At 63.5% G+C, this 48,470-nt stretch carries 28 protein-coding genes, 1 other RNA gene and 7 pseudogenes; 20 read left to right on the top strand and 16 right to left on the bottom strand.

The annotated features are described in order from the left end of the window. A pseudogene (locus tag XBLMG947_RS06330) lies at positions 1 to 148 on the top strand (IS5/IS1182 family transposase); the annotation flags it as partial. A gap of 266 nt (positions 149 to 414) precedes the next feature. On the opposite strand, the pseudogene XBLMG947_RS06325 reads toward XBLMG947_RS06330, so the two are convergent. Beyond that, positions 415 to 1,488: pseudogene (locus XBLMG947_RS06325) on the bottom strand (sialidase family protein); the annotation flags it as partial. A 112-nt stretch (positions 1,489 to 1,600) separates the two neighbouring features. On the opposite strand from XBLMG947_RS06325, the gene XBLMG947_RS06320 reads away from it, so the two are divergent. Both XBLMG947_RS06320 and XBLMG947_RS06315 read left to right on the top strand, forming a co-directional pair. Next, positions 1,601 to 1,676: non-coding RNA, sX9 sRNA (locus XBLMG947_RS06320), on the top strand. Positions 1,677 to 2,095: 419 nt separating this feature from the next. Then, positions 2,096 to 2,422 (top strand): RebB family R body protein, encoded by a 327-nt coding sequence (locus XBLMG947_RS06315; protein WP_065467000.1) that lies wholly within the window; start codon positions 2,096 to 2,098, stop codon positions 2,420 to 2,422. A gap of 57 nt (positions 2,423 to 2,479) precedes the next feature. Here XBLMG947_RS06315 and XBLMG947_RS06310 read toward each other — a convergent pair whose 3' ends face one another. Continuing rightward, complete coding sequence (locus XBLMG947_RS06310; RefSeq protein WP_065466998.1) at positions 2,480 to 2,680, bottom strand: hypothetical protein; 201 nt, start codon at positions 2,678 to 2,680, stop codon at positions 2,480 to 2,482. Between the two features lie 510 nt (positions 2,681 to 3,190). Between XBLMG947_RS06310 and xopK the strand changes: the two genes are divergently transcribed. After that, a complete protein-coding gene (gene xopK / locus XBLMG947_RS06305) occupies positions 3,191 to 5,830 on the top strand; it encodes a type III secretion system effector XopK (protein WP_280643354.1) in 2,640 nt (879 codons plus the stop codon). Positions 5,831 to 5,878: 48 nt separating this feature from the next. On the opposite strand, the gene XBLMG947_RS06300 is transcribed toward xopK, so the two are convergent. The 3 genes from XBLMG947_RS06300 to XBLMG947_RS06290 form a co-directional block, all read right to left on the bottom strand. Further along, positions 5,879 to 7,714 carry a glycoside hydrolase family 35 protein gene (locus XBLMG947_RS06300; RefSeq protein ID WP_065466996.1) on the bottom strand — a complete coding sequence of 612 codons (1,836 nt, stop codon included), beginning with the start codon at positions 7,712 to 7,714 and terminating at the stop codon, positions 5,879 to 5,881. Positions 7,715 to 8,080: 366 nt separating this feature from the next. After that, positions 8,081 to 10,423: a GH92 family glycosyl hydrolase gene (locus XBLMG947_RS06295; protein ID WP_065466994.1), complete on the bottom strand. Its 2,343-nt coding sequence runs from the start codon at positions 10,421 to 10,423 to the stop codon at positions 8,081 to 8,083. A gap of 136 nt (positions 10,424 to 10,559) precedes the next feature. Then, positions 10,560 to 12,023, bottom strand: coding sequence for a glycoside hydrolase family 125 protein (locus XBLMG947_RS06290; RefSeq protein WP_065467006.1), 1,464 nt, complete (start codon positions 12,021 to 12,023; stop codon positions 10,560 to 10,562). A gap of 992 nt (positions 12,024 to 13,015) precedes the next feature. Between XBLMG947_RS06290 and XBLMG947_RS06285 the strand changes: the two are divergent. The 3 genes and pseudogenes from XBLMG947_RS06285 to XBLMG947_RS24115 all read left to right on the top strand — a co-directional run. Beyond that, positions 13,016 to 14,263, top strand: a pseudogene (locus XBLMG947_RS06285) (HlyD family secretion protein). Between the two features lie 371 nt (positions 14,264 to 14,634). After that, on the top strand, positions 14,635 to 15,375 hold the full coding sequence (locus XBLMG947_RS23510; protein ID WP_245228111.1) for a S49 family peptidase domain-containing protein: 741 nt from the start codon (positions 14,635 to 14,637) through the stop codon (positions 15,373 to 15,375). Between the two features lie 76 nt (positions 15,376 to 15,451). Then, a pseudogene (locus XBLMG947_RS24115) lies at positions 15,452 to 15,550 on the top strand (hypothetical protein); the annotation flags it as partial. Here the strand turns inward: XBLMG947_RS24115 and XBLMG947_RS24110 are convergent. Beyond that, positions 15,534 to 15,836 carry a hypothetical protein gene (locus tag XBLMG947_RS24110; RefSeq protein ID WP_425479254.1) on the bottom strand — a complete coding sequence of 101 codons (303 nt, stop codon included), beginning with the start codon at positions 15,834 to 15,836 and terminating at the stop codon, positions 15,534 to 15,536. The pseudogene XBLMG947_RS24115 and the gene XBLMG947_RS24110 sit on opposite strands and share 17 nt — an antisense overlap. On the opposite strand from XBLMG947_RS24110, the gene XBLMG947_RS06270 reads away from it, so the two are divergent. Then, positions 15,760 to 17,874: a peptidase domain-containing ABC transporter gene (locus XBLMG947_RS06270; RefSeq protein ID WP_065466988.1), complete on the top strand. Its 2,115-nt coding sequence runs from the start codon at positions 15,760 to 15,762 to the stop codon at positions 17,872 to 17,874. The genes XBLMG947_RS24110 and XBLMG947_RS06270 overlap by 77 nt on opposite strands. Positions 17,875 to 18,018: 144 nt before the next feature. On the opposite strand, the gene XBLMG947_RS06265 is transcribed toward XBLMG947_RS06270, so the two are convergent. The 6 genes from XBLMG947_RS06265 to XBLMG947_RS06240 all read right to left on the bottom strand — a co-directional run bounded on the left by XBLMG947_RS06265 (position 18,019) and on the right by XBLMG947_RS06240 (position 32,085). Beyond that, positions 18,019 to 20,679, bottom strand: a complete 2,661-nt coding sequence (locus XBLMG947_RS06265; protein ID WP_065466986.1) for a glycoside hydrolase family 3 C-terminal domain-containing protein — start codon at positions 20,677 to 20,679, stop codon at positions 18,019 to 18,021. A 321-nt stretch (positions 20,680 to 21,000) separates the two neighbouring features. Further along, a complete protein-coding gene (locus tag XBLMG947_RS06260) occupies positions 21,001 to 23,691 on the bottom strand; it encodes a beta-mannosidase (RefSeq protein ID WP_065466979.1) in 2,691 nt (896 codons plus the stop codon). 21 nt (positions 23,692 to 23,712) lie between these two features. Continuing rightward, entirely contained in the window at positions 23,713 to 26,163 is a 2,451-nt protein-coding gene (locus XBLMG947_RS06255) for a family 20 glycosylhydrolase (RefSeq protein ID WP_065466977.1), read from the bottom strand. A 268-nt stretch (positions 26,164 to 26,431) separates the two neighbouring features. Then, the gene (locus XBLMG947_RS06250) at positions 26,432 to 27,499 is read right to left on the bottom strand and encodes a glycosyl hydrolase family 18 protein (protein ID WP_065466975.1); all 1,068 of its coding nucleotides are present in this window, start codon (positions 27,497 to 27,499) and stop codon (positions 26,432 to 26,434) included. Between the two features lie 3 nt (positions 27,500 to 27,502). Continuing rightward, complete coding sequence (locus tag XBLMG947_RS06245; protein WP_065466973.1) at positions 27,503 to 29,188, bottom strand: alpha-L-fucosidase; 1,686 nt, start codon at positions 29,186 to 29,188, stop codon at positions 27,503 to 27,505. Positions 29,189 to 29,394: 206 nt separating this feature from the next. Further along, positions 29,395 to 32,085 carry a TonB-dependent receptor gene (locus XBLMG947_RS06240; protein ID WP_065466971.1) on the bottom strand — a complete coding sequence of 897 codons (2,691 nt, stop codon included), beginning with the start codon at positions 32,083 to 32,085 and terminating at the stop codon, positions 29,395 to 29,397. 699 nt (positions 32,086 to 32,784) lie between these two features. On the opposite strand from XBLMG947_RS06240, the gene XBLMG947_RS06235 reads away from it, so the two are divergent. After that, positions 32,785 to 33,801 carry a glucokinase family protein gene (locus XBLMG947_RS06235; RefSeq protein ID WP_065466969.1) on the top strand — a complete coding sequence of 339 codons (1,017 nt, stop codon included), beginning with the start codon at positions 32,785 to 32,787 and terminating at the stop codon, positions 33,799 to 33,801. 339 nt (positions 33,802 to 34,140) lie between these two features. Here the strand turns inward: XBLMG947_RS06235 and XBLMG947_RS06230 are convergent, their stop codons facing one another. Both XBLMG947_RS06230 and bioA read right to left on the bottom strand, forming a co-directional pair. Then, positions 34,141 to 34,875 carry a 16S rRNA (uracil(1498)-N(3))-methyltransferase gene (locus XBLMG947_RS06230; protein WP_065466968.1) on the bottom strand — a complete coding sequence of 245 codons (735 nt, stop codon included), beginning with the start codon at positions 34,873 to 34,875 and terminating at the stop codon, positions 34,141 to 34,143. Further along, on the bottom strand, positions 34,866 to 36,284 hold the full coding sequence (bioA, locus tag XBLMG947_RS06225; protein ID WP_065466966.1) for an adenosylmethionine--8-amino-7-oxononanoate transaminase: 1,419 nt from the start codon (positions 36,282 to 36,284) through the stop codon (positions 34,866 to 34,868). Before bioA ends, XBLMG947_RS06230 begins: the two co-directional genes overlap by 10 nt. A gap of 41 nt (positions 36,285 to 36,325) precedes the next feature. Between bioA and nudE the strand changes: the two genes are divergently transcribed. The 9 genes and pseudogenes from nudE to XBLMG947_RS21185 all read left to right on the top strand — a co-directional run bounded on the left by nudE (position 36,326) and on the right by XBLMG947_RS21185 (position 43,328). Continuing rightward, positions 36,326 to 36,874, top strand: coding sequence for an ADP compounds hydrolase NudE (gene nudE, locus XBLMG947_RS06220; RefSeq protein WP_065466964.1), 549 nt, complete (start codon positions 36,326 to 36,328; stop codon positions 36,872 to 36,874). After that, positions 36,871 to 37,671, top strand: coding sequence for a 3'(2'),5'-bisphosphate nucleotidase CysQ (gene cysQ / locus XBLMG947_RS06215; RefSeq protein ID WP_065466962.1), 801 nt, complete (start codon positions 36,871 to 36,873; stop codon positions 37,669 to 37,671). Before nudE ends, cysQ begins: the two co-directional genes overlap by 4 nt. Before the next feature lie 181 nt (positions 37,672 to 37,852). Further along, positions 37,853 to 38,692 (top strand): annotated as a pseudogene (mazG, locus tag XBLMG947_RS06210) (nucleoside triphosphate pyrophosphohydrolase); the annotation flags it as partial. Between the two features lie 11 nt (positions 38,693 to 38,703). Beyond that, entirely contained in the window at positions 38,704 to 39,039 is a 336-nt protein-coding gene (locus XBLMG947_RS06205) for a YnfA family protein (protein WP_065466958.1), read from the top strand. Then, a pseudogene (locus XBLMG947_RS23505) lies at positions 39,027 to 39,587 on the top strand (SPFH domain-containing protein); the annotation flags it as partial. The gene XBLMG947_RS06205 and the pseudogene XBLMG947_RS23505, both read left to right, overlap by 13 nt. A 3-nt stretch (positions 39,588 to 39,590) precedes the next feature. After that, positions 39,591 to 40,016, top strand: a pseudogene (locus XBLMG947_RS06195) (NfeD family protein). 173 nt (positions 40,017 to 40,189) lie between these two features. After that, entirely contained in the window at positions 40,190 to 41,299 is a 1,110-nt protein-coding gene (gene gcvT, locus XBLMG947_RS06190) for a glycine cleavage system aminomethyltransferase GcvT (protein ID WP_065466956.1), read from the top strand. Positions 41,300 to 41,441: 142 nt separating this feature from the next. Next, on the top strand, positions 41,442 to 41,837 hold the full coding sequence (gene gcvH, locus XBLMG947_RS06185; RefSeq protein WP_065466954.1) for a glycine cleavage system protein GcvH: 396 nt from the start codon (positions 41,442 to 41,444) through the stop codon (positions 41,835 to 41,837). A 1,011-nt stretch (positions 41,838 to 42,848) separates the two neighbouring features. Further along, on the top strand, positions 42,849 to 43,328 hold the full coding sequence (locus tag XBLMG947_RS21185) for a histidine biosynthesis protein HisIE (RefSeq protein WP_083992905.1): 480 nt from the start codon (positions 42,849 to 42,851) through the stop codon (positions 43,326 to 43,328). Between the two features lie 660 nt (positions 43,329 to 43,988). Here the strand turns inward: XBLMG947_RS21185 and XBLMG947_RS06175 are convergent. After that, entirely contained in the window at positions 43,989 to 45,368 is a 1,380-nt protein-coding gene (locus tag XBLMG947_RS06175; RefSeq protein WP_065466952.1) for a serine hydrolase domain-containing protein, read from the bottom strand. Positions 45,369 to 45,703: 335 nt separating this feature from the next. Between XBLMG947_RS06175 and XBLMG947_RS06170 the strand changes: the two genes are divergently transcribed. Both XBLMG947_RS06170 and XBLMG947_RS06165 read left to right on the top strand, forming a co-directional pair. Next, entirely contained in the window at positions 45,704 to 47,065 is a 1,362-nt protein-coding gene (locus XBLMG947_RS06170) for an NTP/NDP exchange transporter (RefSeq protein WP_065467003.1), read from the top strand. Positions 47,066 to 47,348: 283 nt separating this feature from the next. Then, positions 47,349 to 47,702: a DUF1304 domain-containing protein gene (locus XBLMG947_RS06165; RefSeq protein WP_065466950.1), complete on the top strand. Its 354-nt coding sequence runs from the start codon at positions 47,349 to 47,351 to the stop codon at positions 47,700 to 47,702. A 314-nt stretch (positions 47,703 to 48,016) separates the two neighbouring features. Here XBLMG947_RS06165 and XBLMG947_RS06160 read toward each other — a convergent pair. Then, positions 48,017 to 48,470: acyl-CoA dehydrogenase domain-containing protein (locus tag XBLMG947_RS06160; protein ID WP_139074360.1), on the bottom strand; the 454-nt coding region annotated here is incomplete at its 5' end.

The raw sequence follows: 48,470 nt of genomic DNA, 5'->3' as shown, positions 1-48,470 counted from the left end.
GCGCTGGGTCGTGGAGCGCACGCACGCTTGGTTCGCCGGGATGGGCAAGCTGCGCATCCGCTTCGAACGCCGCATCGATCTCCACTTGGCGTTGCTCTCGCTTGCATGCTCCATCATCTGCTTACGCATGCTTCCTGGGTTTTGTTAGCCGCTCTGATATGTGGATGTTCTGCAGGGTCCTTGCCCGCTCACCATCGCGGGAAACGCTGCAGATACGTCCCTGTCAGCGCTTTGGCGGCATCCAGGCCGCCAGCGAGTCCGGTGCTGGTGAGCGGGCAAGCCCCTGTCGAGATGGCTGGTGTTGCGGATTTTTCCAACAGGCGATCACTGAACCGCGCACGCGACGTACCTGGCAAAAATGCCGCTACAACGTGACTGGCTTCGCCTCATCCACGTGACGACTCACTTGCCCCTATCGCCAAGCCGTGCCGGATCGATCACGACGTGCTTGATGCGCTGACGCTTCCAGGTGTAGCTGATGTGCACCAAACCGTCGCGGGTCTGGATGACCGCAGGATAGGAGAACTCGTCTTTTTCGCTGTTTTCCAGCGTCAGTACGCGTTGCCAGTGCACGCCGTCGTTGGAGAGGGCCACCGCCAGGGTGCTGCGGCCGTCCCACCACTGTTTGCCTGCGATCCCTGGGTTGTAGACCAGTAATGCGCGGCCGTCGTGCAACATCACTGCGTCGGTGCCGGAGTTTGGATTTTCCACCTCCAGCAAGCGCATTGGCTGCCAATGCACACCGCCGTCGATCGAGAAGGTGCTGAAGAGTTTGTTCTGCTGGCTGCGGCCCAGCGCCTGCAGGCGTCCATCCGGATACAGCAAAAGGCTGGGCTGGATCGCGCCGATCACGTTGGCATCGTTGAGCGGCATGCTGCGCTGCCAGTGCGCGCCGTCGTCGTCGCTCCATTCCATGTGCGCGCGCCAGCCGCGGTCTTCGCTGCTGCTGGGCGCCAGGATGCGGCCGGTCGGTAACTGCAACGGCTTGTTCTTGATCGGCCCCAGGATGCCGTTGGGCAACCGTTGCGGTGGCGACCAGTGCGCGCCGTCGTCAGTGGAAAGGATGCGCAGCCCCCACCATTGGCGCGGATTCGGGCCGAGCTTGTAGTACAGCTGCACCGGCCCGGTGGCCGATTGGAACAACACCGGATTCCATGCCGGTACTGCATCGCCATCGACGCCGGCATGTGCGCCATCGGCGATGCGGCGCGGCGTCTGCCACTGCTGCGTGGCGCGCTGGCTGAGCCAGATGCCGACATCGGGCGCACCTTCGTGCGCACCGCCGAACCAAGCGGCCAGCAGGTGGCCGTCGCGCGTTTCCAGCAAGGTAGAGGCGTGGGCTTGCGGGGTGGGAGCCGGGTCGGCGATGAATTCGCTGAGCACGATCGGCGAGGGCGGCGATTCGTGCGCTTGCGCCAGTGCAGCGAACGCAGCCAGGCTCGCGGCGAGGCTTGCAACGAGATGGCTCAGCAGGCGTGGCGGAGGCATCGTGGTCCAGTCCTGTGCAGGGTTTAAAGAGACCTGTTTATTATCTATTAAGAGCAGCTAACAAAACTACTGCGCGGCCGCCAGGCGGGCGCTGTCGGTGCTCGGAATCGGCATGTACCACTCGTACACTCCGGTTCCTCCGCGCCGTCCGCACCCACCTGACCACCGCTCGCTACGTTCTGTTAGCCGCTCTAAATACCATGTGCGTTGTCCGTCGAGGCGACTTGGTCGACCAGTCGTGGCAGACGCGATGCGGTGCCAGCCACTCCTCCCGATCGCACTGGCTGGCTCGTACTCAGCCTTGCCGCAGCCACTCTGCCCGCCGCCATCACGCAGCACGTTGCCGAGGCGAAACCTTCACTGCAGCAGATTGCCTGGCGGTATCGCACACGCGTGCACGATCACAGTGATGCCGCGACGCGCACTGAAGAGTGACACGGCAGGGATCGAGTGATGCGCGCGCCGGCCGCTATGGAGATGGCACGGTGGGCAGTGGGTGTGGTGTTTGTCGGCGCGGGGGTGCGGGAAACGACCGCGATGAGTTTTCAGCACCGATCTGCCTGCATAACGCAGACCGCCGTGCATCCATTCACTCAGGAGTGCAGCGATGGCTTTCCCAACCGCAGTCGATCCGCAGATTACCGATGCCGTCACGCAGAGCAACGTCAAAGTCATTGGCGAAGCGTCAGCGGTTGCGATCGGTTCGCTTTACCAGAGCATGGTCCATTCGACCGATATCCTGTTTCAGAACGCGGTCTGTGCGCAGCAGCAGAACACCTTGGCGCAGGCGGCCACCACTCAGGGCGTGATGCAGACCCACGCTGGAGATACGGCCGCTTCAGCGACAGCGTTCGAGAAAGTTGCGCAAGGCGGTGCCACAGACAATCTGAACAGTCTGCTCACCGTGCTCAAGTCGTTCAACACTGCGAAGTAACCGCCTCTGGCGACAGCGTCACGGCTGTCGCCACGCTTGCTGACGCAAACGCTTCGCTCAGGCGGCGTTGCCGTCGCGTACCTGCGGCGGCAGCAGCGTTTGCGGCTTCTTGGCCGATTCGGTCTGGCACAGGAATGTCATCAGGTGCGCGGCCTCGGCACTGCCCATGGGCTTGCTGTGGATCTGCTCTGCAAAGGCGTGTTGGGTGTGCTCCGGACCTGCGGGGACGGACGCTTGTGCAACGGTAGACGACGACATGCAACGCTCCTGGAACCTGCAATCAAGCCGTCTACGTCGCAAGCAAGCGCATCCGTAACGGAGTCAGCCGGTGATATTGCCTGGAATCCGTGCCGTCCGATACCTCGACGGTATGCGGGCGGCGCAGCGGCACCGGACGTTCTGATAACGGCGGCTGAGACCATACCTAAAGTGCCATCGGCAGACGTCCGTTCTGGCGGTGAGGTGTGATTGCGCAGCATGACCAGCGGCGATGGGGCCTTCTCTTACAAGAATGACGGCGGCTCAACACTCCGAGAGCTGTGCCGGGTCGTACTGGCGATAATGCAAGCTCTGTCAGGCCGCCCACGCGGCGTCTTACGTCCTGACAGTCTGGCAAGAGGTCGCCAGCTGTGGGCTTTCTCTGAGATAAATTGCACGAAGCGCGATGGGGCCGGATGGTTCGTTTACGGCACTGCGTATTCGTCGCAGCACGACTGGATGCAGAGGACAGGCGCACCATCGCCGCTCCGCACCGGTTGGAGCTTGCTCATGCGTGTCCAGCGATCCACTGCACATCATCTTGTTACACACGGTTCTGCCGCCGCTGAAACGCCGGCCGCAGCGGAATTGCCGCAAGATGGACAGGGGTGGCCACTGCGGTTGAACGGGCTGCAGACGCGGCCGGTCCCGAAACGCACAAAGCGCGATGAGAGCAAGCCACGACCGCATCGCGGGGATGCCAACGCCCGAGTCGATGAGGCGGAAACGGCCTATGACATCTTCGTGGTCGCCAAATACGGTGCCGACCCCTTGCACGGGACCGCGGACCAAACGGCCGAATTGCTCAACACCATTCCCCAGCGCGAAGAACCCGAGCACGCCGCGGAAGCCGGGGAGCCCGCGCATCCCGACGTGCACCCACCATCGGAGCATGCATCGCCACCGGATGGCGTCCACCCGCCACACCCACCGCAAACCGAACATCCCGTACCGCCGCACGATGCACCGGACCCGCATGCGTCGACGCCGGACGGGCATTCGGCGGATCCGCATGCGGTTGAGCCGCATGCGAAGGACAGCATCATGCACGCCCTTGCCGAGGAAGGCGCCCCCGGGGGGACGTTCGAACTAGCCATGAGTTTGGGCATCGGTAGTGCGATGCTGCCGCTGTCGGGTCTTGCGATGTATGCCGCGTACAAGGAGACCCGTGAAGTTGCCGAGCAGCGCACGCACTTGCGGCAGCGGGAACGCCGCCTGCGCTCGGACCTGGCGGAACTGCAACCTGCACTGGACACGGGAGCGCTCGCAGACGCTGCAAATGTTCACGCCCACGCACTGAGCGAGGCGATCGAGACCAACGTCTACCTGCAGCAGCGAAATGCGCGGGACGGTGCCATTGCAGCGACCTCCATGGCGTCGGCCGGGGTGATCTTCACCAAGGCAGCCAGTGAACTCGGCATCCAGGGCGGGCTGGCAATCGCCAGCAAGAGCACGAATGCGGTCGGGCTGGTCGGCCACAGTGCCGCTGCCGCGGGTGCCGCGTCTGCGGCCGGGATCGCCGGCACTTTCGTGCTTGGACCGTTGGCGAGCGTGGCGGCCACCGCATTGGGGAGCACGTTCCTGCACCAGTCGCGTCGGGAAAGGACGCGTGTCGCCGTGGATGTCGAACGGGTCGAGCGCTTCCTGCAAGACCTCGAACCTAGCGAGCTTAGTCCTGGCGCACAGCACTACCAGCACTTTGTGAGCACCAAGTTGAGCAAGTACGACCGCTTTGCGCATGATTTCAATCAATGGAACAAGGGCTTTGTCGCTGGTGGAATCACCTACACAGCCAGTACGTTGACCAAAGTCGGCATCAGCACGGCTGTCGTTGCCGGCGCCACGGTCGCTGCACCGGTGGGCACCGGCCTGATCATCGGTGCAGGTCTGCTCGGTGCGGCCACGATGGGGGTCGGTAGCCATCAGTTCCTGCTGGCGCACGGCAAGCAGAAGCGCTATCGCAGGTACGAGACCGAGGACATGCCTGGCGTCGATCGCACGTTACTGGCGGTGGCGGATCTGTTGCCGGCACGCGAGGCGGAGAGTGCCGCAGACCAGGAAGCGCCCAGCCTCGCCGACCAGTTCCAGCCAACAGCGCTGGACGTTGCACTGACGCCAGTGGTGGAGGAGGCAGAAGGGGACGATGAGGACGAGATCGTTGCAGAAACTGCTCCGGGCCTGGAGCCAAAGCATCGCCAAGGTGTCTCTGCCGGAGGTGAGGCTCAACCGGCAATGGCGGGACTGGCCGCTCCGACTGCCGACAGCGCGGGTGCAAGAGAGGCAGAGAACGCCGTTCCCCAACATGGATTCGAGTTGCGGAGCGCGCTTTACGCCTGCATCGACGGGCAGGAAAAGGCGCTGGACACGTTTGTGCAGCGCGCTGCCGACGACCTGCAGAAAATACATCCCGCCAAGCCGCGTTCGACAGATCAGGGCACGGTGTCGGGTCGAGCGGCACACGCGGCGCCGCTGAGCCCGCGCGTCAATGCGGTCCTGCGCGCAGCAGCGAGCTACGGGCGTGCGGTATTGACCGGCAAGCCGCAGGAGGCTCGAGGCAAGGCCATGCGCAGCCATGCGAAGCACAGCGCGATGCTGACCGAAACCGCGCTTTCGCAGTGGCTGCAAACGCCCGGCTCGGTCAAGTCGCAGATCGCCTACATGCAATGTAGCCTCGAACTGCAGAAGAAGTATCTCGACGCCAAGCTCAGCGCGCAGGCGGACCTTCCGCAGCCCGCAGTCCACGATGATCAGGAGCCCCAGGTCAACACGCCGATGGCTGCGGTCGATGACGCGCCGCAACGTCTGCTGGCGCAGCTGCACCAGGCGCGCACGCGCGATGACACTCAGCGGCGAGCCGTCGGCTTGATGTTGCAGGAACTGGCGATGGCCGAGCAGGAGCTGGCAAGCCCGGACGCGCGCAGCCAGGCGCGCGCAGCCGCCAGGATGCCCGGTTTGCAGCAGCGCCTGGTCCGCGCCCTGACCTCGAACGCGATCGTGCCGCAACAAGGCGTTGCAGGTTTCGCCCGGTTCTGTATGAAAGAGGCGCGTGAGCACACGACCCATGCGCGCGGCACGCTGTTGGCGACCGAAGTGCAGGCAGCACGCATCCGCGAACACGCTGCTGCCGCAGCGCCGGCGTCCACGACATGAGGGCGCTGTGCGAGCGAGCGAACGTCTGGAGCCGCCGCGGTTTGTGACTCACTCCTGCCGCTTGAGCCACACCTGCTGCTTCAGGCCGCGCACGCTGGGTGTGGCGACGTCGTCCAGGTCGAAGACCACGATCGTGTTAGCGCCCGTGCGCTGGAACGGCGCGGGGAAATACAGCGCGGTCTGCGGGCCAATGTTCCAGTGCCGGCCGAGATTCACGCCGTTGGCCCAGGCGAAGCCCTTGCCGAAGGCGCGCATGTCCAGATAGGTGTCGGTGGGCGTGCCGATGCGCAGCGTGCCGCGATGAAAGGCCGGGCCTTGCACGGCCTTGCGGGTCCAGCCGCGGATGCGGTCGGGCGCGCGCATCGGCAGCGGGAAGGCCTGCCAGCCGGTGAGTGGCTGGTTGTCCAGCAGCACCGGGTCGACCAGGCCGGCGCGGCCGTCGGCCATGCGCGGGCCGTAATTGATGCGGCCGTTGTTTTCCACCAGCACATCCAGCGTGTGTTGGCCGGCTGGAATCTCCACGTTGGTGGACACCTGCTGCAGCCGGCGTTCGACGCTGCCGACCGGTGTCTGATCCAGATACACGCGCGCCACATCGCGCACGTCGCCCAGATACAGCGGGCCCTTGCGTGGGCCGGTGACGGTGGTGCGGTAGAGGATGTAGCCGTAATCCTGGCCGAACTGTTCCATCGGCTGCGGGGTGTCGATGGCGATCGGTGCGGGCAGGTTGTCCCACAACGATGCGGATTCGCGCAATGGCGTGTCTGGCAGCGCGGTTGTCGCGATCGGCGCCGGTAATGCGGGCGGCTGCACGCCGGTGACGCGGGCGATGGCATCGCGCATCAACGCGAACTTGGGCGTGGGGTGGCCAGCCTCGTCGAGGATGGCGTCGTAGTCGTAGCTGGTGGTCTGCGGTGCGTAGTGGTCGCTGGGATTATTCTGGAAATTGGCGCCATTCATGAAGCCGAAGCTGGTGCCGCCGATGAACATGTAGAGATTGGCGGAGTGGCCCTGGCGCAGGATCCACTCGAACTCTTCGGCCTGTTGTCTGGCATCGGTGGCGGCATGCGGCTTGCCCCAATGGTCGAACCAGCCGGCCCAGTATTCGCCGACCATGCGCGGTTGATCCGGGCGGAACTTGATCAGTTTGTCGAATGCGCTCTTGGCTTCGCCGGGTGCGAAGTTCACCACCGCCAGGGTGTCGGGCAAGGTGCCGTTGGCGAGCACATCGGCGCCATCGGAGGTGAACAGCAGCGCCTTGTCGAAGCCGGCCTTGACGTACATGGCGCGGTTAGCGGCCATGTAGGCGTGATCGTCGGCGTAGGAGCCGTATTCGTTCTCGACCTGCACCGCGATGATGGGTCCGCCGTTGTGGTTGAGCAGCGGCTGTACCTGCTTGGCCAACGCATCCAGATAGGCCTGGCTGGCGGCGAGAAAGCGCGGGTCGCGGCTGCGCACGCGGATGTTGTCCTTGCCGAACAACCAGGCCGGGTACCCGCCGGCTTCCCACTCGGCGCAGGCGTAAGGGCCGGGGCGCAGGATGACGTTGAGGCCTTGCGCGGCGGCTTCCTTGACGAAGGCGGCGACGTCGTTGTTGGCGGAGAAATCGAACTGCCCCTGCTGTGGTTCGACCAGGTTCCAGAACACGTAGGTTTCCACCGTGTTCAAGCCGAGTGCACGTGCTTTCTGCAGGCGATCTTTCCAGTAAGCGCGCGGGATGCGCTGGAAGTGGATGGCACCTGACAGGATCTGATACGGCTTGCCGTTGCGCACGAATTGCGTGCCCTGGGTGCCGAAGGTTGGCCAGGAATCGGGCGTGGCGGCAGCGGCGGGTAGCGCGAGTGCCAGGGCCAGAACCAGGGGAGCAAGAGTGGGACGCAGCATGGAGGTCTCGATGTAGTGGGCCGGTGGTGCTGGGGAGGGAGGCGCTGGTGGTTGCGTTCTGCCCTCATCCGCCCTGCGGGCATCTTCTCCCGCTTGCGGGAGAAGTGAGGAGCAATACCCGCTTGCGGGAGAAGGAGGAGCAACGCTCGCTTGCGAGAGAAGGGAAGATCAATGCCCGCTGGCGGGAAAGGAGAGAAGCACTCCCCGCTTGCGCGAGAAGAGAAGAGCAATCCCCGCCTGCGGAAAGAGAAAGAAACTTCAACTGGCGAATGAACAAGCGATCCCTGTTTGCATGAGTGGGGAAGGAGGTTCCCCATTCGCGCAGCAAGAACCCACTGCGCCGCTCGCGAAAGCGGCGCACTGGCGTTACGCGAACGACGGTGGCAGATCCTTCTTGTCTGCGCCGAAGGCCGGGTTCGGCTTGGGTCCCATTGCAAATTCCAACGTGCCACCGGCAGCCAGCTCGGTGTGACGTAGCCAGGCGCGGGTGAGCGGTTTGCCATTGAAGGTCAGCGACTGCACATAGACGTTCTGCGCACTGTTGTCCTTGGCCACGATGCGCAGCGTGCGGCCGTTGCCCACATCCAGCGTGGCGCGTGCGAACAACGGGCTGCCCAGGATGTAGTTGCCGCTGACCGGATCCACCGCATACAAACCGAGCGCGCTCAACACGAACCAGGCGCTCATCTGCCCGCAATCCTCGTTGCCCGACAGGCCATTGCGCGCGTCGTGGTACTGCTCGCGCAGCAGCCTGCGCACCATCGCCTGGGTCTTGTACGGCTGGCCGGCGTAGGCGAACAGATACGCCACATGGTGGCTTGGCTCGTTGCCATGCGCGTACTGGCCCACCAGGCCATCGATATCCGGCGGTGCATCGGCGGGCAGTTCGGAGCTGGTGGAAAACAGCTCGTCCAGCTTGGCGACGAAGCCATCGCGGCCGCCGTACAGGTCCATGTAGCCGTACAGGTCGTGCTGGTTGAGGAAGGTGGCCTGCCAGGCATTGGATTCGGTGAAATCGCGCCACTTGGCGATGTGGCCCATGCCGCGCGGGTCGAACGGTTTGGCCCAACTGCCGTCGGCAAGCCGCGCCTGCACGAAGCCGCTGTCGCGATTGAACACGTTGCGGTAGTTGCGCGAGCGCTCGCGCAGTGCGCGGGCATCGGCACTGGCGCCGGCGGCTTGCGCCAGGTGCGCACAGGCCCAGTCGTCGTAGGCGTATTCGAGCGTGCGGCTGACCGCTTCGTCCACCTTGTCGGCGGGGATGTAGCCGAGCTTGCGGTACTCGCCCAGGCCGTGGGTGGTGTCGTCCATCGCACGCTTGCGGTAGGCCGGCCACGCGGCCTTGTAGTCGATGCCGGTGAAGCCCTTGGCGTGCGCCTCGGCCAGCACCACGGCGGAGTGATAGCCGATCATGCAGCCGGTTTCCACGCCCTGCAGCGGCCAGATGCCCACGCCGTCCGGACATTCGTTGGCGCCGCGTACCAGGCATTGCACCAGATCCGGCACACGCTCGGGTTGCACCAACGTCAGCAAGGGATGCAACGCGCGGTAGGTGTCCCACAGCGAGTAGGTGCTGTAGTTGTGGTAGCCGCTGGGCGCGCTATGGATCTTCAGATCCATGCCGCGATAGCGGCCATCCACGTCGGAGAACAGCGTGGGCGCGAGCAGGCTGTGATACAGGCCGGTGTAGAAGATGCGGCGTTGCGCGTCGTCATCGCTGTCGATGCGCACGCGGGCCAGCTCTTTTTCCCAGGCGGCGACGGCTTGCGCATGCACGCGTGCGAAGTCGAAGTCCGGCAATTCGGCATCGAGGTTGGCCAGCGCATTGTCGGCGCTGACAGCCGAGATGCCGACTTTGATCAGCAGCGGGGCGTCGGAGGCATCCGGGTAATGCAGCGCGGCCTTGAGGTGGGTGCCGTCGAGACTGCGCGTGCCGGCGGCCAGCGGTTGGTCTTCGTTGTACAGCTGCACGCGTTTGAAGGGGCGCGACAGGCGCATGGCGAAATAGATGTAGCGCCCTTGCGCCCATTGATACACGCGGCGTCCGCCAGTGAGCGTGCGTTCGTCGACCACGCGCAGCTGCGCATCGCTCACCCGCGTGGGAATGCCGGGCTTGTCCTGCATGCCATGGCACAGGTCCAGCAACACGTGCGCCGGCTTGCCCTTGGGGAAGTGATAGCGGTGCAGGCCGGCCCGCGCAGTGGCGGTGAGTTCGGCATGCACGCCGCTGTCCTTGAGGCGCACGCGGTAGTAACCCGGCGATGCGGCTTCGTCGGCATGGTCGTAACGCGAGCGGTAGCCGGCATCCGGGTTGTCGAGCGGGCCTGGCACCAGCTTGACCTCGCCGGTGGCGGGGACCAGCAGGAAGTCCAGCATGTCGCCGATGCCGGTACCGGACAGATGCGTATGCGAGAAGCCCATGATCGAGCCGTCGGACTCGTGGTAGCCGGAGCATGAATCCCACACCGCGTTGTAGGTGTCCGGGCTCAGCTGCACCATGCCGAACGGCAGCGTGGCGCCGGGGAAAGTGTGGCCATGGCCGCCGGTGCCGATGAACACATCCACATGCCGGGTGAGATCGGCGCGGGTACGTGCATCGGCCGGTAGCGCGTAATTGCCGGCGCGCGCGCGCGCCAGGCCGGGCAGGCCAACGCTGCCGAACAATGCTGCGGCGATGGCGCCTTGGAGAAAACCGCGTCGTGTTGCCATGTGTGTGGTCTCGGAGTTTGCGGGCCGATGCTGGGGCACCCTCATCCGCCCTTCGGGCACCTTCTCCCGGCGGGAGAAGGGAACATCAAGTGCTGGGTCGTTCCGCCTGTAAAGGAGGAGCTGGCGTTTCGGGCAATCAGCTGCTGCGCAGCAGCTGCGGTTTGCGTTGGGACAGGTCGATGATCAATTCGCCGAACAAGGTGTTGGCCCAGGCGAACCAGTCGCGGGTAAAGGTGCTCGGGTTGTCCTTGTGGAAGGCCTCGTGCATGAAGCCGGTGCCGGCATGCGTGGTTTTCAACCACTGCAGGCATTGGCGCAGTTGCGCGTCGTCGTCGCTGACCAGCGCGTATTGAATGATCGACATCGGCCAGATGGTGCCCATGCCGCTGTGCGGGCTGCCCACGCCTTCGGCGGCGGTGCCGCGCGAGAAATACGGGTTGCGTTCGCTCCAGGCCAGCTGGCGGGTGCGCAGGAACACCGGGTCGGCGCGGTCGCAGCAGCCCAGGTAGGCCAGGCTGAGCAGGCCGGGGGCATTGGCGTCGTCGATGAACAACTGGTTGCCGAAGCCATCCACTTCGAACGCCCAATACGCTTGCCCGTCGGCATCGCGCTGCTGGCCGAACCGGCGTGTGGCGGTTTCCACTTCATCGGCCAGCGCGGTGCACTCTGCGGCGAAGGCGGTGTCGCGATGCAAGGCCGTGCTCATCGCGGCCAGTTGCCGCAGCGAGGTGACCGCAAACAGGTTGGCCGGCACGAACAGCGGATACACGCAGGCGTCGTCGGAGGGGCGGAACATCGAGTGGATCATGCCGTTGGGCTTGGTCGGCTGGCCGTAGCCTTCCAGCACCAGCGTTTCGGTGGCCAGCGGGGAAGGGCGCTGGAACACGTAGGGGCCGCGGTTGTCCTTGCGCTGCTGCTCGCGGAAGGTCTTGACCACCACGTGCATCGCCGCGCGCCAGTCGTCGTCGAACGGTGCGGCATCGCCGGTGGCGCGCCAGTATTCGTGCGCGATGCGGATCGGGTAGCACAGCGAATCGACTTCCCACTTGCGCTCGCCCACGCCGGGCTTCATCTCGGTGATGTCGTTGAGCGACCATTTCAGGCGCTGGGTCTGGCCATCGGGCAGGAACGCGTTGGCATACGGGTCGAGCGTGATGCAGGCGGCCTGGCGCTGGATCAGGCCATGGAACATGCGCCGCAATGCGGGGTCGCGCTTGGCCAGCGGCACGTACGGGTGCACCTGCGCGGAGGAATCGCGCAGCCACATCGCGTGGATGTCGCCGGTGATGACGAAGGTGTCCGGCTTGCCGTTGCGGGTGCCGGTTTCCACCGTGGTGTCGAGCGTGTTGGGGTAGCAGTTCTCGAACAGCCAGGCCAGTTCGGGGTCGGCGATGCGCGCCTTGATCTGCGCGATCTGCTGCTCGACCGCCTTGCTGACGAAGCGGCGCTGCGCCTTGGGCGGGCGCTTGCTGACGAAGGCGCCTGCGCCTGGAGAAGGTCCGCTAGCGGGCGCGGCCGCAAAGGCGGGCAGGGCACCGGCGAGCAGGCCGGCGCCGGCACTGGCGCCCAGCAGCTGAAGGATGTCGCGGCGGGTGTGCATGACCTGGAACTCCTTGGATTTCGACAGCAGGCCTGCACAACGGATGCCGCTCCAGCAGCCGCGCAACCCGCCGGCTAATGATGAGACCTATGCATGACCAATTTCCGATGACCATACAACGTGTGCGTCGAATGTGCATAGTGCGTTCGCACAATTCGGTTGCGTATGTTTATGTGACTCTGTTGCGGTGGACGCTGAAGGCAATTGACACGGGCCGCGGCCGTGTGCGCGGTAAAAGGTGTCGATGTTGATCGGCCTACCGAACACGCCAAGCACAGGATACGCGGTCGGTGACGCATTACGCTCGGCACGCAATTGTTATGGCTGAGCGTCGTGGCAAATCGAGAAACAGCATTTTTGGGGAAGCCACATCCGGGGTAATCCTGATTGGTTCGAAAGACATATTGAAGACATTCAAAATCACCATGCACCGTGGTGCTGGTCATTAATTTCGAAGGTGAAGCATTATGTAAAGCGGCAGCTGCCTGCTCTGTCGAATGCTTGAAGGCCCTACGATAACTATCAAGTATTACTTTCAAGTATTATTTTCAAGTATTACCGCGCGACATAAAAACTCAACACGAGAGAGGCCACACGCAAGTTATGCTTGACAACCGCGTATCCGCTGATTAATTATGGTCGCCAAGGTGAAGGATATATAGCGTGTCAAGGTGTGCTTTTCGCTCACCTGGACCTTTTCGAAGGATCGATAGTCGCATGTTCCAAAACCTCCCCAAGTTATTGCCCGGCTACGTTCTCCCGATTGTGAAGGGGAGCTGCATTGTAATGTTTCGTGGCGGTCGCTTAGGTCGAGGAATACTGTCCGCTATGCTTGCAACGATGCTGACCGCGCGCTGCATCCTTTCGGCAGCCGGACGACCGGGGCGGGCGTCGTCTGTCCTGTCAGTAGTGTTGATCGGCGCGTGCACCCTGCTCGCACTGCTCATGTCTGTGCGCCACACGGCACGCAGCAGCGATCAAGGGCACGACCTATGAGCCTGTTCCGCCAGGAAGTGCTGCAGGCACGCCGCAACAGTTGGCTGGGCAGCATCTCCCTGGCGCAGCCCGTGCGGGCCTGGGTGCTTGTCAGCGCCGCCGTCATCGTGGCGGCATCGGTCGTGGTCTTCCTGTGCATGGGCACCTACGCCCACCGCTCCACGGTGACCGGGCAACTGGTGCCGATCAAGGGCCTGGCCACGGTGATGGCGCCGGCCACCGGCGTGGTGAGCCGGCTGGAGGTCAGCGAAGGACAACGGGTCAAGGCCGGGCAGATGCTCGGCGTGGTCACGGTCCCGCGCGCGACCCTGGGCAGCGGCGACACGGAAGCGGCACTGCAACACCAATTGCGTCAGCGCGGTGAAGGTTTGAAATCGTCCGAACAGGCACAGTTGCAGCAATTGGATGCGCAAGAGCAGGGCTTGCGTGCGTAGCTGGCCAATCTGCGTCGGGAATTGGTGCAGGTGGACATGGAAGTCGCAACCCGTCGCAACCAGATCGCGCTTGCCAATGAGGTGCTGCAACGCTGGCGCCAATTGCAGAACGACAAATACGTCAGCGTGCTGCAAATCAAGCAGCAGGAATCCAGCGCGCTGGAATACACCAGCCAGATGCAGGCCTTGCAGTGGCAGGCGACGGAAATGCGGCGCAGCTCGGCGCAGATCGAACAGCAACTGCTGCGTGTGTTGCCGGGGCAGCGCGGGGGCGTGCAGGCCGACTATCGACGGGATGCGGCGGCGGTGGAACAGGAACAGGTGCAAACCCAGGTCAATGGCGCCTTGATGGTGACGGCGCCCGTGTCAGGCGTGGTGGCCACGCAGATGGCAAAACCGGGGCAAGCGATCCAGCTCGGGCAGCCGCTGCTGAGTATCGTGCCGGGCGATGGACGCCTGGAAGCCGAATTATTGGTCCCCAGCCGCGCCATTGGCTTTATCGCTCCTGGCGATACCGTGTTGCTGCGCTATCAAGCCTTCCCGTACCAGAAGTTTGGTCACCAGCAAGGCCGCCTGAGCCGGATCAGCCGCAGCGCGCTGAGTTCGAGTGAACTGGGCGCGCTGATCGGCAATGCCCAGCAGGGCGAACCGTATTACCGGGTCACCGTCGCGCTGGGGCGGCAAAGTGTCATGGCCTACGGCAAGCCCGAAATGCTCAAACCGGGGATGCTGTTGCAAGCCGACATCATCGGCGAGCGCAGAAGGCTGATCGAATGGGTATTTGAACCCTTATTGTCGCTTGGGAGGTGATTGGTTTCGATGCCTCGTAGGAAGCAATACCTGTAATCAAGATGTTCAGGGATGTTTTGTCAATGAGATCGCCAGAGAATATCCCAAGATGTGAAATGAAGGTTGATTTTCCCCGGCGCAGGGTTTGCGTCAAATTGACTGTAAGAGGTGCTATATGCGTGAGTTGAATCTTGAAGAAACAATTGCTGTTGCTGGCGGGATTGAAGCCGGTTGTTCTCACACTACAACAACGACTACAAATGCTGATGGCAGTACGACAACGACAAGGTCGACTGAATGTCACGTTAAGGGCTGATCTTTAATTTCTTATGAGGCTTCGATCCAGCATCGAAGCCTCATTTTTAATATCAATTTCACGGTGTATTTCAAACATGGTTCGTGTCACAATTAAGGCGGCTGCGTTTTTTCTGATTTTTATTTTTTATGGAAGCGCCTATGCCGGCTGGAGCCGAATTTCTCCAGACACAATAGAATTACGTGGCGATATTGACCAGAATTCTGACGTCGAATATTTCAAAGTTGCAACTGGCGGCTATTCAAGGGTAGTCGTTCATAGCGGAGGTGGATATCCCTTTGTTGCGCTCAAAATCGCCGAAGACATCGTCCAGCATCGTCCGATTGAAGTAAAAGTGGATGGGATATGTCTATCGGCATGCGCTAGCTATATCGCAATGGCTGCCTCATCGTTGACTGTCGATTGTGGAGCGGTTCTTGGTTGGCATGGGACGTTGCCCACTGGGAAGGAAGGTGAGGCTATGTTGGTGGCGGAAGGAGGCCCAAGGATTTTGGGGGCTAAGTATCGTGATTGGCTGGAGAAATTTCATGCCGAAGAGAGAGATTTTTATATTCGCGCTGGCGTAAACTATAAAATACTGGAAAATGCAGATCAGCAGGTAAGCAAGAATCCTGGAAAGCTGGATGAGTACAAATTTGATGAAAAGACCGCAGAGTATACCTATACAGCCACCCCGTCTGTATGGGTGCCTCAGCGCGCTACACTGGAAAAATATGGAGTTAATGGGCAGCAGTATTGCCAGAAATATACGGACGAGATGGTTCGGGATGCCATGAAGAAGGCTGGCATCAAGTCGCCGTTCATATTGGAGAAGTAAGCCGTTGCCTTGGCATGCATTGATGGATGTCTGTTTATAGAACGAAGCCTACGAATGTGGTCTTGCCTCCTCGGCGATGGTGGCTAATGCCTATCGCCTTCACATCAGCCCACCGGAAATACGCAGCCGATTTCTGATGCCACTGAAAGGCATGAAGCTCAGTCGCCTGATCCAGATTGTCCAGCAAGTCGACTTTGCTGCTCGTCCACTTCGGCTGGAAATGGGATGCCTGCGTCATTGCGAATCAGATCTGAATTCACCGATTCAAAACGCCCCTCGAAGTCTTCTCCGAGGAGGTCCTCAACAGCGTTGCGAATCGGAGTTGAATTCGCCCCGCTTAAAAAACCGATAGTGGCATCTTCAAAAACGGGAGCGATCTGAGCGATGAAGGCGATTTTGCAAGCAGAAGCAGGCGAATGCGGGTTGGCGTCACTGGCGATGGTGGCGTCGGCGCATGGCATGCAACTTGGCCTGCCCGAGTTACGCCGACGCTTCCACTTGTCACTCAAGGGTATCCGACTGAATCAATTGATCGAGATTGCCCAGACGCTGGGCTTCTCCACACGCCCGCTGCGGCTGGACATGGAACAACTGGATCAACTCGTCCTGCCTTGCATCCTGCATTGGGATCTCATCCACTTTGTGGTGCTTGCCAAGGTTGGAAAAACTAAAGCAACGATCCTCGACCCGGCCATCGGCGAACGTAGGTTATCGCTCCAAGAGGTGTCCCAGCACTTTACCGGCGTGGCGCTGGAACTGACGCCCACTACCGAGTTCAAGCAGCACAAGGCAGCCCCTTCCATTTCCGCGCGCCAACTCACCGGCCCCATCCGTGGGCTGTGGAATGCACTTTCGCAGATCGCATTGTTGTCAATGGCGTTGCAGGTCTTCGTCATCCTGGCGCCGTTCTACACGCAATGGGTGGTGGACCAGGTGTTGGTGTCGGCGGACCGCGATTTACTCGTGGTGCTGGGGCTGGGGTTCGGCTTGGCGCTGCTGCTGCAAGTCGGCATTGGTCTGCTGCGTGGTTGGTCGGTGGTGTCTCTCTCTTCCAGACTCGGATTGCAGTGGATGGGCAATGTGTTCGCGCATCTGCTCAAGTTGCCGCTGGATTTTTTCGAAAAGCGGCACCTGGGGGATGTCACTTCGCGCATGTCCTCGGTGCAGACCATTCAACACACGCTCACCACCAGCTTCGTCGAGGCCATGATCGATGGGGTGATGGCGATGGTGACGCTGGTGCTGATGCTGGCCTATAGCTGGAAGCTGGCAATGGTGACGCTGCTGGCGGTCGCGCTCTATCTTGGCATCCGTGCAATTGCCTATCGGCCCATGCGCGACCGTACCGAACAACAGTTAGTGGCCGCGGCCAAGCAGCAGACACATCTGCTGGAATCGCTGCGTGGCATGCAAAGTTTGAAAGTGGCAGGTGAAGAATCGGTGCGTCGTTCCACTTACGAGAATCTACTCAACGAGACGGTCAATCAGGACGTGAAGCTGGCACGGATGTCTCTGGGCTTCAATACGGCCAGCCAGTTGGTGTTCGGCCTGGAGCGCGTCGCGGTGATCTGGATCGGTGCCAGGTTGGCGCTGGACAATGTATTTTCGGTCGGCATGCTGGTCGCTTACCTGGCCTACAAAGACCAGTTCGCCGTGCGCGTGAGCGGGTTGATCGACAAATGGATCGAGTTCCGCATGCTGCGCCTGCACGGCGAGCGGCTGGCCGATATCGTATTGACTCCGCCGGAAGAGCATCACGCACAACCGCACGCGCTGCCACCCACCGAGCCAAGCATCGAGGTGGAAGGGCTGTCGTTTCGCTACGCCGACGGCGAGCCCTGGGTGGTCAAGGACTGCTGTTTCACGATTGCACCAGGGGAATCGGTGTCCATCATTGGCGGGTCTGGTTGCGGCAAGACGACGCTGGTGAAGCTGTTGCTGGGGTTACTCATACCCAGCGAGGGCACGATCCGGATCGGCGGGCACGACCTGCACAAAATCGGCCCGCGCACTGTGCGCGCGATGATCGGCGTGGTGATGCAGGACGATCAATTGTTCGCAGGCAGTATCGCCGACAACATCGGTTTCTTCGATACGGATTTCGAGCTGGAACGGATCGAGGCGGCGGCACAGTTGGCGGCGGTGCATGAGGATATCGCCGCGATGCCGATGGGCTATCACACACTGATCGGCGATATGGGGAGTTCGCTTTCGGGCGGCCAGAGGCAGCGGATCATCCTCGCGCGTGCGCTGTATCGGCAGCCGAAGCTGCTGTTCCTCGACGAAGCCACCAGCCATCTGGATGTCACCCGCGAGCGCCTGGTCAACGAGGCGGTGAAGCACTTGCAGCTGACCAAGGTGATCGTGGCGCACCGCCCTGAAACCATTGCCAGCGCCGACCGTATCCTGGTGATGGCGCATGGACGGATCTTGCAGGAAGTGAAGTCGCAGCAATCGCCCGAAATATCATGTCCTGATGATCACGTCTTGAGTGCGTGAGCACAGGTCACACCCGTTGGCGCGCGATGTTCGAGCCGCTGTACGCCGTGGGCATCTGCGCGGTTCGCCATCAGGCCCGCGCCATCATGCAACAGGCGCGGCCGAAACAGCCGGCGCCTGTTGTGCGTCATGTAATCACGGGCATTACTTCGGCAACGGCGAGCGTCCCTGGATCGAAAGCGACGCAGCATTGCCAGCGGCGCCAGTACCCGGCTGCCCACCGCCGACAAACAGCGTGTAGTCGCCCGCTTCCACCGCGCGCTGCCCGCTGCGGTCCACATCGCTCAAGGCGCGCGCATCCAGGCTGAAGGTCAGCGTGCGTTGCTCGCCCGCGGCAAGATGCACGCGTTGGAAACCGACCAGGCTGCGCAACGGCGACTGCGGGCGATCCGGATATTGCAGATACACCTGCGCCACCTCATCGCCAGCCCGTGCGCCGGTGTTGCGCACCGTGGTGGTGAGCTGCAGCGTATTGCCGGCCTGCAACGTGGTGCTGGACAGCTGCGGCGCATCGTAGGCAAAGCTGGTGTAGCTCAGCCCATAGCCGAAAGGGAATAGCGGCTCGCCCTTGAAGTAGCGATAGGTGCGGCCCTTCATGTCGTAGCTGACGTAAGCCGGCAGGTCCTTGGTGGAGCGGTAGAACGTCACCGGCAGGCGACCGCCGGGGTTGTCGTCGCCGGCCAGCATGCGTGCGATCGCGGTGCCGCCGGACTGGCCCGGGTACCACGCGGCCACGATCGCATCGGCGTGTGCCTTGGCCCAATTCAAGGCCACTGCACTGCCACTCATCAACACCACCACCAACGGCTTGCCCGAGGCCTTGGCGCGCTCCAGCAGCGCTTGCTGCGGCGCGGGCAGGGCGATGTCGTTGCGGTCGCCGCCGTCGAAGCCGGGCACATCGATACGCAACTCTTCGCCTTCCACATCCGGAGACAGACCGACGAATGCGACCACTGCGTCTGCCTGCGCCACGGCCTGCTCGACTTCGGCCAGTTGCGCGGCGGCAGGAGCCAGCCATTCCAGGCGCACGCCCTGGTCCTGGCCGCGGTGCTCCATCTCCAGGCGGATCTTGCGTGGGCGCGTATCGTCGAAATGCAGCAAGGTTTCTACGCTGCGGCCATCGGCGTTGTGCATGCCGGCCGGCACGTGCTTGTCTTCGGCGTTGCCGGCAACCACCAGCTTGTCGTCGATATACAGCCGCACCGGATCGTGGCCGGTGCAATCGAAACAACGCGCCACGCGCACTGCCAATGTGTACTCGCCAGCGCTGGGTGGCAGCAATTCGCCGCTCCAACGCACCGCATAACGGTCTGCCGGTACGCCCTTCGCCGGGGCGACCTGGTCCCAGTTGAAGCTCACCGCGCGGTCCTGCCGCACCACGCGCGCAGCACCGGTCATGTCGACGTTGTCGAAATACTCGCCACGCAGCCCCGGCTTGCCATCGCTGCGCAACGCCGTCTCTGGAATCATGCCCGGCACGCCGGCCGCCAACGGTGCGCCTTGCGCGTAACTCACCTGCTGCGCCCCGAAGCGTTGGCGCAGGCCCAGCAGCGGCGTTACCGGCGCGGACGAGGTGCCCTGGTAATTGGCTTCCAATGCAGCCAGTGCGTCGGCATTCGGGCCGATCACCGCCAGCCGCGTGCCGGCTTTCAGCGGCAAGGTGTTGGCCGCGTTCTTCAACAGCACGATCGACTGGGCAGCCGCCTGCAAGGCCAGCGCACGGTGCGCGGCGTTGTCCACATCCTTCGCGCCGAGCCGTGCGTACGGATCCTTGCGCGGCGCCTCCAGCTCGCCCAGGCGGTAGCGGGCGGCAAACAGCCGCACCAGCGATTGATCCAGCAGCGCCTCGTCCACCTCACCACGCTCGATCGCCGTACCGAGTTCGCGGTAGGCATGCCCGCAATTGAGATCGTGCCCGGCCTTGAGCGCGGCGGCCGAGGAGCCGGCGTTGTCCGGGCGGAAATAATGGAACTGGGTCATGTCCTCCACCGCATCGCAGTCGGACACCACAAAGCCCTTGAAGCCCCAATCGCCACGCACGCGCCCATTGAGCAGCCAGTCGGCCGCGCATGCCGGCGTGCCATGCAAGGAGTTGTACGCGCACATCACCGAGCCCGCCTGGCCCTGGACCAGCGCGGCGCGGAACGCGGGCGTATAGGTCGCCTCGACATCGCGCGGCGACACATCCACATCGAAGCCATGCCGGCCCGGCTCGGGGCCGCTGTGCACGGCGATGTGCTTGGGCGTGGCGATCGTGCGCGGATGGTCGAGATCGTCGCCCTGCAAGCCGTGAATGAAGCCCACCGCCATTTGCCCGGTGAGGAACGGATCTTCGCCGTAGGTTTCCATGCCACGGCCCCAACGCGGGTCGCGGAAGATGTTGATGTTCGGCGACCAGATGGTGAGGCCGGCGTAGCGCTTATGGTCTTTGCCGGGGCCACCGGCCTGATTGAACTTGGCGCGCGCTTCGGTGGAGACCACCGTGCCCACTTGCTGCATCAATTCCGTATTCCAGCTCGCTGCCAGGCCAATCGCCTGCGGAAAGACAGTGGCGTAACCATTACGGGCGATGCCGTGCAGGCCCTCGCTCCACCACTCATAGGCGGGGATGCCCAAGCGCGGAATTGCCGGCGCATCGTTCATGGCCTGCGCCACTTTTTCGTCGCGGCTCATTTGCGCCACCAGCGCGGCGGCGCGCTGTTCGGGCGTGCTGTTGCGGTCGGCGGGCGCGGCGAGTGCGATACAGGGCAGGCCAAGGCTCAGGCCCAGGGCCATGGCAAGGCGCGAGACAAACACAGATGACATCGATTCACTCCTGGGCAGCGGTGAGATTCGCCGGCGTTGTTCTGGTGTTGCCGCAGGGCTGCGGCAGGGTTGGAATCCGGCGCGGCGGTGTCATGCGCGCCATTGGTGTAATGGGTGTTGCTGGTACTGCGGCGGGCCCTCATCCGCCCCTGCGGGGCACCTTCTCCCGCCAGCGGGAGAAGGACACCCAACGCGGGCGAGGCCATGCGAGCGAGAACAAGGGCACGCATGCGGGAAAGGGCGCGCATGTCCGGACATCACGTTCTTCTCCCGCCTGGCGGGAGAAGGTGCCCGAAGGGCGGATGAGGGCCGCTTTGCAGCTCATTTCGCTGCCCCTGCCTCCGGCGGCTCCGGCGGAGCGCCTGCCAGCGTCGATGCCAGGTCGCGCACCTGCAGCGTGGATTGCAACTGCGCCAGTCCCGCCTTGCTGCTCACGCGCACGGTCAGCGGCTCGCCCGGCAGCAGGTCGAAGGCGTTGTCCGACAACGTGGCATCCATGTCGCCGAACGATAGCCACACCTCGCGCGCCAGCGTGTTGCTGGTCAGGGTGAGTGCGTAGCCATCGCCGTCGGCACGCCACTGGCTGTCGATCTTCGCCGTCGGCAAGGCGAGTTGCTTGGCCGGCGCGAAGAACACCACCTCACGCGACAGCAGCGTATCGCCGTCCAACAACTCGAATACCGCGTAGGTGCGCTTCGGATCGGCCTTGCCCAACAATTGCTTGTCGCTGAAGTTGCCGACCTGCAGGCTACTCAGCGGTTTGACGCTGGCTTTTTCTTCGCGCTTGCTCAGCACCTTGCCATCCATGCCCATCACCCGCATGCGCCAGCGTGCGGCCAGCGGGGTGGTGCGGTCGGACACCAGCGACACCTCGGTCTGGCCCTTGTCGTTACGCAACGCAGCGATCATTTCCGGTGCGTAGAACCGGCGTGCGTGGTAATGCAATGCCTTCCAGCGGCCGTAGTAATCCACGCTGGACCACGACGCGCCCGGCCACACATCGTTGAGCTGCCAGTACAGCGAGCCCATCGATTGCGGACGCGAGGCGCGCAGATGCGAGGCAGCGATGTTGATGCCCTCGGCCTGCATCAGCTGGCTCAGGTAGACGAAGCTTTCGAAATCCTTGGGTTCGCCGAATTCGCGGCGGATGTACAGCATCAGCCGCTTGTTGCCGTTGCCCTTGTCGAACTTCTGATGCACACGCATCACCGGCGATTCCGGATCCATGTCGCCGGGCTCGGCGAACGCGCGCACGGTACGCATGTCCGGGAACGACTGCAGGCCGTATTCGGACATGAAGCGCGGGGTGACGTTGAGATATTCGGTCACCGGCAGGGCGGGGCCGCCCCACACCTTCCAGTAATGCATGTCGCCATCGTTGGCCTGGTCGGCAGCGCCATCGAAATCGGTGCCAGGCGAGGTGGCCCAGTACGGCACGTCGCTATCGTAGGTGGCCACCACGTCGCGGAACACGGTGCCGAACAAGGTGGTCATGCCACGTTCGATGCGGCTGCGTTCTTCCGGGTCCACCGATTGCTTGAACTTGACCCGGTCGCCCCAGTTTTCCCAGCCGGTCTGCACTTCGTTGTTGCCGCACCAAAGCACAATACTGGGGTGATTGCGCAGCCGCTTGACCTGCTCGATCGCCTCCTGCCGGGTGTTTTCGCGGAACTCCACGTCGTATGGCGGCACCGCGCCGCCGAACATGAAGTCCTGCCAGATCATGATGCCCAGTTCGTCGGCCACGTCGTAGAAATAGTCGTCCTGGTAATGTCCGCCGCCCCACATGCGCAGCATGTTCATGTTGGCATCGCGTGCGTCCTGCAAGGTGCTGCGCATGCGCTCGTGATTCACGCGCGCGGGGAACGCATCCAGCGGAATGAGATTTGCGCCCTTGGCGAAGATCGGGATGCCGTTGATCACGATCTCCATGCTCTTGCCCCACTTGTCCTTTTCGCGGCGCAGCTCCACCGAACGCAGGCCGGTGACACGCTTGATCTGCTGGCTGTCGCCATCGGCATCGCGCACGGTGGCCACGAAGGTGTAGCGGTCCTGCGCGCCGTAACCGGCCGGAAACCAACGCTTGGGCTTGGCGATGCGCACCGCCAGGTCGATGCGATTCTGGCCGGGATCGACCACCGCATCCTGGATGAACTGGCCGACTTTCTGCCCATCCGGGCCCAGCACGTCCAGCGTCAGCTGCACCGGGCCGCTGCGACCGGCCTGCAGTTCCAGCTGCGCCCGCAATTGCGCGCTCTCGGCATCCACACGCTGCTGGGCGATATGCAGCCCGTCCACGCGCACGGCGTCCCACGCTTCCACGCGCACATCCTTCCAGATGCCGGCATTGACCATGCGCGGGCCCCAATCCCAGCCGAAGTTGTACGGCGCCTTGCGCACGTAGGTGGAGCTGTGTCGCGCCTCGGGCTCGTCGCCGAAGGCCGAATCGTAGGCGCCCGGCAGCGCGTACGGCTGCTTGGCCAGCCACGGCTGGATCTTCTTGATCGGCGAGTACAGCTTGACCTCAAGGACGTTGTCGCCGCGCTTGAGCAGGGACTTCGCATCCACGCGCCATTGCCGGAACATGTTGTCGGCGCTGAGCAGTTTCTTGCCGTTGAGGGTCACTTCGGCAAACGTGTCCAGGCCGTCAAAGACCAATTCGACATGTTCGCGCTTGAGCGTGGCCGCATCCACGTTGAAGCGGGTCTGGTACTGCCAATCGCTCAGGCCGGCCCACTGGATCTTGCCTTCGTTGTCGCGATAGAACGGGTCGGGCACGATCTTGGCGGCGATCAGATCGGTCTGCACCGCACCCGGCACCTGCGCCGGCAGCCACGCCGCCGCTTTGGGATACGTCTTGGCCTGCTCCTGGCCCGGCACCAGCCGCACCTGCCAGCCGGTGTCCAGCGTCACCGCCGTGGGCGGCGCTGCCCAGGCCTGCGAGATGGCCAAGGTCAGGGCAAGCCCGAGACGGGCGGGGGCGGGAACAAAACGCTGACGGGACAGGGGCATGCGTGACTCTCCTTGGATGGCTCAGCGCGTGGCGGCGGGGGGCGACTGCGCGGTGGTTTCAATCAGTTGAACGGCGCCGATGGCATACAACGGGCCGCGGATCGGTGCGGTGAAGCGCAGGCAGAGATCGTGGATGCCGGTGCGTGCAGGCAGTGCGGTTTCCAGCGTGAATTGTTCGCCCAGGGTGTCGCTGCGCGGCAACTGCACGCTGGCGATCAATTCGCCATCGCAGCCCAGACGCACTTCCAGTTCACCGCCGCGGGTTTTGGCCGGGTACTGCACGACCTTGGATTGCTCGTGCGCCAGGCCGAAGTTGTTGGGCAGGCGTGCGGCTTCGATGCGGATCGCGCCGATGCCGTCCAGGCGCGCCTGCGGATACATGCGGCAGGCATGGAACAGGTCGACGTTGTAGACCGGCGTGTCGGCGGCGGTCATCTCCGGCAGCAGCGGCAGACGCAAGCCGAGCGCGCCGGTTTCCACGCAGTGTTGCAGCCCTTGCGTGTCCACGCGCAACAAGCCGGCGCGATCGAAGGTGCGGCTGCGCGTGGCCGCCAGCGGTGTGCCGCTGGCATCGAACGCCGTGGCCTTGACCGTGGTCGGCAATTGAATCGTAAACGGCGCGTTGTAGCGCGGCGACGCCGGCGTGGGCTCGCTGCCGTCGACGGAGTAGTGCAGCGTCCCTGCGCCGGTCTGCGTGCTCAGTGCCACCTTGGCCGGGCCACCGCCGAGCACCGGGTTGGGGCCGTTTTCCAGCGCGATATCGGCGGCGAATGCGCCGTCGCTGTAGTCGATGCCCAGCGCCTTGTAGCGCTGCAGCTGCGCCGGCATGCGCGCCAGAAAGCTGTTCCAGTTGCGCGCTGCCGGTGACGACCAGCTCACTTCCGCCACCGCAGACAGACGCGGGAACAAGGCATGGTCCACATGCCACTTGGACGGGATGTATTCGGCCCACAACGCACCTTGTGCGCCCAGCACGTGCTTGGCCTGTTCGGCGCTGAGCTCGGCCGGCACCGGGTCGAATGCGTAGACCTTCGACAGCGGCAGCACGGTCAGGCGACCGTTCGGTTCGTCGCTGCGCGTGGTCTGCAGGTTGTCCAGATACAACCAGTCGCCTGGCGCAAGCACCGCATCGTGGCCTTGCTTGGCCGCAGTCACTGCACCTTCGACGCCGCGCCACGACATCACCGACGCACTCGCCGGCACACCGCCTTCCAGAATTTCATCCCAGCCGATCATGCGCCGGCCGTGCTGGGTGAGGTAGGTCGCCAGCTGTTCGTTGAACCAGCCCTGCATCGCATGCGCGTCCTTGACCCCGAGCTTGCGCATCTGCGCGCGCACCGCCGGCGAGGCGTCCCATTGATCCTTGACCGCCTCATCGCCACCGATGTGGATGTAGGTGGACGGGAACAAGGTCAGCACTTCGTCCAGCACATGGGTGATGAAGGTCAGGCTGCGTTCGCTGGTGTTGAACAGATACGGATTGACGCCCCAGTTCACGCCCACCTGGGTGCGTACACCGGGGACGCCTACCTCTTCGGGATAGGCGGCAACGGCCGCCTGCGCATGCCCGGGCATGTCCAATTCGGGCAACACCGTGATGTGCAGGCGCGCCGCATACGCGACGATCTCGCTGATCTGTTCCTGCGTGTAGAAGCCGCCATAGCGCTGCGGTGTGCCGTGCTGGCCGCCACCGGGCGGGGTGCGCCATGCGCCCACCTCGGTGAGCTTGGGATAGCGCTTGATCTCGATGCGCCAGCCCTGGTCGTCGGTGAGATGCCAATGCAGCACGTTGAGCTTGTGCAGGGCCATCGTATCGAGCACATGCTTGACCGTGTCCACATCATGAAAATGACGGGCCACATCCAGATGCTGGCCGCGCCAGCTGAAACGCGGCCAGTCGGCAATCGCCACCGCCGGCACCTGGACCTCGCCCTTGCGCGCATCCGGTGTCATCAATTGCCAGGCGCTGATCGCGCCATACAACAAGCCGGCGCCATCGCGTGCGGTGATGCGCACGCCCTTGGCATCGACATCCAGGCTGTAGCCTTCCTTGTGCGCCACCGGCGCCTTTGCGCTGCGTTCCAGGCGAATGCTGCCCGGCGATGCGTTGGTTTCGGCGCGCACTTCCAACCGCAGCCCGCGCGTGCGCTGCAGCAGGTCGGCCAGATGTTCGGCACTGCGGCGTGCATCGGCATCGCCGGGCACGATCGAGATCACCGTGCCGGTGCCCACCGTAAAGCTGCCGCTACCGCGCTTGACTTCGACTGCGGCAGGAATCAACGGCAACGGTGCACTCGCCGTGGCTGCCGTCGCAGCGGCAGGTGTGTCTGCCGTGGCAACGGCCGATGAGGTGCCTGGCGCACGTTGACTGCAGCCGGCAAGTGACGCGGCGGCGAACGCGAGCGCAAGCAGGCGCGAGGAGAACGGCGCGACGGTTGTCAGGCGTGCGGTGGGTGCGGAGTTCGACATCATGCAATCACATCCCGGTGTGGCGGCGGTACACGGCAGCCACGCACAGTAGCAAAGCCGTCTTGGAAGGCGCAGGGACTGGCGCACGCTTCGTCCGGGTACACGACGCAGCGACTGCGCCGTCGTGCGCCCAATGCAACCGCGTCGGTCCCTGCCAAACCGGCGCGGGCAACGCTCGAATCGGACTGCACGTTAGGCAATCCGATTCCAGCACCTGCGCTACACCGGCGGTACTCACCTGACGGCTGTGCAGTCGTGTTGTTCGCTGCGTTTAGCGCTGCGCGGTCGGCAACTCGTCCCACACCTTCGGATCTTCCGCGCCCAGCACCCAGCAGCTGAAGCCTTCCAGGCCGTACTGCTTGGTCAGTTCGTAACGCGCCTTGAAGCTGCGTGCGTCCGGGCGGAACACCCACTCGCGCATGTCGTCGCGATAGAAGTAGAACCACGATTCCTGCTCGACCGGATCCCACTGCACGGTGGCGTTCTGTTCGATCGCCAGCGGGAAGGATTCGTCGGCATCGATATAGGTGGCCGAAATATTCGACGCTTCGGTGCCGTCTTCCTTCACCGGGTTGCCGGTGTACCAGCGGTAGCCGTAAGTCGCGATGCCCAGCGACAGCTTTTCCTTCGGCACCTGGGTGATCGCGTAATCCAGGTGCTTCTTCATCCACACCATGCCGTCGACCGGGCCCGGTGTGGTCCAGCGGGTGTGCTGGTCGTAGGTCATGATGCTGACTAGGTCCGCGGCTTGGCCCAGCGCCTTCAGGTCATACGCGCCGCGCCAGTATTCCCACATCCACTTGGAGAACTGGCCGCCTTCGGCGTGCCCCGGTGCGTTCGGTACCACGGCGACCGACATCTTGAAGCCGGCCTTGTGCAGCGCATCGGCGGTCTGCTTGACCATCAGCGTATAGGCATCGCGGTCGGTCCAGGCGATGTTCTCGAAGTCGAACTGGAAGCCGTAATACTTGTGCTGCTTGCCGTGGATCAGTAGCGATTCGATCATGCGCTTCTTGGCCGCTTCGTCGTGCATCAGCTTGTGGAAGCCCTCACGCCCGGTGGTCATCGACAGGATCGGCATCACGCGCAGCTTCTTCTGCTTGGCGATGTCGTACAGGTACCTATTGGGCGTGCCGTTGACCAGGCCGTTTTGATCCACGCCGTACCAGGTCGGCACCACCACATCGATCTTGTCGACGTTGGCGATGAACGAGTTGGTCGATTTCTGCGTGTTCATCAGATAGAACAACGCCGTGGGATTCTTGGCCAGGGCCGGGGCGCAGGCGAATGCCAGCGCAAGCAACATCCAGGTCAATCGCTTACTCATGAAAGACAACATCCGTCAGGGAGTGGGAGAGGAAAGGGCGATGCGGAAGACATAGGCGCTCTCGCCAACCGGCTTGACCGGCAGGCGCAGGTGCAGGCCATCGGCGCGTTGTTCGAACGGGATCTGCTTGCCGTTGCCCAGCAAGGTCACGCCGCGCACGCCATCTGCCGGGGTGAGCGAGCGGATCACCGCTTCGCCACTGCTTGGCCAGCCCAATTCGATCGCATACAGGGCGCCGTCGCGAGTGGTGAAGCGGAAATCCTCGGCCGTATACGGTTTGGTCTTGACGTCCTGGAAGGTGCCGCCCACCACTTCGGTCGGGCCTTCGCCGTACACGCGCCACGGCGTGCTGTCGTAGATCGCGCCGCCGTTGGTCTTGAGCCACTTGCCGATCGCCAGCAGGATGCCGCGCTCGGTGTCGGGGATCGAGCCGTCCGCACGCGGGCCGATGTTGAGCATCAGGTTGCCGTTCTTGGCCACCACATCGGCCAGCATGTGGATGATGAAGGTGGGCGATTTATAGGTATCGTTTTCGATATAGCCCCACGAGGCATTGCTCACCGAGGTGTCGGTCTGCCAGTGCGTGGGATGGATGCCGGTGAGCTGGCCGCGCTCGATGTCCAGCGTGCCGGCGCCTTCCGGGAATGCGCCGAGTTTGTAGTTCACCACCACACCGCGGTCGGCCTCGGTACGCGCCGCGCCCTGGTTGTAGTAATAGGCCAACATCGTCGGCAGGCTGCGACGGAAGGTGGGATGGGCAATCCACCAATCGAAATAGATCAGGTCCGGGTGATAGGTGTCGATCAACTCGGTGGTGCGTGCCAACCAATCGTCCAGCCAGGCTTGCGACACCGGCGTCCAGTCGTTGGCAACGTCGGCATCGTCCTTGCCCGGCAAACGCACCTGCGCCGGGCCATAGAGCGCGGCGTAACGCGGGTCGTTGACGTCCGAATCGAAGCTGCGCCCGCCATCGAAGAACCAGTTGTGCTCGGCGCGGTGCGACGACAGGCCGAAGTGCAGGCCCTGCGCGCGGATGGCGGTGGAGAGTTCGCCCAGCAGATCGCGCTTGGGGCCCATCTTCATCGCGGTCCAGTCGGACAACTTGGAGTCGTACAGCGCGAACCCGTCGTGGTGTTCTGCCACCGGCACCACATAGCGTGCGCCGGATTCGCGGAACAGCTTGGCCCAGCCCTTGGGGTCGAACTTGGGCGCGGTGAACTTGGGAATCAGATCCTTGTAACCGCTGGTCGCCTGCGGACCATAGGTCGCCACGTGATGGGCGAATTCCTTGGAGCCTTGCAGATACATGTTGCGCGAATACCACTCGCTGCCGAACGCCGGTACCGAGAACACGCCCCAGTGGATGAAGATGCCGAACTTGGCGTTGTCGTACCACGCCGGCGATTGATATGCCTTCAGTGCCGCCCAGTCGGGACGGAACGGACCCTTGCGTGCGCCAGCTTCGGCTTCGCGTACCAGGCGCTCGCGTTCGGGCGCGTATTTGGCGGTGGCGCTGAGCCACTGCTGGTCGATCTGTTCGGGACTGAGCGTGGTGGCGGTCGGGGCAGTCGGCGATTGCGCCGCGTTGACGTGCAACGCCGGCAGCGCGAGCAGCAGAGCGAACGCAAGCAGTCGACTCCTGGGTGCAGCTCCGGCGTGGCGGCGGGATGGAGCCGCAAACACGCGGCTATCGGTCGTCATGGGAACTGCACTCCTGTAAGCGAAACGCGTCGGTCATGCTGCGGCCGCGCGGGGATGGCAAAAGCGGGCCTGGCGATGCTCCCTCGGCGGCGAAGGGGCGTGGCCAGTACCACTCCTTGGTACGACATCAAGCTATGCGCCGCATGCAACGCATCGCTCAAAAAAAGCGCGCCACCGTGGAGGGTCGGTGGCGCGCCGGGACTACATCAGAACTTGAAGTTCAGCTGGGCCTGGTAGCCGCGACCGTTCTTGTAGAACGCCGTCGGGGTGTCCCTGGTTCCGCTGTACAAGCGGTAGGTGGAATCCAGCAGGTTGGTGGCGCCGAAGGTGAGACCCATGTAGTCGGTGATCTGATACGAGGCGGTCAAATCCAGCTGCTTGTAGCTGTCCGAGAAGTCTTCCGATCCCAGGCGTCCGATCTGGGTGAAGTACTTGGAGCGGTAGCTGTAGTTCACGCGCACCGTCCAGTCGCCGTGTTCCCAATACGGGATCACGTTGTAGGTGTCGCGCGACAGGTAGGGCAGGTTCAAGCCGGAGCTCGCATCGGATTTGGCAAACGTGTAGTTCGCCTGCAACCCGAAGCCCAGGCCGAACGTCTGCTGGTAGTTGATCGATGCACCCTTGACCTTGGCGTCGGAGGCGTTTGTGGGCGTAGTTACCTGATAAAGGCCAGCGGGATTCAAACTTGTTGCCGGACGTTGCTCGGCCACGGTGGTGCTCACGATGTACGAGCTGATGTCCCGGTAGAACACCTCACCAGACAACATGCTCGAAGGCGCGAAATACCACTCGGCCGCCAGGTCGTAGTTGGTTGACTCGTAAGGCTTCAAGTCCGGATTACCGCCGCTGGCGGTCAGGTTGCCGTTGCCGCTGTTGACGGTGAACGACCCCGCCAGATCGGCGTAACGCGGACGTGCCATGACCTTGGCGGCCGAGAAGCGCAGCACGGCATCGTCGGTCACGTCGTAGGCGATATTGAAGCTCGGCAACGCTTTGCGGTAATCGTGCGTTTCCACAACGCGAGAGTAGCTATCGCCATTGTCGGCACTTTGCCAATACTCGGACTTGTCGGTCGTATCGAGCAGGCGCACGCCGACGTTACCGCGCCATTGGCCGGATTCGAAGTTCAACTGCGTGTAGACGTTCTGGGTAATCTCTTTAACGTCGAACGAGCCACCGAAATCGGTGGTATAGGGGCCTTGCGGCTGCGCCAACAGATAACGGCGCACGGCGCCCAGGTTGGCGGTTGGCCAGGTGGTGAGGTCGCCGCTGGCACCCAGGCCGTCGTACAGGCTGCTCTGCGTAGTACCCGGGTTGAACTGCGTCAACGAAACCGGGTCGGTGGTGTTGATGCGGTTGCCGCGTGCGTCAACGCCATTGTCGTGATTGATGTACTTGTAGCCGAACTGCAGTTTGTTGAACGGGCCCAGCGCCAGATCGCGCGACGCATCCCACTGGAAATATTTTTCCTGGTCCTTGCTCTTCTGGTAGTAAATGCCGCCCGCCTGCATGATGTCGGTATTGGTGCCCGGAACTTTGCCTTGCTGGCCCGGAGTCAGTCCGGCCGGATTGCCAGGAAGCGCCCAGTTGGCCGCGCCGCCGTTGTCGTAGTTCACCGCGGTATTGCGGCCGTCGAACGCGTAGTTGTACCCGCCATCCTGCATCAGGTACTTCATCAGGTATTCGGGGTTCTTGCCGCCGGTGGCCTCGGTATCGCCGATCTGGGTGGTGAACACCCACTTCTCGCCCGACCAGTCGTGCCGCAGGTTCAGGCTCTTGGTGGTGACGGTGCTCTCGCGGTAGTTGGTGTCCATCTGCGCATACGGCTGGTCATTGACGCCGCCTTGCGTGTTGTCGGACACCGTGGCCGAGGTGACCACCCCGTTCTCCACATTGGCGCGGGTTACCTTTTCCAGATCGTTGTTACAGGCCGGGCACACGTAGCGCGCCTGACTGTAGTTGTTGTACTTGCCCTTGATGTAGATACCGGTCAGATTGAATTCGTTGTTCTCGTCCGGCTTCCACTGCAACGCGCCCTGCAAGCCGTTGCGCTCGCGGGTTTGCTGGAAGAACGCGCTGCTGATGCCGGCCGGGACGCGTGCGGTGGCGACGTTGCTGCCGTCGCCAGTGATCGTGGCGGTCGGCGGAATCTTGTCGCCGGTGGTATAGCCGAAGTATTCGATACCGGCGCGCGCCAGGTCCTGCTCGTCATGGGTGGCCGAAATCAACGCGCCGAAGGTCTCGTCGTCGTTCTTCCAACTCCACAGCGCCGAACCGCGCGGATTACCTTCTTCCGAGCGATCGTTGTAGTTGTAGCCGACCGAACCGCGGACGGTGTTCTTGGGCAGGTCCAGCGGCTTGCGGGTGTGCACGATCACGGTGCCGCCGATCGAACCCTCATCGATGCGCGCTTCGGGGGTCTTGTAGACCTCCATCAGGCCGATGATTTCCGGCGACAGCAGCGTGTAGTTGAAGGTACGGCCGCTGGTATCGGTCGGGTTGCCGCCCCAGTCGCCCGAAGCGATGGTCTGGCCATTGAGCAGGACGCGGTTCAACGCCGGGTCCGTGCCGTTGATGCTGACCTTTTCGCCTTCGCCGAACTGGCGGTCCACGCTGATACCCGGAAGATGCGACAGCGATTCGGCCGCATTGACGTCCGGGAACTTGCCGATGTCCTCGGCGCTGATCGCGTCGACGATGGAGTTGGCCGAGCGCTTGACCGCCTGGCTCTTTTCCAGCGACGCGCGGTAGCCGGTAACGGTGACGGTGTCCAGCTCGGTGGTGGCCGACGGCGTGCTGGCCGGGGCTTGTTGTTCTTGTCCGGCAGCCATTGCAGAGCCGGAGCAGTACAGAGCGGCGGTGATACAGAGTGCTAACGTCGTGGTGCGGCTGTGCATGGCTAAACCTCATTGGTTAGTGCTGTGAGCGCGCTGCCCTGCAATTAGGACGCAACGCGCTCGGCGTGGCCGGCAAAACAACACGCCCTGACCGATCGCGGTGATTCCGCCGGCACGCTTCTCCCGAAGCAGGTGCATGCGATTCGCGTGGTGAAGGAGGTGTCCCCCGTGTGGTGAAGCGGTGGAGCTAAACGCACATCAGCGAGTGGAACGTCTGGCGACGCACAACTCACAAATCTGGAATGCCAGGCGAGGGAGTGCCCGTTCTCAGTACCGAACAGTCCATGGCCCCTCCTGCCAGAACTCCGATTTGGATCGAGTCTGCGTAGCCCTGACAGCGTTGTCAACACATCGTCACAGATCTCTGTCGTGGCTGCGATTGCGCTGCAATGCAGCATTTACAAGGATGGACGCGCGTTCCGCCGCGCAGCTTGCGCAATGCTCCTTGCAAGCACGACTTTCACCATCGTCGCGTTCTATCGCAAACACCGCAACGTCATCCTCTAGCGCTGAATTTATGCCGGAATCGTCGTTTCAAGCGCAGGTTTTTGGTGAAGGACAAGTGATGCCGCAATCTGGCCGATTCGCGATTGACACAGTTGCGTTACAAGACGATTGCTGACAACGTTGTCTACCCCGTTTGCCGTTCGTCGGACAATGGGTGACGACGCCAGCCGCCGCCACTGATCAGGAGAATGCGTGAGCGCAAGCAGTCCAATGGAAGCGGTGGCCTTTCCGCGCCCCGAACCCTTCGTTGCCGCCGATGTGGGCGGGACGCACGTGCGCCTGGCGCTGGTGTGCGAAAGCAATGACGCGGGCAAGCCGGTGACGGTGCTGGACTACCGCAAGTACCGCTGCGCCGAGTATCCGGGCCTCGCCGAGATCATGGCCGCGTTCTTCGCGGAGTTGGGTTGCGAACCGGTGCACCGAGGCGTGATCGCCAGCGCCGGTTACGCGCTGGAAGACGGCAGCGTGATCACCGCCAATTTGCCCTGGGTGCTGGCGCCCGAGCAGATTCGCCGCCAGCTCGACATGCAGGCCTTGCATCTGGTCAACGATTTCGAAGCGGTCGCCTATGCGGCCAATTACATGGTCGGCAACCAGGTCATGCAGTTGTCCGGCCCGGCGCAAGGTGCCGCTGGCCCGGCGTTGGTGCTTGGCCCGGGAACGGGCCTGGGCGCGGCCTTGTGGATCCCCAACGGTGGCCACCCGGTGGTGTTGCCCACCGAAGCCGGCCACGCAGCACTGGCGCCTGCCAGTGATCTGGAAGTGGCGCTGCTGCAGGAACTGCGGCGCACGCGCACCCACGTGGGCACCGAGACGCTGTTGTCCGGTCCGGGACTGTTGAATCTGTACATCGCCTTGGCCGCCTTGCGTGGCGACACCGTGGTCCATGCCAGCCCCGCCGATATCACCGCTGCCGCATTGGCCGGCAACGATGGATTGGCGCATGACGCCTTGCAGGCGTTCTGCGGGTTCATGGGCAGCGTGGTCGGCGACCTGATGTTGCTGTATGGCGTCCGTAGCGGTGTCTATCTGGCTGGCGGCTTCCTGCCGCAGATCGCCACTTTTGTTGCCGACAGCGCTTTCGTCGCACGCCTGCTCGACAAGGGTGCTTTGCGTCCAGCGCTGGAACAGGTGCCGGTGAGCATCGTCGAACACGGCCAGCTCGGCGTCATCGGTGCAGCCAGCTGGTTCCTGCAGCACGGTCGCTGACACCCGGATCGCGATCACTTCATGGGAGCGCCCAAGGGCGCGATGAGGCGTTACCAAGAGCGCTACATCGCAGCTAGGGGCGCTCTTGCGTGTATTCCTTTTGGGGCCATACAAGTCCGCTGGTGTGACGCCTGTGGATTGGGTACCTACCGCCTGCGTTCTCCGCCGCAGCGTGTGACAACGCCATCAGGCAACGTGCGGCACACCTGGCAACGCCGAATCGCGCGCCAGCGCGCTTCGGCGCGTCTCGGTTCTCATCAGGGATAACGGCTTAGCCTCTGGCTCGCTCCGCAACGCAACCCTTCGCGCACCATTTTCGTTTCCGCAATCGCGATCCCCTTACAGATCTCCGAACCGCGACTGCAGCGCCGCGATGGCCGCTAGGCCGGCGGTTTCCGTGCGCAGGATGCGTGGTCCCAGTTGCAGGCCGGTGAAGCCCGCATCGGCAAGCACGGCGCGATCGCGTGCCGACCAACCACCTTCGGGCCCGATCGCCACGACGATGTGCCGCTGGATGCTCGATGCCAGCGTGCCCGGGCGCTGCTCGCCCTGCGGGTCCAGGGTCAGCCGTAACGCATGCGCGTCGCTGGCCTGTGCTGCGTCCTGCAGACCCAGCGGTGCGGCGACGGTGGGAATGCGGGCGCGCCCTGACTGCTCGCAAGCCGACACCACCACGCTGCGCCAATGTGCAATGCGTTTTTCCGTGCGCGCAGCATCTAGCTTGACCTCGGTGCGCTCGGCAATCACCGGCACGATCGCCGCAACGCCCAATTCGGTCGCCTTCTGCAGGATCAGATCCATCTTCTCGCCGCGTGCGATGCCCTGCATCAGGGTGATTCGCAGCGGCGATTCGTTGGAAAGTGGCTCTGCGCGTTCCACCAGCGCGCGTGCGTCGCGCTTGCCCGCCACGGTGATGCGCGCGTGGTAGTCGCTGCCGTCGCCGTTGAACAGGATGCAGGCATCGCCCTCGCGCAGTCGCAGCACGCGCAGCAGGTGATTGGCGGAGGCTTCCGGCAACGTCACTTCCTGGTCGCAGTGCAGTGGCACCGCGACATGCGAGCGGGTCAGGCGCATGCAACGGCCTCGGCGATGGCGTGGCGCGTCGTGGCCGCCAGCAACGCAAGGTGCGTCTCGTCCACGCAATACGGCGGCATCCAGTACAGCACGTCGCCGAGCGGGCGCAGCACCACGCCCTTGTCGAGCGCCGCGCGATAGGCCTTCAGGCCGACGCGTGCAGCAGCCGCAAACGGTGTGTGCTTGTCGCCGCCCTGGGTCAGCTCGAAGGCCACGATCATGCCGGCCTGACGCACGTCCGCCACGGCCGGGTGTTCGCCGACCTGTGCAGCGAGTTCACGCATGCGCGCGGCGATGGGTTGGTTGCGCGCAATCACATCGTCGTCTGCGAAGATCTTCAACGTCGCCAACGCCGCCGCGCATGCCAACGGGTTGCCGGTGTAGCTGTGCGAATGCAGGAACGCACGCTCGCGCGAATCGTCCAGGAAGGCGTCGTATACCTGCTGCGTGGCCAGTACCGCCGACAGCGGCAGGAAGCCGCCGGTCAACCCCTTCGACAGGCACAACAGATCGGGCATCACGCCGGCCTGTTCGCAGGCGAACAGGGTGCCGGTACGACCGAAGCCGGTGGCGATTTCGTCGGCGATCAAGAACGCGCCGTGGGCATCGCACAGCTCGCGTGCACGGCGCAGATACGCCGGGTGGTACATGCGCATCCCGCCTGCGCATTGCACGCGCGGCTCCAGAATCAGCGCACAGATTTCGCCTGGCGATCGTTCGAACACTGCCTGCAGCGCATCGGCCGCCTGCAGCGCGTAGTCTTCGGCGCTCTGTCCGGGCTCGGCCAGGTAGGCATCGGGCGAGGGCGTGAATATCGACTCCAGCAACAGCGGCGCATATACCCGTCGGTAGAGCGGAATATCGCCGACCGACAGTGCGCCGATGGTCTCGCCGTGATACCCGTTCTCCAGCGCAATGAAGCGCGTCCGCCGGTGCTCGCCACGATTGTGGAAGTAGTGGAAGGCCATCTTCAGCGCCACCTCCACGCCGGCCGATCCGTTATCGGCATAGAACACCTTGGACAACGGTGCGCGTCCGGCCTGGCGCGGCGCGATCGCCAACAACTGCTCGGCCAGTTGCACGGCCGGCATATGCGTGAAGCCGGCCAACATCACCTGCTCCAGTTCGCCGGCCTGGCGCGCGATGGCCGCGCCGATGCGCGGTTCGGTATGTCCGAACAGGTTGGTCCACCAACTACTGACCGCGTCCAGATAGCGGCGGCCGTCATGGCCAACCAGCCACGCGCCTTCGCCACGCGCGATCGGCACCAGTGGCAGCGTGTGCGGGTGCTCACGCATCTGCGTGCAGGGGTGCCACACCACGTCAAGATCGCGTTGCCGCCACTGGTCGGCAGTTTGTGCGGCTGCAGGGTCTGCTAGGATTTCGGGTTCATGGACATGTCGATGCATCCGCCTATTCTATCGGCCCGCTTTGCGGCTGCGTGCGACGCATGAGCTCGCGCCTGCCGACCATCCACAAAATCACCGATCTGGGTGACGGGCCGTTCCGTCGCCAGCAGCTGGATCTGGAATTTTCCAACGGGCAGCGCCGTATCTACGAACGTCAACTCAGCCAGGGCCACGGGGCCGTGGTGGTGGTGCCGATGCTCGATGCGCAAACCGTGCTGCTGGTGCGCGAATATGCCGCCGGCGTGCATCGCTACGAGCTGGGTCTGGTGAAGGGCCGCATCGACGCCGGAGAGACCCCCGAGCAGGCCGCCGATCGCGAGCTCAAGGAAGAAGCCGGCTACGGCGCGCGCCAGCTACAGGTGCTGCGCGCGATGACGCTCGCTCCTACTTATATGAGTCACCAATCCTGGCTGGTGCTGGCACGCGACCTCTACCCCGAGCGCCTGGTCGGCGACGAGCCGGAAGAGATGGACGTGGTGCCGTGGCCGATCGCACGCCTGGACGAATTGATGCTGCGCGAAGATTTTTCCGAAGGCCGCTCGCTGGCCGCCTTGTTCATTGCGCGCGAGTGGCTGGAGCGCAACCCATGATCCGCATTCCGATGGAACTGCGCGAAACCGTGATCGCCATCGCGCGCGATGCCGGCGCCGCAATCATGGAGGTCTACGCGCAGGACTTCGCGGTGGAGATCAAGGACGACGCCAGTCCGCTGACCCAGGCCGACCTGGCCGCCAACCGCGTCATCGTCGAAGGCCTGCGGCGGATCACCCCGGATGTGCCGGTGCTGTCGGAAGAGTCTGCGCACGTGGCCTGGGAACAACGCCAGTACTGGACCAGTTACTGGCTGGTCGATCCGCTCGATGGCACCCGCGAGTTCGTCAAGCGCAATGGCGAGTTCAGCGTCAACATCGCACTCATCCATATGGGCGCGCCGGTGCTCGGGGTGGTGCAGGCGCCGGTCGATGGGCGGGTCTGGTATGCCGCACGCGGCGAAAACGCATTCCGCCGCGACGGCGACCGCGACGAGATGCTGCACACGCGCACCCCGGCGGCGACGCCGTTGCGCGTGGCTGCCAGCCGTTCGCACCGCGACGCGCGCACCGCTGCCGCGCTGGAGCGCATGGGCCAGATCGACGTGGTGGCGCAAGGGTCGTCGTTGAAGTTCTGCCGCATCGCCGAAGGCGATCTGGATGTGTATCCGCGCTTCGGTCCCACCTCCGAGTGGGACACCGCCGCCGGCCAGTGCGTGCTGCATGCCGCTGGCGGCGTGTTGCTGGCCGGCGGTAGCGGCAAACCGTTTCGCTACAACCGCCGCGATACCTTGCTCAACGGCGACTTCATCGCACTGGGCGACCCCAATCTGCCCTGGCGCGATTGGCTGGCGTGAGCGGCGTGCGTGCGGTCTTCGCGATGGCGTGGCTGCGCAAGGTCCTGACCAACTGAAAGGTACACTCCGTCCCCGCACGCGGTTGTGTGCCACATGCCGCAGCGGGGTGCGATGGCCGCGCACGTCGCCTGCGACCTGCCGCCGGTAGCGCACTCATTTCCAAAGGTTCCAGGAACACACGATGCCTCAGACCCCGTCCACCGGCGACATCCAGCAGTTGTTGCAGTTGATGGCACGCCTGCGCGATCGCGAACACGGCTGCCCCTGGGATGTGCAGCAGACCTTCGCCAGCATTGCGCCGTACACCATCGAAGAAGCCTACGAAGTGGCCGATGCGATCGACCGCAACGACCTGGTTGGCCTGCGCGACGAGTTGGGCGATCTGTTGCTGCAGGTGATTTTTCACGCGCAGATGGCGGCCGAGCAAGGGGCATTCGGGTTCGCCGACGTGGTCGCCACGCTCAGCGACAAACTGGTGCGGCGCCACCCGCATGTGTTCGCTGCGCAACAGGCGCACGATGCGCAGGCGGTGAGCGTCAATTGGGAGCAGATCAAGCGCGAAGAACGCCGCGCCGCCGGCAATCAGGACGACTCCGCGCTTGCCGGCATCGCGCGCGGGCTGCCCGAATGGCAGCGCTCCACCAAACTGCAGTCGCGCGCGGCGCGGGTGGGGTTCGACTGGCCCGGCCCGGCCCCGGTGCTGGAAAAACTGCAGGAAGAAATCGAAGAACTGCGTGTGGAATTCGCACGCGGCCCGGTCGCCGACAACCAGGCCCGGCTGGAAGACGAACTGGGGGATGTGTTGTTCGTCTGTGCCAATCTGGCCCGGCATGCCAAGGTCGATGTCGGCGCCGCGCTGCGGCACGCCAACCTGAAATTCGAACGTCGCTTCCGTGCGATGGAAGCGCATGCGCACGCGCAGGGCACCACGCTGGATACGTTGTCGCTGAGTGCACAGGAAGCACTATGGCAACAGGTCAAGCGCGACGAATCTGCCGCCGCGCAGCTGGATGCCAGCGCCGCGCCGCACGCATGAGCAGCGCGCTGACCACGCTGTTGCTCTTTGTCGCCACCGCCGCAGCCGAATTGGTCGGTTGCTACCTCCCTTATCTATGGCTGCGAAAAGGCGGCAGCGTGTGGTTGCTGCTGCCCAGCACGCTGAGCCTTGCGATCTTCGTGTGGCTGTTGAGTCTGCATCCGGCTGCCAGCGGGCGCGTGTATGCCGCCTACGGCGGGGTCTATATCGCCAGTGCCTTGCTGTGGTTGTGGTGGGTTGACCGTATCATCCCGACCCGCTGGGATCTGCTCGGTGCCGCCTGCTGTCTGCTCGGCATGGCGGTCATCATGTTCGCCCCGCGCAACGTCTGAGCTTGGTTGCGTGCGCTGCGCATCCGTGGGGCCTCACGGTCACGCGGAGCGAAATTCGCGACATCCAGTCGCCGCGCGAGCTGATCGACTCGATGGCGCGGCAGATGAAGGCAGCGCGCGAAAAGCGCGCGCAGATCCTCGAAGCCGACGGCTCGCGTCCATCGGAAATCCTGCGCGCCGATGGCGGAAAGCAGGCCGCCGTGCTCGAGGCCGAAGGGCGCAAGGAAGCCGCCTTCCGCGACGCCGAAGCGCGCGAACGCCTGGCCGAGGCGCATACCATCCAGAAGGTGTCCGATGCCATCGCCATCGCCATCGCCAACGGCAGCGCCAGTGTGCAGTCGATCAACTATTTCGTCGCACAGAAGTAGGTGGAAACGTTCAAGGCGCTGGCGACCGCGCCAAATCAGAAATGCGTGCTGATGCCGATGGAATCCAGCAGCATCAGCGGCTCGATCGCCTGTATCGCCGAGTTGGCCAAGCAAGCGATCGGCAAGTCCGAGCCAATCGCCGTGCGCGCGCCGCCGATGCCGCCGCGCGCAGGAAGCTGAGCCATGCGCTGGGATGTAGCGGTCTGGGCGGTGCTGGTACTGCTGTTGATTGCGGCCGAGACCTTGGTGCGGGTGCCTTGCTGCTATGGATGGAGATCGCTGCTGCAGCGGCGTGCGTGTTGGTGTTGCCGGACATCGCGTTGCGGTTGCAGATCGTGGTCTTCGTGGTGCTCGGCGTCGTCTCGCTGCAGCTGTATCGCAACTGGTTTCGCGGCAAGGACCGCCAGAGTGAGCGTCCGTTGCTCAATCGACGCGCCGAACAGTTGATTGGACGTCGCGTCCTGCGCGATCAGGTCATCCAGGATGATCGTGATCCGCCCAGATCGAGGATGCGTTCTGGTGGTCGCCGGTCCGGATCTGGCGGCCGGCATGCCGGTGCGCATCGTCGCTGTCGATGGCACGACCTTGCTGGTGCAGCCGGCCAGTTGATGTATGCGGGGCGGGCACGCGCTGCCGTGTCCACGGACGTATTGTTGCAGCGCGGCGTAGTCGGGCGCCCGTCAATGCCCTCCCATCAGCGTCACCGCGCTGCCGCGCGTGTGCCGTTCCCCCAAGCGCGGCAGGATGGCGATAATGGACGTCTTTCCTGTGGACCGGCGCGCATGACCCAGAAGACCATCCTCAATGACACCCATCGTGCGCTCGGCGCCAAGATGGTCGACTTCGGCGGTTGGGACATGCCGATCCACTACGGCTCGCAGCTGGACGAGCACCACCAGGTGCGTCGCGACGCCGGCATGTTCGACGTCAGCCACATGACCGTGGTCGATCTGCACGGTGCGCGGGTGCGCGAGTTCCTGCGCTACCTGCTCGCCAACTCGGTGGACAAGCTCAAGGTCTCCGGCAAGGCGCTATACACCTGCATGCTCAATCCGCAGGGCGGGGTGATCGACGACCTCATTGTCTATTACATGAGCGAAGATTTCTTCCGTCTGGTGGTCAACGCCGCCACCCGCGAAAAGGATCTGCAGTGGATCGGCGAGCAGGCCGCACGTTTCGAGGTGCGCGTGGAAGAGCGCGGCGACTTCGCGATGATCGCCGTGCAAGGCCCCAACGCACGCGCCAAGGTCATCGAGCTGCTTGATCCGGCCGACACCACGGCAGCGAGCAAGCTCGGCCGTTTCGCTGCGCTGCAGACACGCTCGCGTGACGGCATTGCATTGTTTCTTGCGCGCACCGGCTACACCGGTGAAGACGGTTTCGAAATCGTGTTGCCGCAGGACGCCGCGGTCGCGTTCTGGACTGCATTGCTTGCGCAGGGCGTCAAACCTGCCGGTCTGGGCGCACGCGACACCTTGCGCCTGGAAGCGGGCATGAATCTTTATGGCCAGGACATGGACGATGCAGTCACCCCGTACGAGGCGGGGCTGGCCTGGACGATCGCCCTGGACGAAGGTCGCGACTTCATTGGTCGCAGCGTGCTCGAGTCGCAAAAGGCGAAGGGCGCGCCGCGTCAGCTGATCGCTGTGGTGATGGACGAAAAGGGCGTGCTGCGGCACGGCCAGGCCGTGCTCACCGCCAGCGGCGAAGGCGAGATCCTGTCCGGCACATTTTCGCCGACGCTGGGCAAGGCGATCGCCTTCGCGCGCGTGCCGGCCGGCAGCATCGAGCAGTTGCGCGTGGACATCCGCGGCAAGCAGGTGCCGTTACGCGCGGTGAAGTTTCCGTTCGTGCGCGATGGCCAGGCACAGCCCGGCGTACTCGGCGACTGAATCGCGCAGCGCCGCGCACTCCGCGCGGTGTTGCTCCCGCATCCGCATCACCCACCACCCAGCCGTCGCGCGTGCACCGGTCTTGTCGCGCGGTCTAAACTAGCCACCTGTCCCCAATCCTCATCTTTCCCGGAGCACACCCATGAGCGAGATCCCTGGCGACCTCAAGTTCCTCAAATCCCACGAGTGGGCCCGTGTCGAAAGCAGCGGCCGCGTGACCGTCGGTATTTCCGACCATGCGCAGGGCTTGCTGGGCGACCTGGTTTACGTCGAACTCCCAGGCGTGGGCGACACCGTGCAGGTCGGCAACGGTGCTGCGGTCGTGGAATCGGTCAAGGCCGCCTCCGACGTCTACAGCCCGGTCAGCGGCACCGTCGTCGAGGTCAACAGCGCGTTGAGCGACAAGCCGGAAACCATCAACGAAGACGCGTATGGCGAAGGCTGGATCTTCGTCGTCGAGATCGACGACAAGGAGCAGCTCAACGACCTGCTGGACCCGGACGACTATGCCGAGCTGCTCGAAAACGACGAGCACTGATCCGGTTTCGTTGCCGCCGGAATCCGATGGCCGCTCCCAGAGCGGCCATTTTTTTTTTGCGCGTGCCGTCGCCAGCGATGCCCGGTCTCGGTGCGGGGATTCCTCGCAGGTCGGCAGCGGGATTTGAGATGGGGATGCGTCGGTCGGGCGACGGCGATGACGCTGCAGACGAGTCGATGCGGTGTGCGTGTCGGCAGTGACGATCCAACGCGCATCCACGGCTCGCCCACCTGCACGTGTGCCGGATTTCTGACGTGAGTCGTTCGTGAGGGTCTGGCGTGCAGTCGGTGAAAAATTTTCTGTGGTGCTGCCTGTCGCGATCATCCGGCGGTGCATGCGTTGCACACCGCAGTCGGTGCGCGAACGCATGCATCGCGATCTAGGTACTCAATAAGTTTGCGCATTTCCGCTCATGCGACGGCGGAAGTGCGACGGTTGGAAAAAAAATTTTCAGCTGGCGGACAGGCGGCAAGCAGTGCCGTCGCATCGGCTTCCTGGCCCTGTCGTCGAAGCGCTCGACTTGGTGCGAAAGCGTACCGCTTAAGAAAAACAGCAGAAAAGAAGTGCTTTTTCGAAAACGCTGTTAGGCGAGTACGCGTCTCGGCCATGCGTGTACGCCGGTGCGCGCGGTGTTTCGCTGCCGCGGATGCGGCACGCGGAGATGCTTGGCTGAAAAAAAAATGCAAAAGAGTGTTGACAGTAAAAAAAAGCGTGATTAGGTTTCGCCCAGCAGACATTGCTGCGGAAGAGAGTAAGCAGAATCGACATCGCGCCGACACGCTTGTTCCGGATGTCCACCGAAGCACTAATCACGGTGGAGTCGGGTCCGCTTCCCTCCAAGAAAGCAATTGTCGTTCCGACTACGCACCCGTGTCGCCGCTCGATGCGGGTGTTTCTGTATCCGTTCCGTCGCGCATTACCTGCGGACGGTTCCCCACGACGGCATGCCGTCGCGGGGTTTGGTTCAACTGGGCGTTCAACTCCATAGTTCACTGACGAGGAGCCAATTACATGGCCACTGCAAAAGCTGCGAAAAAGAAACCCACTGCCAAAAAAGCAGTGAAGAAGACTGCCGCCAAGAAAGCCGTCAAGAAGGTCGCCAAAAAGGCAACCGCCAAGAAGGCAGTGAAGAAGACTGCTGCCAAGAAGGCCGTCAAGAAGACTGCAAAGAAGGCAACCGCCAAGAAGGCAGTGAAGAAGACTGCAAAGAAGGCAACCAAGAAGACTGCCGCCAAGAAGGCAGTGAAGAAGACTGCAAAGAAGGCGACCAAGAAGACTGCCGCCAAGAAAGCCGTCAAAAAGGCAGCCAAGAAAGCCGTCAAGAAGACCGCCAAAAAGGCAGTAGCGAAGAAGGCGACCAAGAAGTCCGCCACCAAGAAGACCGCTGCCAAGAAGCCGGTCGCGAAGAAGGTCGCCAAGAAGAAGCCGGCCGTTCGCAAGAAGAAGGCCGCTCCGGTCGCGCTGCCCGCAACCCCGGCACCGCTGATCTGATCTTGTAATACCCGATCGCCGTAAACATCGAGCTCTCTTCCCGACGCCCAGCGGGGAGGGAGCTTTTTTATGTGCCTGGCATCGGCACGGTCAGCGCGGCGCCGCGCGTTCGAGTTTGCAGACGGCGTTGGTGTCGCCATCCGCGCCAAGTCGCTGCATTGCAAGTTCTCGGCATCGCGTTGCCAAGCACGCAGACCGGTCGGCAGCGCAGATGCCGCCATGAGTCGGTTGAATCGTCGAACCACATTCAGACCGTTGTACAGATGCCTTGGCGCGACGGCATGACGCGATAAGACAGGGCCACGCAAAGTCCCGCAGCGTGCTGCGCGATACGTGTCCGCCTGGGGTGATGAAGCGTGCCGGCACTGCATCAGGTCGGTGGAGAGAGGCCGTGGGCGGACCAGGCTGCAAGACCAGGGCTGACGGTTGGCGTCTCTACGTCAGCACGTCGAACAGATGGGCTCAGCCGCAGCGCTTCTGGAAACGGGTTGTTGACGGCAGCCGAAGAACCGGTGCGTCTTGATCACCCAAGCGTTGCTCCTCCGCTCCACTCCACGAGCCGACCAACGCGCATCGGGACACGCAGGAACAACAAAGGCGGCCGAAGCCGCCTTTGTTTTGAAGTCCCCGACACGGCGTCGGGGTAGCGCGTCCACGCACTCAGCGCGGCGATGCCACCGACTTGCCGGAAGACGAGCCCTTGCCGGCCGGGTCGGGCTTCTCAGCCAACATGTTTTCGCTGCCGAAGTCGCCGTCCACATCGATGTCCAACCAACGCTTCGCCGGCAGACCGAGCGCGCGGTCCAGGATAGTCGGCAGCATGCCCGAGGGCAGGCCGCTTTCGCCGTTCCACAGGATCGCAATCCCCAGGTCGCGCTCGGGGAGCAGCGCTACGAGGCCGCGATACCCCTGCACCGCACCGGCATGGAACACCACTTGATGGCCGGCGTAATCGAACACGCGCCAGCCCAGCGCGTAGCTGGCTGCATCCACACGCTCGTGGCGCCAGCCGGAACGCATCTCGCCTGGCGTGGAGATCAACGGCGCGTGCAGCGTCGCCAGCAGCGGCGCAGGCAGCACGTCGGTGCGATGGCCGGTGTGCGCAAGCAGCCACTGCGCCATATCGCTGGCGCTGGCGTTGACGCCTGCAGCGGGCGCCAGGCGGTAGTAGGTCGGTTTGGGCGTCAGCGACACCCAACCGTTGCGGCTGCGCACGTGCGGGCGCGCCCAGTGCGGGCTAGCCTGGATGCCGGCCAGGCCCATGCTGGCGTCGTTCATGCCCAGCGGCTTGAAGATACGGCGCTCCACCGACTGCTCGTAGAAGCTGCCCGATGCGGCGAACACCACATCGCCGACCAGGCTGAAAGCCACGTTCTGATACGCGTAGCAATCGCCCGGTGTGCAGCGCAGCGGTGCGGCCGCCAGCTTGTGACTGAGCGAGTAGTAGTCGACGTTGGATTCGATATCGCGGTCGTAGGCATTGCGGGTCAGGCCGACGCGATGGCTGAGCACTTCGGCAACGGTGAGCTGGCGGGTCGCGGCGCTATCGCTGAGCTGGAAGCCGGGCACGTAGTCGACCACCTTGCTGTCCCAACGCAACACGCCATCGTTGACCAGCAGGCCGGCCATGGTGCCGGCGAAGGCCTTGGACAGCGAGGCCAGACGAAACACGGTGTGGCCATCGACCGGCTGCGGATGATTGACATCGGTGACGCCATAGCCGCGCGCGCTGAGCACCTTGCCGCCCTGCACGATGGCCATCGCCATCCCGGGCACGCGGTTGCCGTAGGTCAACTGCTCCGCCATCGATTCGAAGGCCGCCACCTCGAAGCCGGCGGCCGGCGCCAACACCCGGCTGGCCGGCAGCGAGGTGCGATAGGGCAGCGGTGCTGTGGGCGACTGCGCAAGCGTGGCCGGCTGCAGCGCAGCGGCGGTGGGCGCGGGTGTCTGCGCGGTGGAAGAGAGGGCCAGAGGCAATAACGCCCCGAGCAGCCCGATGACCAACGGTCGGAACCGTCGGCGCGTGCGCATTTCTGTCATGGTTGTCCCGCCTGTTCCACTGCCTCCGGCGATTCTAGCGCCGCGCTTTGCAATTGCACAAACTGCCGGAAGATGAATGGACATCATATTGATCCGATTGATGATTTTAAGTTCAGAAATCGAGTGTTCCCGGGTGGTGGAGGCATCGGCTTCCGTTGATGGTGTTCGAGCTGCAAGCCCCGTGCCCGGGCACGGATGCGTCCGGCTTGTCGTGTGCTGCGCTCGCGCGCTGGTGGTGCTGCGTCGCATCGGCTAACTTTGCGCGCTTCTTTCGCGCGTGCTGCCGCTGCCATGTGCCTGTTGTCGGGTCCGCTTGTGCGGGCGGGTGTTACATGATGACTAATTCCTCGATGCCGCAATCTGCGGCTGGCCGTTTGAGTGCGGCGCTAAGAAGCTCGCCGCCGTTGGCATGGTCGTTTCTTTACTTTTTCTGCCTGCTCAGCGGTTACTACGTGTTGCGTCCGGTACGCGAAGCGATGGGCGCCTCGGCCGATGTGGAGGCGCTCTTTCCCACCGGCATGATCGCGTTCTTCGCCGCGCACGGCATGCCGTTGAAGGACTTCACGTTGCAGGTGCTGTTCACCTGCACATTCCTGATCATGGTGCTGTTGCAGCCGGTGTACGGCGCGCTGGTCAGCCGCTATCCGCGGCGGGTGTTCCTGCCGATGGTGTACGGCTTCTTCATCGCGACCCTGCTGCTGTTCTACGTGTTGTTCGACACGGGGGTGCCGGGACGCGGCATGGCGTTCTTTTTGTGGGTGACCGTCTTCAACCTGTTTGCGGTGGCGGTGTTCTGGAGCTTCATGGCCGATGTCTTCAGCAATGCGGAGGCGCGTCGCTACTACGGCTATATCGGTGCGGCGGGCACGTTGGGCGCGTTTCTCGGGCCGATTCTCACCCGCACACTGGTCGAACGCATCGGCATTGCGCATCTGATGCTGGTGTCGGCCGGGTTTTTGACGGTGTGTGTGGTCTGCGTGCTGCGTCTGCGGCTGTGGGCCGTTGCGCGCGAACAGGAGCGCCAGCTGAGCTCGGGTGAAGTGCCGATGGGCGGCGACGTGCTCGGCGGCCTCAAGCTGATCGTGCGTGAACCGCTGTTGCGCTGGCTGGCCTTCATGGTGTTGTTCGGCATCGGTGTCGGTACCTTGCTCTACAACGAGCAGGCAGCGCTGGTGCGGCGGCTTTACACGGATGCGGCGGCGGCCACCGCCTACTATTCCAGCATCGACCTGGCGATCAACGCATTGGCGCTGGTGCTGCAATTGTTGGTGACGCGCGCGTTGCTATCGCGCTTCGGCATCGCGCCGGCCTTGTTGCTCCCGGGTGTGGCGATCATGCTGGGCTATGCGGTGCTGGCAGCGTCGCCACTGCCGATGATGATTGCAATCGTGCAGGTGATTACCCGCTCCAGCGAATTCGCACTGGCCAAACCCGCGCGCGAGACGCTGTACACGCGGGTGGATCGTGAGTGGCGCTACAAGGCCGGTGCGGCGATCGATACGGTGGTCTATCGCGGTGGCGATCTGACCTTCGTCTGGGTCCACAAGCTGGTGTCTGCGTTCGGCTCCAGCGCGGTGTTCGGCGTCGGTCTGCTCGTGGCGACCGGTATGACGGTGGGCGCGTTTGGCCTGCTGCGCGAAGCACGCAAGCTACCTGCCGAGCGCGATGTGGGCGCCGGTCAACGCGTTTCCGAGTGAGTGCGGCGACAGCACCGCGCGGCGGGCGTCTGTCGGAACATGGACGCAGCCCTCGTAGCGCGGTGGTAGCGGCGTCCTGTTAGCTGCTCTGAAGAAGTGCATGTCAACAAGGAAGATGGGTGCCCGAGATGCCGCGTTGTCGCCCGGCATCGGCCGTGCACATGACCTGCCTCTCACCCTGGTAGCGCTGAGCGCACGCATCGGCACAATCGTGCAGGCGTGCCGAACAGCACGATCGCAATCGCGGCTATGCTGACGGCACCATTTGCCAAGGCGGTCTGCCATGTCCCTGTTCGCCATCATTGCCGGCCTGTGCGTCGCACTGCTGCACGTCTACATCCTAGTCCTGGAAATGGTGCTCTGGACGCACCCGCTGGGTTTGAAGACCTTCCGCAACAGCCTTGAGAAGGCGCAAGCCACCCGCGTGCTGGCAGCCAACCAGGGGCTCTACAACGGTTTCCTGGCCGCTGGCCTGTTCTGGGGTGCACTGGCCGCGCGCGCCGACGTGCTGAGCTTTTTCCTGGGCTGCGTGGTGGTGGCAGGTTGCTATGGCGCCTATAGCGTCAACCGCCGCATTTTCTTTGTGCAGGCGCTGCCGGCGTTGATCGCCCTGGCACTGGTGTGGCTGCCGCAGTGATGTGGCTGCCGAAGGGTGTTCGTTGCGCGCGGGAGCGGACTGGTTCGCGATCAAGCCTTGCTCGTAGCCTCAATCGCACCTGGCTGCTTCCAGCGTATGACATGGATATGCCCGACTCCCGCGCGCGTTCCGCTCCTGACGCGCGCTCGTTCGACAGCGGGCTGACGCGGGGCCAATAGCTGGCAGGTTCTTTCTGCTGCGAAAACCTCCGTCCACCAAGGCCATGGGCGGTGCGTTCGCAGCGCGACCAGTCCCCACAAACAACGACGGCGGGCCGAAGCCCGCCGTCGTCTACTCTTTCTGCAACTTGCGCCTTACGCCGCTTCGCGTGGCTGCTGTGCCTGCGGCTTATCGTAGAAGCTGGCCGCACGCAACTCATGCGGATCGAAGTCGTCCACGGTGATGGTGTCCATCATGATCTCGCGCAGCTCTTCGAGCAGCTTGCGCTCGTCCGGGGTTAGCACGCCCTCGGCCACGGCTTCGTCCAGCTGCGCGGTGAAATCCAATGCTTCGATACCCTTTGTCTTGAGCGCCTTGAGGAACTTGCGCTCCACCGGCTCGGCCATCACCGCCTTGGTCAGGTAGCTGGCGATACGGCCCCCCGGGTTGTTGGCGCACGGGGTCAGGAACACGCCCTGGGCCAGACGGTCGCGCGCTTCGTTCGGAGTCATCAACAGCGACGCCACACGATGCCCCAGGCGGTCGCCGGGCGCTTCGGCACGACGGCCGAGCGGGAAGATCAGCACCCACATCAACCAGCCCACCGGG

Origin of the sequence: Xanthomonas bromi, from assembly GCF_900092025.1 — a bacterium.
Taxonomy (GTDB): Bacteria; Pseudomonadota; Gammaproteobacteria; order Xanthomonadales; family Xanthomonadaceae; genus Xanthomonas; species Xanthomonas bromi.
Note: the sequence above shows the minus strand (reverse complement) of the source record. Positions and strands in the feature narration are given on the sequence as shown.

Bases quoted from the DNA above. Each gene is read 5' to 3' on its own strand.
- XBLMG947_RS06310 (WP_065466998.1), bottom strand. From the start codon at position 2,680: ATGTCGTCGTCTACCGTTGCACAAGCGTCCGTCCCCGCAGGTCCGGAG.
- XBLMG947_RS23510 (WP_245228111.1), top strand. From the start codon at position 14,635: ATGGTTCGTGTCACAATTAAGGCGGCTGCGTTTTTTCTGATTTTTATT.
- XBLMG947_RS06315 (WP_065467000.1), top strand. From the start codon at position 2,096: ATGGCTTTCCCAACCGCAGTCGATCCGCAGATTACCGATGCCGTCACG.
- XBLMG947_RS21185 (WP_083992905.1), top strand. From the start codon at position 42,849: ATGGCCACTGCAAAAGCTGCGAAAAAGAAACCCACTGCCAAAAAAGCA.
- XBLMG947_RS06295 (WP_065466994.1), bottom strand. From the start codon at position 10,423: ATGGCAACACGACGCGGTTTTCTCCAAGGCGCCATCGCCGCAGCATTG.
- XBLMG947_RS06230 (WP_065466968.1), bottom strand. From the start codon at position 34,875: ATGCGCCTGACCCGCTCGCATGTCGCGGTGCCACTGCACTGCGACCAG.
- XBLMG947_RS06170 (WP_065467003.1), top strand. From the start codon at position 45,704: ATGACTAATTCCTCGATGCCGCAATCTGCGGCTGGCCGTTTGAGTGCG.
- XBLMG947_RS06205 (WP_065466958.1), top strand. From the start codon at position 38,704: ATGAGCAGCGCGCTGACCACGCTGTTGCTCTTTGTCGCCACCGCCGCA.
- XBLMG947_RS06250 (WP_065466975.1), bottom strand. From the start codon at position 27,499: ATGTTGTCTTTCATGAGTAAGCGATTGACCTGGATGTTGCTTGCGCTG.
- xopK (WP_280643354.1), top strand. From the start codon at position 3,191: ATGCGTGTCCAGCGATCCACTGCACATCATCTTGTTACACACGGTTCT.
- XBLMG947_RS24110 (WP_425479254.1), bottom strand. From the start codon at position 15,836: ATGCCATGCGCCGACGCCACCATCGCCAGTGACGCCAACCCGCATTCG.
- XBLMG947_RS06165 (WP_065466950.1), top strand. From the start codon at position 47,349: ATGTCCCTGTTCGCCATCATTGCCGGCCTGTGCGTCGCACTGCTGCAC.
- XBLMG947_RS06270 (WP_065466988.1), top strand. From the start codon at position 15,760: ATGAAGGCGATTTTGCAAGCAGAAGCAGGCGAATGCGGGTTGGCGTCA.
- bioA (WP_065466966.1), bottom strand. From the start codon at position 36,284: ATGCATCGACATGTCCATGAACCCGAAATCCTAGCAGACCCTGCAGCC.
- XBLMG947_RS06240 (WP_065466971.1), bottom strand. From the start codon at position 32,085: ATGCACAGCCGCACCACGACGTTAGCACTCTGTATCACCGCCGCTCTG.
- nudE (WP_065466964.1), top strand. From the start codon at position 36,326: ATGAGCTCGCGCCTGCCGACCATCCACAAAATCACCGATCTGGGTGAC.
- XBLMG947_RS06175 (WP_065466952.1), bottom strand. From the start codon at position 45,368: ATGACAGAAATGCGCACGCGCCGACGGTTCCGACCGTTGGTCATCGGG.
- gcvT (WP_065466956.1), top strand. From the start codon at position 40,190: ATGACCCAGAAGACCATCCTCAATGACACCCATCGTGCGCTCGGCGCC.
- gcvH (WP_065466954.1), top strand. From the start codon at position 41,442: ATGAGCGAGATCCCTGGCGACCTCAAGTTCCTCAAATCCCACGAGTGG.
- XBLMG947_RS06260 (WP_065466979.1), bottom strand. From the start codon at position 23,691: ATGCCCCTGTCCCGTCAGCGTTTTGTTCCCGCCCCCGCCCGTCTCGGG.
- XBLMG947_RS06255 (WP_065466977.1), bottom strand. From the start codon at position 26,163: ATGATGTCGAACTCCGCACCCACCGCACGCCTGACAACCGTCGCGCCG.
- XBLMG947_RS06300 (WP_065466996.1), bottom strand. From the start codon at position 7,714: ATGCTGCGTCCCACTCTTGCTCCCCTGGTTCTGGCCCTGGCACTCGCG.
- cysQ (WP_065466962.1), top strand. From the start codon at position 36,871: ATGATCCGCATTCCGATGGAACTGCGCGAAACCGTGATCGCCATCGCG.
- XBLMG947_RS06290 (WP_065467006.1), bottom strand. From the start codon at position 12,023: ATGCACACCCGCCGCGACATCCTTCAGCTGCTGGGCGCCAGTGCCGGC.
- XBLMG947_RS06245 (WP_065466973.1), bottom strand. From the start codon at position 29,188: ATGACGACCGATAGCCGCGTGTTTGCGGCTCCATCCCGCCGCCACGCC.
- XBLMG947_RS06265 (WP_065466986.1), bottom strand. From the start codon at position 20,679: ATGTCATCTGTGTTTGTCTCGCGCCTTGCCATGGCCCTGGGCCTGAGC.